Raw genomic sequence first — 56,823 nt, forward strand, 5'->3', positions numbered from 1 at the left:
GCCGACGACGGCCAGGGCGCGCGCCCCGCACCGGCCCTGGACGGCGCGGACCGCGGCCGGCTGCTGGCCGGCGACCACCACGCGCCGCACGACGTGCTCGGCGCGCACCCGATCCCCGGTGGGGTGCTGGTCCGGGCGCTGCGGCCGTTCGCGCGGTCGGTCACGGTGCTGGCGACCGGGCTGCGGGCCGAGCTGCACGACGACGGCGACGGCTTCTTCTCCGGTGTGCTGCCGGTGCCGGAGGCGCCCGCGTACCGGCTCGAAGTGGCCTACGACGACACCACCATCGAGGTGGAGGACCCCTACCGCTTCTGGCCCGCGATCGGCGAACTCGATCTGCATCTGATCGGCGAGGGCCGGCACGAGGAGCTGTGGCGGGCGCTCGGCGCGGAGCCGATGGAGCATCAGGGGGTGGCCGGGACGCGGTTCACGCTCTGGGCGCCGAACGCGCGCGGTGTGCGGATCACCGGTGACTTCAACTACTGGGACGGCGCGGGCTGTCCGATGCGTTCGCTCGGCTCGACCGGGGTGTGGGAGCTGTTCCTGCCCGGGGTCGGCGAGGGCGCGCTGTACAAGTACGACATCTGCCGCCCGGACGGTTCGCACACGGTGCGGGCCGACCCGATGGCCCGGCGCACCGAGGTGCCGCCCGCGACCGCCTCGATCGTCACCGCGTCGCACCACGAGTGGCAGGACGCGGACTGGATGGCGCACCGGGGCGACCGGCCGGTCCACGAGGCCCCGTTCTCCGTGTACGAGGTCCATCTCGGCTCCTGGCGACCTGGCCTGACGTATCGTCAGCTCGCCGAGCAGCTTCCGGCGTACGTCAAGGACCTGGGCTTCACGCATGTCGAGCTGATGCCGGTCTCCGAGCACCCCTTCGGCGGCTCCTGGGGCTATCAGGTCACCGGCTTCTACGCGCCGACCTCGCGGATGGGCACCCCGGACGACTTCCGCTTCCTCGTCGACGCCCTGCACCGGGCCGGCATCGGCGTGATCATGGACTGGGTTCCGGCCCATTTCCCGCGCGACGACTGGGCGTTGGCCGAGTTCGACGGACGGCCGCTGTACGAGCACTCCGATCCGCAGCGCGCGGCGCACCCGGACTGGGGGACGCTGGAGTTCGACTACGGCCGCACGGAGGTGCGCAACTTCCTGGTCGCCAACGCCACTTACTGGTGCGAGGAGTTCCACATCGACGGGCTGCGGGTCGACGCGGTGGCCTCGATGCTCTACCTCGACTACTCCCGCGAGGACGGCCAGTGGTCGCCCAACGAGTTCGGCGGCCGGGAGAACCTGGACGCGGTCGCCTTCCTCCAGGAGATGAACGCGACCGTCTACCGCCGCAACCCCGGCGTCGTCACCATCGCCGAGGAGTCCACCGCCTGGGACGGCGTCACCCGGCCCACCGACGGCGGCGGTCTGGGCTTCGGGCTGAAGTGGAACATGGGCTGGATGCACGACTCGCTCCAGTACATGGCGAAGGAGCCGATCCACCGCAAGTACCACCACAACGAGATGACGTTCTCGATGGTGTACGCCTACAGCGAGAACTACGTGCTGCCGATCTCGCACGACGAGGTGGTGCACGGCAAGCAGGCGCTGGTGGCGAAGATGCCCGGCGACTGGTGGCAGCAGCGCGCCAACCACCGCGCCTATCTGGGCTTCATGTGGGCCCACCCGGGCAAGCAACTCCTCTTCATGGGCCAGGAGTTCGCCCAGGGCGCGGAGTGGTCCGAGGGGCACGGCCCGGACTGGTGGCTGCTGGACCCGGCGTACGACGCGTCCGGCGACCACCGCGGGGTGCGGACCCTGGTCGGCGATCTGAACGCGGTGTACGGGGCGGTGCCCGCGCTGTGGCAGCGCGACACCGTGCCGGAGGGGTTCAGCTGGGTGGACGGCGGGGCTGCCGAGGACAACGTGTTCGCGTTCCTGCGGTACGACGCGGACGGCTCCCCGCTGCTCGCGGTCTCGCACTTCTCCCCGGCGGTCCGCAGCGACTACCGCCTCGGGGTGCCGGAGACCGGCACGGAGGGCTGGGTGGAGGTCCTCAACACCGACGCCGCCCGTTACGGCGGTGGCGACGTGCGCAACGAGGAGCCGCTGAAGGCGGAGGCGGTGCCCGCGCACGGCCGCCCGTCCAGCATCTCGCTGACGCTGCCGCCGCTGGCGACGGTGTGGTTCCGTCCGGCGTAGCCCGTACGGCGTGAAGGCCCGGGCCCGTACCGCGTCGCTGGTGGACGCGGTGCGGGCCCCTCCCCCGTTCGCGGCGGGTCAGCGCCCGGCGAGCACCTCGATGATGCTCGTCCACGACTCCGGGCCGTGGCCCTTGGCGATGGCCCGGTCGGTGACGCCCTTGAGCGCGGCCAGCTGCGAGACGTCCAGGCCGTGATCCTTCGAGGTGTGCAGGATGTGGTCGACGCTGGCGGCCATCATGGCGAGGTTCGCGCCGTCGGGCGTGTAGTCGCGCGAGTCCGCGCCGGCCGCCGTGTGCGCGGCGATCGGCGGCAGGATGGCCGCGATCGTGTTGAGGTACGGGGCGAGCGACGCGCCGTCGACGCCCTCCGCGCGGGCCAGCGCGAAGGCGTGGACGAGTCCGCCCATCGCTCCGTAGAAGAAGTCCAGCATCGCCATGTCATAGGCGGCGGCGAGCCCGTGGTCCTCGCCGAGGAAGGTGGCGGGTGCGCCGAGCGCCTTGAGGGTGGCCTCGTGCGCCTCGAACGCGGCCCGGTCGCCGGAGTGGAAGACCAGCGCGTCCGCCGAGCCGACCACGTCGACCGGCACCATGATCGTCCCGTCGAGGTAGGACAGCGAGTGCTTCTCGGCCCAGGCGGCGGTCTGCCGAGAACGGGCCGGGGTGTCCGAGGTGAGGTTGACCAGGACGCGGCCCTGAAGCGCTTCGGCCAGCGGCTCCAGGACCGCGTCGGAGGCGTCGTAGTCGACGAGGCAGACCACGACGAGCCCGCTCGCCCGCACGGCCTCCTCGGCGGACGCGGCCCGCACCGCGCCCCGGGCCACGAGGTCCTCGCCCTTTCCGGCGGAACGGTTCCAGACGGTGGTGGGGTGGCCGGCGGCCAGGAAGGCGCCGGCCAGGGAACGGCCCATGTCGCCGAGGCCGAGGACGGTGACAGGGGCGGGATTCGGTGTGTTCGCTTGCGTCATGTGGACCATGCTGGGCGCGCGGCGGGGGCTTGCCCAGAACCCACTTGACTGTCAGATACGTACTTTCGGGAAAGGGTCCAGCTCAGGGCGTTCCGCCCGGTCAGGATCGCTGCGCGGCCATGCCCCGTCCGGCCGGGTCGAGGACGTCCGCCGGCTCCTGGAGCGGCTTGCGCTTCGGCCGGGCGCCGACGAGCGACGTCACCGGCTCACCCGCCCGGAAGACCATCAGGGTCGGCGTCGCCAGTACGCCGTACCGGACGGTGATCCCGGGTGCGCGGTCGGCGTCGAGCTGGACGATCCTGATCCGGTCGGCCTCCTCGCGGGCGATCTCGCCCAGCACCGGGGCGAGTTGGCGGCAGGGGCCGCGCCGGTCGGCGGTGAACTGGACCAGCACGGGCAGCGCGGAGGCGCAGGTCGCCCTCGTCGTAGCTGCGGTAGCCGTTCTCCGCGCGCCGCGCGGGCGGGAGCCCGCGCGACTCGTAGTAGCGGAGTGTCCGCGTCGTCGTCCCGGCCCGTTCGGCCGGCTCCCCGATTCGCATGGGAGGAACGTATTCCTTGACGCCGACGTCAACGCGAGCGCTGGACCGGGGCGTCAGTTCCCGCGGGCCGCGGAGCGCCGGCGCACGGCCCAGACGATGCCGCCGCCCGCCACCACCGCGGCGGCCGCCATGCCTGCGAGCGGGGCGGTGGAGTCCGCGCCGGTCGCCGCGAGGTTGCCGCCGGTCTGCGGGGTGGCGCCGCCGGTCGTCGAGCCGCCCGTGTCGGCGGAGCCGCCGGAGGAGCCCGAACCGCCGGCGCCGCTCGTGCCACCGGTGGAGCCTGAGCCGCCGGTGGACGAGGAGCCGCCCGTACCGCCGGTGGAACCGGACGAGCCGGAGGAGCCCGAGGTGTCCGAGCCCTTGCCGGTGTCGATCACGATCTGCGCGGTGTCGTTGGCGGCGTTGCGGTCGAAGGGGCGCTCCGGGCCGCTGAAGGAGACCTCACCCGTGGTGCGGCCCACCGCCTTGTCGATGCGCAGGACGAAGGGGTAGCTCTCGCCGCCGTCCACGTCGACCCAGGACTGCGAGGTCCCGCAGCGGTAGTGCGTCTTGGTGACCGCGTCGCAGAATCCGTGCGCCTTGACGACGGACGTGCCCTTCGGAATGTGGACGTCGACGGTGGCCACGCTCTGGTCGCGGACGCCCTGCACCCGGGCGGGGCCCGCGTTGGCGAACTTCACCGTGGCGGTGACCTTGTCGCCGGCCTCGCCCTTCAGCTCGGCGCCGGTCAGGCCGAAGTCGGCGGTGTTCGCGGCGGTGACGTCGGCCGAGGCGACCGGCTCGGGGTGGTTCTCCCGGTCGGCGTCGGTGGCCGGGCCCTTCTCGACCAGCGTGAGCGGGTCGCCGGTGCCCGGCACCGGCTCGGTGGAGCCGCTGTCGCCCGCGTCCGGGTCCGGCTCGGTGACGCCGATCGTCACCCGCAGATCGTCGTTGAGCGCGGAGTCGAGCGCCTTGAGCGAGACGGGCTTCGCCGTGCCGTAGACGACGCCCGGCTTCAGCGGCTGGTCGATCTTGCAGGCGGCGACATGCGAGTCGGGCATCTCGTCGTAGGACGGGATCGTGTAGTAGCTGCAGTTCTTGTACGTCTCGTCCGCCTTCAGGCCGGGCGACACGGCGTACGTCACATAGGAGACGGGCACCTCCTCCGTCCCCTTGTTGAGGAAGGTCAGGGGGGTGGAGAACGCGCTTCCGGCCTGAACCCCCTTGATCGGTGCGATCGTTCCGACGCCGAGATCCGGCTCCGGTTCGTCGGCGAGCGCCGACGCGGCGCCCAACGCCACCAGCGCGGTGGCGGCTATGGCGGCGGTCCCGCCACGGAGGGTCCGGCGGCGGGAAGGCGTGATGCGCATGGAAGTCCTTCGGTCGTGGGGCGCGTGGGGCGGACTGCGGTCCTTCACCTCTCAAGACCGGTGCCGGGCAAGGAGGGTTGTGCCCGCGAAAACGGTCGTGACAGAACACGGACACAAGGGCGCCCGTACCGGCGGGGTACGGGCGCCCTTGTGTGTGTGGGGGGTGCCGCAGCGGCCCGGGGGTGCCGCTGCGGCCGTTGGGGGGTGGTCAGACCTTGGCGGGCTGCTCGGAGGCGGTGTCCCGCTGCTCGGGGACCTCGCCGGAGTCGCCGGACGGGGCGTGGTCGTCCACGAGGGTCTTCTCGTCGAACGGGACCCGGCCCGCCAGCACCTCGTTCACCCGGTCCTTGTCGATCTCCTTGGTCCAGTGGCCGACCAGCACCGTGGCGACCGCGTTGCCCGCGAAGTTGGTCAGCGCGCGGGCCTCGCTCATGAAGCGGTCGATGCCGACGATCAGGCCGACGCCGTCGACGAGTTCGGGGCGGTGCGACTGGAGTCCGCCGGCCAGGGTCGCCAGGCCCGCGCCGGTCACGCCCGCCGCGCCCTTCGAGGCGATGACCATGAAGACCAGCAGCGAGATCTGCTCGCTCGCGCTCAGCGGGTCGCCCATCGCGTTGGCGATGAACAGCGAGGACATCGTGAGGTAGATCGCGGTGCCGTCGAGGTTGAAGGAGTAGCCGGTCGGCACGGTGATGCCGACGACGGGCTTGCTGACGCCCAAGTGCTCCATCTTCGCGATCAGCCGCGGCAGGGCCGACTCGGAGGAGGAGGTGGACAGGATCAGCAGGAACTCGCGGCCCAGGTACTTCAGCAGCGAGAACAGGTTCACCCCGGCGACCAGGCGCAGGATCGCGCCGAGCACCACGAAGACGAACAGCGCACAGGTGACGTAGAACCCGATCATGATGATCGCCAGCGACTTCAGGGCGTCGAGGCCGGTCTCGCCGACCACCGCGGCGATCGCGCCGAACGCGCCGACCGGGGCGGCCCACATGATCATGGCGAGGATGCGGAAGACGAGGCGCTGGATGTGGGTGATGCCGCGGATGATCGGCTCGCCGGCCGAGCCCATCGCCTGGAGCGCGAAGCCCGCGAGCAGCGCGACGAGGAGGGTCTGGAGGACCTCGCCGGCGGTGAAGGCGGAGACGATCGTGGTCGGGATGATGCCGAGCAGGAAGTCCACGGTGGACTCGCTCGCACCCGCCGCCTGCGCCTCGCCCGCGGCCCGCGCCTGCTCGGTGATGTGGAGGGTGGAGCCGGGCTCCAGGACGTTGCCGACCAGCAGGCCGATGGCGAGGGCCACGGTCGACATGACCAGGAAGTAGCCGAGCGCCAGACCGCCGACCGCGCCGACCTTGGCGGCCTTGCGCACCGAGCCGACGCCCAGGACGATCGTGCAGAAGATGATCGGCGAGATCATCATCTTGATCAGGTTCACGAAGCCGGCCCCGATGGGCTTCAGCTCGACGGCCACCCCGGGGGCGACGAAACCGACGAGGATGCCGAGCGCGACGGCACCGATGACGGCGATGTACAGATAGTGGGTTCGGTCCCGCTGTTTGGCTGCCACTGCCACGGCTGGCTCCTCGGCTCGGTCACGGCGCCCCCGTCCCTGGGGGCTCCGGTGACTATCCACCGCCCTGTGACCCCGGTCACCCTTGCGTTCATATCGTTCACGGTCGCTTTCCGGCCACCCGGGAGAGGCCTGGGAGCCTCCGGCCGGGCCAGGCAGACTGTGGGGTATGCGTCTCCCCCGTACCCTCCCGCGCAGCCTGGCGGGCCAGCTCTTCGCCATGCAGGTCGTGCTCATCGCCGCGGTGGTGGCCGGGTGCGCCGTCTTCGCGTACGTCTCGGGCAGCGCGCAGGCCGAGGAGACGGCCGCCCGGCAGGTGCGGGTGGCGGCCCTCGCCGTGGCCGATTCCCCCTCCGTACGGGAGGCCATCCGTACCCCGGACCCGTCCGCCGTACTCCAGCCGTACGCGGAGCGGGTGCGCGAGGACACCGGGATCGCCTTCGTCACGATCATGGACACCGAGCGGGTGCGCTGGACCCATCCGGACACCACGCAGATCGGCGACACCTTCCTCGGGAACACCGCGAAGGCGCTGCGCGGGCAGACCTTCACCGAGACGTACACCGGCACGCTGGGCCCCTCGATACGGGTGGTCACCCCGATCCGCGACGACGGGCGGATCGTCGGCCTGGTCAGCGCGGGCATCACGGTGGACCGGGTCTCCTCGCAGGTACGGGAGCAGCTCGGCGCCCTCGCGCTGGCGGCGGGCGGGGCGCTGGCCCTCGGCGGGATCGGCACGTACGTGGTCAACGCCCGGCTGCGGCGGCACACCCACGGGATGAACGCGGCCGAGCTGAGCCGGCTGCACGACTACCACCAGGCCACCCTGCACGCGGTGCGGGAGGGGCTGCTGATGCTGGACGGGCGGCGGCGGATCGCGCTGATCAACGACGCCGGGCGGGAGCTGCTGGGCCTGGGGCCGGACGCGGAGGCGGTCGGCCGTACGGTCGACGAGCTGGCGCTGCCCGCGCCGCTGACCGGGGCGCTGCTGGCGTCGGAGGCCCGGGTGGACGAGCTGCATCTGACGGCGGAGCGGGTGATCGTGGTCAACACCCGTCCGGTGGTGGGCGGTGAGCAGCGCGGCACGGTGGTGACCCTGCGGGACCACACCGAGCTCCAGGCGCTCTCCGGCGAGCTGGACTCCGAGCGCGGATTCACGCAGGCGCTGCGCTCCCAGGCCCATGAGGCGGCGAACCGGCTGCACACCGTGGTGTCGCTGATCGAGCTGGGCCGGGTGGAGGAGGCGGTGGACTTCGCGACGGCGGAGCTGGAGCTGGCCCAGGTGCTGACCGACCGGGTGGTGGGGGCGGTGGAGGAGCCGGTGCTGGCGGCGCTGCTGCTCGGCAAGGCGGCCCAGGCGAACGAGCGGGGCGTGGAGCTGGTGCTCGCGGAGGACAGCCTGATCGACGACGGGGCGCTGCCGCCCTCGCTGGCCCAGCGCGATCTGGTGACGATCCTCGGCAATCTGATCGACAACGCGGTGGAGGCCGCCTCGGAGGGCCCGGACGGCACGGAGGAGTCCGGGGCCGAGGTGCCCGCGCCCCGGACGGCCGGGGGCCCGGCGGGGCGGGCCCGGGTGACGGTGACCGCGCTCGCGGACGAGCGGGAGCTGTTGCTGCGGGTCGCGGACACCGGCGCGGGCATCGGCCCGGAGGCGGCGGACGAGGTGTTCCGGCGCGGCTGGTCGACGCACGGGGCGGGGCGCGGCCTCGGCCTGGCGCTGGTCCGGCAGGCGGCGTACCGCAACGGGGGCACGGTGGAGCTGGACGCGGGTCCGGACGGCGGCGCGCGGTTCACCGTACGGCTGCCGCTCCCGGCCCGTACGGCAGGATCGCGGGCCGAGTCCGGGTCCGGGACCGGCTCCGGCTCCGGCTCCGGCTCCGGCTCCGCATCGACGTCCGAGGAGGTCACGGCATGATCCGGGTGCTGGTGGTGGAGGACGATCCGGTGGCCGCCGACGCCCACCAGATGTACGTGGAGCGCGTCGAGGGCTTCACGGTGACGGCGGTGGCGCACACCCGGGCGGCGGCGGTGCGGGCGCTGGAGCGGACGCCGGTGGACCTGCTCCTGCTCGACCTCTATCTGCCCGACGGGCACGGGCTCGGGCTGCTGCGCTCGCTGCGGGCCTCCGGCCACGGGGCGGACGTGATCGCGGTGACCTCGGCCCGGGATCTCGCGGTGGTGCGGGAAGGGGTGTCGCTCGGCGTCGTGCAGTACGTGCTGAAGCCGTTCACGTACCCCACACTGCGGGACCGGCTGGTGCGGTACGCGGAGTTCCGGGGGGCCGCCGGGGAGGCGAGCGGGCAGGAGGAGGTGGACCGGGCGCTGGGCGCGCTGCGGGTCGCGCATCCGGCCGCGCTGCCCAAAGGGCTCAGCGGTCCGACGCTGGAGGCGGTGACCCGGGTGCTGAAGGAGTCGCCCGAGGGGGTGACGGCGGCCGCCGCCGGGGAGCGGCTGGGGATCTCGCGGATCACCGCCCGGCGGTATCTGGAGCATCTGGTGACCGTCGGCAGCGCCGCGAGGCGTCCGCATTATGGGCAGGTCGGCCGACCGGAGCTGCACTACAGCTGGCTGGCGGCCGGGCGCTGACCGTGCGGCGGCCGGTGGACCGGAAAGCGCTTGCAGGTCGGTTTTTCCGCTCCGGCGACCCTCTGCCGGGGCGGAAAAGAAAGCGCTGGTGGGACGGCATTCACGTACCGCCCGCCCGGTTCGTGGCTGGAGGTTCCTACGAAGCGTGTTCTGTGGGGAACGTACCGTAGCCAGGGCGGAAATGGACTCCTACGGTGGGCCCGTGCACCCCACCCCGCCGTTCAACGCCCCCGCCGCGCGCCGTCTCCGCGAGGCTCTGGGGATGGCTCCCGGCCATGTCGCCTACGGGCTCGCCGCCCAGTACGGACTCCGGATCAGCGCAGAGACCGTCATCGCCTGGGAGCGCGGTCTCGCGACCCCCGGGGAACGCGAGCTGACCGCCCTCGCCGGCGTCCTCTGGTGCGCCCCCGGTGAGCTGCTGGCGGCCGCCGCCACCTTGCGCGAACACCGTATGACCCGGGAAATGACCGTGGACGACCTGGCCCGGCAGCTGGGCATGACCGGCGCCTCGTACCTGCGGATGGAGGAGTCGGGGCGCTGGCGGGGCAACGAGAAGCAGTCGGCGGCGCTGTGCCGGGCGCTGGATCTGTCGGCGGCGCAGTTCCTGACGGCGACCGGCCGCGACGAGGAGCTGGCGGAGCTGCTGAGCAGCGCGGTCACCACGCGCTGGCAGGCGTACGTCCGGCCGGTGGCCAAGCTCGTCCCGCTGGACCGGGCGCTGATCCAGGACGTGCTGGAGCAACTGCACACCGACTACCAGGCGCTGATGGTCTCCACGCTGAGCTGGAGCAGCACGGGACAGGAACGCTCCGGGTCGACGGGCGACGCGGGCCGGGCGTTCCTGTCCCGGGTGGTGGAGCAGTTCTGGCGGACCGCCGGGGTGTGAACCCCCTCGGCGGGCGCGGCTAGAAGACCGACTCGGCCTCGTACATCCGCTCCACCGGGACCGTCTTCAGCCGGGTGACGGCGTCGGCGAGCGGGACCATGGCGATGTCGTTGCCGCGCAGGGCGGTCATCCGGCCGAAGTCGCCGCGGTGCACGGCCTCCACGGCGTTCCAGCCGAAGCGGGTGGCGAGCACCCGGTCGTACGCGGTCGGCGTGCCGCCGCGCTGGACATGGCCGAGAATGACCGGCCGGGCCTCCTTGCCGAGCCGGGTCTCCAGTTCGACGGCGAGGCGGTTGCCGATGCCCTGGAAGCGCTCGTGGCCATACTGGTCGATCGCGCCCTTGGCGTACGGCATGGAGCCCTCGGCCGGGTGCGCGCCCTCGGCGACGCAGATGACGGCGAACTTCTTGCCGCGCGCGAACCGCTCCTCGACCATCTTGACCAGGTCGTCGACCTGGAAGGGGCGCTCGGGCAGGCAGATGCCGTGCGCGCCGCCGGCCATCCCGGACTCCAGGGCGATCCAGCCCGCGTGCCGGCCCATGACCTCGACGACCATCACCCGCTGGTGGGACTCGGCGGTGGTCTTGAGACGGTCTATGGCCTCGGTCGCGACGCCCACCGCCGTGTCGAACCCGAAGGTCCGGTCGGTGGCGGAGATGTCGTTGTCGATGGTCTTCGGTACGCCGACGACCGGCATGCCCGCGTCGGAGAGCATGCGGGCCGCGGTGAGCGTGCCCTCGCCGCCGATCGGGATGAGCGCGTCGATGCCGTAACGGCGGGACAGCTCCTCGCAGTTCTCGGCGGCCTCGCGCAGCCGGTCGCGCTCCAGGCGGGCCGAGCCGAGGATGGTGCCGCCGCGGGCGAGGATGCCGCTGACCGCGTTGAGGTCGAGGGGGCGGAAGTGGCCGTCGAGCAGCCCCTTGAAGCCGTCCTCGAAGCCGATGACCTCGTCGCCGTGGCCGACGACGGCCCGGTGGACGACCGACCGGATCACTGCGTTCAGGCCGGGGCAGTCGCCGCCCGCGGTGAGAATGCCGATGCGCATCGAGGTATTTCTCCTGCTCGTTCTCGTTGGTGCCGCGCTTTTCCGGGAGGCCGGCCGCGCCGGCCCCCGTGCCCTGAACCTCCACGATTCTCCCACGCCCGGCACGGACCGGGCGCTTTCGGCCGGGCCGGGACCTCCGGCGGGCGGCATAGCGGCCCCCGCAGGTATCGTCAAGAGGCAATGCAGGCCAATGCCGCACCCGGTGGACACGCCGGGCGGGCACGGGGGCATCACCGTACGTCCGGACGCCCCGCGGGTCGCGGCACCGAACATGGACGGGAGACCACGCGTGGCGCGCAGCGTGTACGTGACCGGGATCGACCGGGGGGACGGCCGTCAGGTCGTCGAGCTGGGAGTCATGGAGCTTCTGACGCGTCAGGTGGACCGGGTCGGCGTCTTCCGCCCGCTGGTCCATGACGGACCCGACCGGCTCTACGAGCTGCTGCGGGCCCGCTACCGGCTCTCGCAGAGCCCGGCCACCGTCTACGGCCTGGACTACCACGACGCCTCCACCGTGCAGGCGGAGAAGGGTACCGACGAGCTGGTCTCCCGGCTCGTCGAGCGCTTCCATCAGGTGGCGCGCGACTACGAGGTGGTCCTCGTCCTCGGCAGCGACTTCGCCGCCACCCAGCTCCCGGACGAGCTGGCGCTCAACGCCCGCCTCGCCAACGAGTTCGGCGCCTCGGTGATCGCGGTGGTCGGCGGCAAGGGGCAGACCGCGGAGTCCGTCCGCGCCGAGACCCGTAACGCCTACCGCGCCTACGCCGGCCTCGGCTGCGACGTGCTGGCGATGGTGGTGAACCGGGTCGCTCCCGAGGACCGGGCCGTGATAGCCGAGCGGCTCGCGGCCCGGCTGCCCGTGCCGGTCTCCGTGCTGCCCGACGACCCGGCGCTCTCCGCCCCCACGGTCGCCCAGATCACCGCGGCGCTGGACGGCACGGTGCTGCTCGGCGACGACTCGGGGCTCGCGCGCGACGCGCTGGACTTCGTCTTCGGCGGGGCGATGCTGCCGAACCTGCTGAACGCGCTGACGCCCGGCTGCATGGTCGTGACGCCCGGGGACCGGGCCGACCTGGTGGTGGGTTCACTGGCCGCGCACAGCGCCGGCACCCCGCCCATCGCCGGCATCCTGCTGACCCTGAACGAGCGCCCCGGCGAGGAGATACTCACGCTGGCCGCGCGGCTCGCACCGGGTACCCCGGTCGTCTCGGTGGCCGGCGGCTCCTTCCCCACCGCGGCGGAACTCTTCACCCTCGAAGGCAAGTTGAACGCGGCGACGCCCCGTAAGGCGGAGACCGCGCTGGGCCTGTTCGAACGGCACGTCGACACCGGCGCCCTCCTCGACCGGATCTCGGTGGCCCGCAGCGGACGGGTCACGCCGATGATGTTCGAGCACGAGCTGCTGGAACAGGCCCGCTCCGACCGCAAGCGCGTGGTGCTGCCGGAGGGCGCCGAGGAGCGGGTGCTGCGCGCCGCCGACGTACTGCTGCGCCGGGACGTCTGCGATCTGACGCTGCTCGGCGATGTGGACGTGATCCGCAAGAAGGCCGCCGACCTCGGCATCGACCTCGCGGACACCCAGCTGATCGACCCGCACACCTCGGAGCTGCGCGGGGCCTTCGCCGAGCGGTACGCCGAACTGCGCGCGCACCGCGGGGTGACGGTGGAGCTGGCGCACGACGTGGTGGCGGACGTGAACTACTTCGGCACGCTGATGGTGCAGGAGGGTCTGGCCGACGGGATGGTGTCGGGGTCGGTGCACTCCACGGCGGCCACGATCCGCCCGGCCTTCGAGATCATCAAGACGAAGCCGGACGCGTCGATCGTCTCGTCGGTCTTCTTCATGTGCCTGGCCGACAAGGTCCTCGTGTACGGCGACTGCGCGGTCAACCCGGATCCGAACGCCGAGCAGCTCGCGGACATCGCGGTGCAGTCGGCGGTGACGGCGGCCCGCTTCGGCGTGGAGCCCCGGATCGCGATGCTGTCGTACTCCACCGGGACCTCGGGCTCCGGCGCGGACGTCGACAAGGTGCGCGAGGCCACCGAGCGGGTGCGGGCGCAGCGGCCGGAGCTGCGGGTGGAGGGGCCGATCCAGTACGACGCGGCGGTCGAGCCGTCCGTCGCGGCGACGAAGCTGCCCGATTCGGAGGTGGCCGGGCAGGCCACCGTGCTGATCTTCCCGGACCTGAACACCGGCAACAACACCTACAAGGCCGTGCAGCGCTCGGCGGGCGCGGTGGCGGTCGGTCCGGTGCTCCAGGGTCTGCGCAAGCCGGTCAACGACCTGTCGCGCGGCGCGCTCGTCCAGGACATCGTCAACACCGTGGCGATCACAGCGATCCAGGCGCAGAGCGAGGAGCGCCCCGCATGACGACTTCCTCCATCCCCCAGCACGAAGGTACGGCCCCTGTGGAACCGCATCGCGTCCTCGTCCTCAACTCCGGCTCCTCGTCGGTGAAGTACCAGCTCCTCGACATGCGCGACCGTTCCCGGCTCGCCTCGGGCCTGGTCGAGCGGATCGGCGAGGAGACCTCGCGCCTGGTGCACACGCCGCTGACCGGCGGCGGCGCCGAGCCCCGGGAGCGTACGGGCCGGATCGCGGACCACACGGCGGCCCTGGAGGCGGCGGCCGAGGAGCTGGCGGCGGACGGCCTCGGCCTCGACTCCCCCGAACTCGCCGCGATCGGGCACCGGGTGGTGCACGGCGGGCTGAGGTTCAGCGCGCCGACCGTGATCACCGACGAGGTGCTGAAGGAGATCGAGCGCCTGGTCCCGGTCGCGCCGCTGCACAACCCGGCCAACATCACGGGCATCCGTACGGCGCAGGCGCTGCGGCCGGACCTGCCGCAGGTGGCGGTGTTCGACACGGCGTTCCACACGACGATGCCGGAGGCCGCCGCGCGGTACGCGATCGACGTGGAGACCGCCGACGCGCACCGCATCCGCCGCTACGGCTTCCACGGCACCTCGCACGCGTACGTCTCGCGGAAGACGGCCGAGCTGCTGGGGAAGACACCCGAGGAGGTGAACATCATCGTGCTGCACCTGGGCAACGGGGCGTCGGCCTCGGCGGTCGCGGGCGGGCGGTGCGTGGACACCTCGATGGGGCTGACGCCTTTGGAGGGGCTCGTGATGGGTACCCGCTCCGGGGACATCGATCCGGCGGTCACCTTCCATCTGAAGCGGGTGGCGGGCATGTCGGCCGACGACATCGACGTCCTGCTGAACAAGAGGAGCGGGCTGGTCGGTCTGTGCGGCGACAACGATATGCGGGTGATCCGCCGCCGGATCGACGAGGGCGACGAGCGGGCCGCGCTGGCCTTCGACATCTACATCCACCGGCTGAAGAAGTACATCGGCGCCTATACGGCGGTGCTCGGCCGGGTGGACGCGGTGGCGTTCACGGCGGGGGTCGGGGAGAACGCGGCTCCGGTGCGGGAAGCTGCCATCGCGGGGCTGGAGGAGCTGGGCATGGCGGTGGACGCCTCGCTCAACTCCGTACGGTCCGGCGAGCCGCGGCTGATCTCGCCGGAGTACGCCCGGGTGGCGGTCGCCGTGGTGCCGACGGACGAGGAGCTGGAGATCGCCGACCAGACGTTCGCGCTCGTCGAGGGGCCGTAGTCCACGGTTCGGACGGGTCGACAACTGAGCGCCCCCGCGCCCCTTTGTATCTTCCACCAGACGGAATATTCCGCAGCGAAACAAACCGATAGGATCCGCCTCATGCGCCGTTCCAAAATCGTCTGCACCCTCGGTCCCGCCGTCGACTCCCATGAGCAGCTCGTCGCTCTGATCGAGGCCGGCATGAGCGTGGCCCGTTTCAACTTCAGTCACGGCACCCACGAGGAACACCAGGGCCGTTACGACCGTGTCCGCAAGGCGGCCGCCGAGACCGGCCGCGCGGTGGGCGTGCTCGCCGACCTCCAGGGCCCCAAGATCCGGCTGGCGAAGTTCGCCGAGGGCCCGGTCGAGCTGGTCCGCGGGGACGAGTTCACCATCACCTCCGAGGACGTCCCCGGCGACAAGTCGATCTGCGGCACGACCTACAAGGGTCTGCCCGGCGACGTCACCAAGGGCGACCCGATCCTGATCAACGACGGCAACGTCGAGCTGAAGGTCGTCGCGGTCGAGGGCCCCCGGGTCAGGACCATCGTCATCGAGGGCGGTGTCATCTCCGACCACAAGGGCATCAACCTGCCCGGCGCGGCGGTGAACGTCCCGGCTCTCTCCGAGAAGGACATCGAGGACCTGCGCTTCGCGCTGCGGATGGGCTGCGACCTGGTCGCCCTCTCCTTCGTCCGGGACGCCGACGACGTCAAGGACGTGCACAAGGTGATGGACGAGGAGGGCCGCCGGGTCCCCGTCATCGCCAAGGTGGAGAAGCCGCAGGCCGTCGAGCACATGGAGGGCGTCGTCGCGGCGTTCGACGGTGTGATGGTGGCCCGTGGCGACCTGGCCGTCGAATACCCGCTGGAAAAGGTCCCGATGGTGCAGAAGCGCCTCATCGAGCTGTGCCGCCGCAACGCCAAGCCGGTGATCGTGGCGACCCAGATGATGGAGTCGATGATCACCAACTCGCGGCCGACCCGCGCCGAGGCGTCCGACGTCGCGAACGCGATCCTGGACGGCGCGGACGCGGTCATGCTGTCGGCCGAGTCGTCGGTGGGCGCTTACCCGATCGAGACGGTCAAGACGATGTCGAAGATCGTCTGCGCCGCCGAGGAGGAGCTGCTCTCCAAGGGCCTCCAGCCGCTGGTGCCCGGCAAGAAGCCCCGTACGCAGGGCGGCTCGGTGGCCCGCGCGGCCTGCGAGATCGCGGACTTCCTGGACGGCAAGGCCCTGGTCGCCTTCACCCAGTCCGGCGACACCGCCCGCCGCCTGTCCCGCTACCGCACGGCCCAGCCGATCCTGGCCTTCACCACGGACGAGGGCACCCGCAACCAGCTGGCCCTGAGCTGGGGCGTCGAGTCGCACGTCGTTCCGCACGCGGACAACACCGACGCGATGGTCGACCTGGTCGACGCGGAGCTGCTGAAGCTGAACCGCTACAACGACGGCGACACGATGGTCATCACCGCCGGCTCGCCCCCCGGCATCCCCGGCACCACCAACATGGTCCGGGTGCACCACCTGGGCGGCGGCGAGCGGGACTGACCCGCACCCGCACCACCGCATGACCGTGGGCCGTACTCCTGGTGAGGAGTACGGCCCACGGTTCTGTGCGGCTCCCGGACGGGTTCAGGGGGGCGGCTCTCAGCTCCTGCCGCCTTCGAGGTAGTTCTCCAGACCCGGAACGGTGAGCGTGCCACCGAACTGGCCGGCCTGGGTCACCTTCACCTTGGTGAAGAAGGCGAAGGGGACGTTCAGCGGCGGCGGGGTCTGCGGGCTGAAGGTGATCGGGATGAGGCCGAAGAGGTTGCCCTTCAGCTCCTCCGTGTACATCGTCACCTCGCCGTTGCGGATCGTCGACGTGGAGCCGGGCCGCGACTTCACATGACCCGTCGTGCCCGCGGGGCCGACGGTCAGCTGGTGCAGGTCCTTGATGTCGATGGAGCTGGCGGTGAACTTCAGCACCTTCTTGATGCTGCCGTCCGCCTTCTTCACCTCGACGATGCCGTGGTAATCCAGGCCGTTGAGCGTGAGCAGCGTCGACTCCAGCGTCCACGGGTCGGACGGGAGCAGCGGCATGCCGGGCTCCAGCTCGGCCGCGGCGAGCGCGTCCGGGTCGGGCTCGGGGCACGGGAAGCGCGGCTTGGCGCCGTCCGGGATGTCCTCGTCCTTCTTGGGGTCGAGTCCCTTGACGTCCTCGTCGAGCTCCTCGACGTCCTTGCCGGCCTTCCCGGCCGCCTCGCGGATGGCGTCGGCCGTCTTGTCGGCCGTCTCCTTCGCCTTGTCGGCCGCACCCTTGGCCGGGTCCTTCGGCTCGTCCGACGGCTTCGGGGCCTTGGTCGTCGCGCTCGGGGACGGGCCGGCCGGCTTCTCGTCCTCGGCCTTCTCCTCGGCCTTGTCGTCGTTCGGCCCGTCGAAGAGGTCCTTCAGCGCGTCGCCGAGCCCGAGCGGGTCCAGCGGGTTCTTCGACTTCGTGGGCGTCGGGGTCGCGGAGGGCGTCTCTCCGCCGGACCGGGCCGACTTGTCCTCGGCGTCGGGCTTCGCGCCGTCCGCCGCGTCCTTGTCCGCGTCGGAGGCCGAACCGCTCGCCGAGGGCTTCGGGGTCGCGGTGTCGTCCTTCTCGTTCTCGTCCTTCTTGTCGTCCTTCGCCGTGGCCGACGGGGACGGGGTGGCCTTCGGCGACTCGCTCTCGCTCGGCTCGTCGGACCGGGTGACACACGGTCCCGGCGCGAACGGGATGTCGGCGCGGTCGTCGGCCAGGGCCAGCTTGGGTGTCAGCCCCATGCCCACGAAGACCGCCGTCGGCATCGCGGCGAGCGCCAGCGCCTTCTTGCCGCTGGGCAGGTGGAGCTTGGTCAGCAGCGACTTCCTGGGGGCCGCGTGACGGGGGCCCTTGCGCTCGCGGAGGTCGTCGCCTGGGTAGGCGTTCGTCCGCTGTCCTTCGTCACCCCGCACGATGCCTCCCGGCGTCGGCGTCGGCTGCCAGGTCGGATCCGGCGCCCTGCTGCTGGGGCACGGCCGCGGCGTGGAGCTTGTCCTCGGACCGCTCCCGGTCCGGGTGGTCCTCGTCCTGGTGCTCGGCGAGCGGGGCCTCTTCGGCGTCCTCCGGCTTGCCCGGCGCCCAGGAAATGGACAGGGCTCCGCCCACGAGGGCGAAGACGAACCCGATGACGAAGCCGCCGATGTTGGCGACGGGTATGGAGATCAGCGCGAGCAGGATGGCCGCGACACCGGCGAAGACCCGGACGATGCTGTGGTACCACATCGTCAGACCCAGCGTGATCAGCAGAACCCCGATGATCAGGGACCCGGCGCCGGCCGTGGTGGACATCGCCAGCGTCATGTTGCCGAGCTTCATGCTGGCGTACGGGAAGTAGGCGATGGGAACCCCACCGGCCATGGTGAACAGTCCGGCCCAGAACGGACGGTGACCCCGCCAGGCGCGGAAGCGTCGCCGAAGGACGCGGATGTAGTGCTCGTTCTGCCCTGTGGACTCGGGGCTCATGGAAAACAGCTCCCTGGAACCGGTACTGCCGTGAGAAGGGGAGGGTGGGCGGCCGGAAAGCCCTGAGGGGACGTTCCGGCCGCCCTGGCCGGAGTGCTAGAAGCACTCCTTGACGTCCGTGTGCAGCCTCAGCTTCAGGTCACTGAGCTTGAAGGTGCCGGCGGTGGTCGCCCACGCCGTCTGCTTCACGTTGGTCAGAACGGCCCGGTCGGCCCGCTGCGCGAAGCCCGCCTCGTTGGCCTGCGTACCGGGCTGGATGCCTATCCCGTTCGGCCTGTTCTTCTTCTTCAGCTCACCGGCCGCGACACCGATGTCGATGTTCTCGAACTCGGCGTCGGCGTCCAGCTGTGCGACGTCCAGGTAGAGGTTGGTGGCCTCGACCGGGCGGTCCGGGTTGGTACCGGCCCTCAGCTCAAGACTGATGCTCTTGCCGATGAAGGGGACCTTCGGCGTGACCACCGACTGGCACATGTTGGTGATCGTGGCACTGCTGAAGCCCGACACCGCGACCGCGTGCGCCGCTTCCTTGCCGTTGAGGTCCTTGCCGACCGCGACGCTGCCGTACTGGACGAAGTCCCGGCCGTCCAGCTTGTCGGTCCGGACCTTGAAGCTCTGCCCGGACACACTGAACGAGGCCGCCAGCGCGCCCTGTGCGAGGCCGACGCCCACCGCCGCCGTGGCGACGACGCTCGGCACCATGACCAGAGCGAACCGCTTCCATCTCGTCCCACCGCGAACCTGGGAACTCATACTTGCTCCTTCTTCTCGGACGTACATCTCCGGCCGGGCATCGTGCCCGTCTGGGATGGGAGAAGTGCTACGTCCTCGGGGAAGGAGAGCGCCCGTATCGGAGACGTGTCCCGCATCCGATCCACCGGCGTTCACCCCCGAGCGACAACCACTGGCCGCGCGTTCAGCACAGCCGGTCGGACAGGCCCCGCCCGTGAGCGGGAACCCCCCTGTCCGCGGTCGGCGCCACTGCCGCCGACCCACCCGGTGGGGACCCAACAGACCCTCAGGCACCGGCTGGAGACCGGGCTGTAGGTATTGGACCGAGCGTGGCCGATCGTGGTGCATTCACGCCCGCGACACAAGGGGGATCGTTACTGGCTAGTAACGGCCCGATAACCGCAGTGCGACAGGGCGGCATCGCGCGGCGACGCAGGGTGGCACGAAAGGGACATCGGAATGGCGGGAAACTTCATGGAAACGGGACAGAATCACCAGCCCGCCTTACTGCGAGTAACAGCTCGCATCTTTGTCAAGATTTGGTAAAGCGAAGGCTTCTCGTGCCGCCCTTTGGCGTCAGGACGGCAAAACGGCCGCACGGCCGAGAAGGCGGTGCGGCCGTCTTGTCACATCGGAACAATCGGGCTCGTCCGGAGCGGACGGCGGGCCGGCGTCAGAACAGGACGCGGGCCAGCGCGGTGCGCGCGGCGGTGACCCTGGGGTCCTCCGGGCCGATCACCTCGAACAGCTCCAGCAGCCGCAGCCGGGCGGCGTTCCGGTCGTCGCCGGCGGTGCGGCGGACCGTCTCGACGAGCCGGCCGAAGGCGTCCTCGACATGGCCGCCGACCAGATCCAGATCGGCCGCGGCGAGCTGGGCGTTCACATCGTCCGGGCGGTCCGCCGCCTCCTTGCGGACCGCCTGCGGGTCCATGCTCTGCACCCGGCCGAGCAACTCCGCCTGGGCCAGACCGAGCTTGGCCTCCGGGTTGCCCGGGTCGTCCGCGAGGACGTTCTTGTACGCCTGGACCGCGCCGCCGAAGTCATTGGCGTCGAGAGCCGACGCGGCGGCCTCCAGCACGGCGTCGTACGGACCGGCCGGCGCCTCGGCCGGAACGGCGTCCGCCGGGGCGGCGTCCGGGTCGACGACGATCCCGGTCAGCCCGAAGCGCTCCTCGCCGACCTGGATCAGCTGGTCCAGCGTCTCGCGGATCTGGGCCTCGGGGGCCGCGCCCTGGAAGAGCGGGAGGGCCTGCCCGGCGACGACGGCGAAAACGGCCGGAATGCCCTGGATGCCGAACTGCTGCATCAGCATCTGGTTGGCGTCGACATCGACCTTGGCCAGCAGGAAGCGGCCGTTGTACTCGACGGCCAGGCGCTCCAGCAGAGGGCCCAGCTGCTTGCACGGCTCGCACCACTCGGCCCAGAAGTCGATGACGACGGGGACCTCGGCGGAGCGCTGGAGGACATCGCGCTCGAAACCGGCTTCATCGACGTCGATCACCAGGGCGGCGGGCGCGACGGCGCCCGCGCCCCCGGTACGGGAGGCCTCCGCACGGGCCTGCTCCGCCTTGGCCTTGGCCTCACCGGCCGCCTTGACGGCGGCGAGGTCGACAACGCCGCTCATGGACATGTTCCTAGGCTGCATACGTACATCCTCCCCCCTGAGCACACCGTTCCGGAAAGCGAGTGCGAGAACCGGACCGGTCCGAGCCCTCACCGGCGTGCGAGGGCGGACGGACCGGAGCGGTTCGCGGGCCCCTGAAAGACCCGGGTGGACCTTCCGGATCCCCATCCGGCCGGTCCGTGCGGCCCCGGGTCCCCACCCGGCGCCTGGGGTCTCCGCGGAGACCCGGTGGCTGTCGCTCGTTCGTTCCGTGGCGTACGGGGGCGGGCGAGCCGCCTTCCTTACGCTACGACCCGTAGCGTAACTGCCGATCACCCCGCCCGAACAGGCGATCCCGGTGATCTGTCTCACGGACACCGGGGCGCAACGGTTCTCCCTACCGGCCGGTATGGTCGCCGCATCATGAGCGACAGCGACCCCAAAGCCACCCGAACAGGACGTCCGCGGAGCACCGCGGCCGATGCCGCGATCCTCGAAGCGACACGGGCGTCCCTGGTCGATCTCGGCTGGTCGAAGCTGACGATGGGCGATGTGGCGACCCGGGCCGGGGTCGCCAAGACGACCCTCTACCGGCGGTGGGCGGGCAAGAACGAACTGGTCGTGGACGCGGTCGCGGTCCTCTTCGACGAGCTGGAGCTGCCCGACCGGGGCAGCCTGGCCGCCGATGTGCAGGGCGTCGTGCTCCAGTTCGCCTCGCTGCTGGAGCGGCCGGAGGCCCGGACCGCGCTGATGGCGGTGGTCGCCGAGTCCACCCGCGACGACTCGCTGCGCCATCGGATCCGCTCGGCCATCGTGGACCGGCAGAAGCGGCTGGTGCTGCTCGGCCGGGAACGCGCCCAGGCCCGCGGCGAGCTGCGGTACGAGGACGACGCCTCGACGGCCGCCCGCAACGCGGACCTGATCTTCGACGTGATCGCCGGTGCGGTGGTGCACCGCACCCTGGTGAGCGCGGAGCCGGTGGACGCCGAGTGGGCGAGCGGCTTCACCTCGCTGCTGCTGCTGGGGCTGGCCGGCGCCCAGGCGGCGTAGTGCCGTGGCGGAACCGCCCGGATCATGCCTGGTAGCGCCCCGGCGCGAAGAGTCAGACCTGGTAGCGCCCCGGCGCGAAGAGGTGCAGATGGTCCGCCACCCAGGCCGAGGTCCGCTCCAGGCCTTCCTCCAGGGTGACTTCGGGCTCCCAGCCCGCCCAGGTGCGGGCGCGGGTGTTGTCGGAGAGCAGTCGGTGTACCTCGCTGCCGGAGGGCCGCAGCCGCGCCGGGTCCACGACGATCTCGGCGTCCCGGCCGGAGGCGGTGATGAGGGCCTTAGCGAGGTCCCCGACCGAGATCTCCCGGCCGGTACCGAGGTTGACGCTCTGCCCCAGCGCCCGGTCGCAGCCGGCCAGTGCCAGGAACCCGGCCGCGGTGTCGGTGACATAGGTGAAGTCCCGGGTCGGGGTGAGCGAGCCGAGGCGGATCTCCCGTGCCCCGGAGTGCAGTTGGGCGAGGATCGTGGGGATCACGGCGCGGGCCGACTGGCGGGGGCCGTAGGTGTTGAACGGCCGCACCACCGTCACCGGCAGCTCGAAGGCGTGCCAGTGCGACAGCGCCATCATGTCCGCGCCGATCTTCGAGGCGGAGTACGGCGACTGCGGCTGGAGCGGGTGGTCCTCGCCGATCGGGGCCGTCAGCGCGCTCCCGTACACCTCGCTGGTGGAGGTGTGCAGGAGGCGGCGGACGGAGTGGCGGCGGCAGGCCTCGGCGATGTTCTCGGTGCCGACGACGTTCGTACGGACGTACGCGCCCGGCGAGTCGTAGCTGTACGGGATGCCGATGAGGGCGGCGAGGTGGAAGACCGTGTCGCAGCCCTCGACCGCGTCCATCACCCGGCCCGCGTCGCCGACGTCCCCGGCGATCATCTCGACGGGGCCGTGCGGGTCGTCGAGGTAGCGGGCGAGGTGGCCCTTGTCGGCGTACGGCTTGTAGTGGACGAACGCCCGGACGCGTGCGCCCCGTTCGACGAGCAGGTCGACGAGGGTGGAGCCGATGAAGCCCTCGGCCCCGGTGACGAGGACGGTGCGGCCGGTCCAGTCGATGGCGGTGCTGTTCATGGGGTGAACTCCCTTGCGGTGGTGGGTTGTACGGCGAGGCTGATGACCGTCTCCGCCAGCAGGTCGGCGGCGCGGGCGTGGTTGCCCGGGTCGGCGGCGCGCCCCATCACGGCGAGCCGCGCGGGGTCGGCCAGCAGCGGGTCGATCAGTTCGGCGAGGCGGTCGGCGGTGGTCTCGGCGTCGGGCACGAGGTGGGCGGCGCCGACGTCGGAGAGGACCCGGGCGTTGTGGGTCTGGTGGTCGCCGGGGGCGTGCGGGTACGGCACGAGGACGGCGGGCACTCCGGTCGTCGCGAGTTCGGCGATCGTGGCCGAGCCCGCCCGGCAGACCACCAGGTCGGCGACCGCGTAGGCGAGGTCCATCCGGTCGAGGTAGGGCACCGCCTGCGCGACGGGCCCCACGCCCGGGTCGGGGGCGTGCGGGTGTCCGGCGGCCCCCGCGCCCGCGTCGCCGAGCTTCCGCCGGGTCTCCGCGAGGGCGGCCGGGCCCGTCTTGATCAGGAGGTGGACGTCTCCGCGGCCCCGCCAGCGGGCGGCGAGGCCCACGGCGGCGGCGGTGAGGCGGGCCGCGCCGAGGCTGCCGCCGTTGAAGAGGACGACCCTCGCCCCCTCGGGTATCCCGAAGGCGCGCCGGGCCTCCGCGCGCAGCGCGGGCCGGTCCAGGGCGGCCAGCGACGCGGCGATGGGCATGCCGACGGTCAGGGCCCGCTCGCCGCCCGAGAGATGGGCGCGGCTGCCGTCGAAGGCGACGGTGAGGTGGTCGGTGAGCCGGGCGGCGAACTGGTTGGCCCGGCCGGGGACCGCGTTGGACTCGTGGATCACGCTGGGCAGTCCGGCCATCCGCGCGCCGACGATCGCCGGGGCGCTCGGATAGCCGCCCATGCCGACGACCACCTGGGCCCGCTGTCTGCGCAGGACCGAGCGGGCCTGGGCGCCGGAGCGGAGGAGGGCGGCCGGGAGCAGGAAGCGCTTCGCGCCGAGCGCGGGGTCGAAGGGGATCATGTCGACGGTGTGCAGCCGGTAGCCGGCCGCCGGGATCAGGGTCGTCTCCAGTCCGCGTTCGGTGCCGATGAAGGAGACGACCGCGTCCGGGTCGGCGCGGCGCAGGGCCTCGGCGAGGGCGAGCCCGGGGTAGATATGGCCGCCGGTGCCGCCCGCACCGATCACGACGGAGAGTGGTGTGCGCATGGCCGCCACTCTCGGGAAGCGGCCTAAGAAGGTTCTAAGAGTCCGGTTTGGCAGTCTTCAGGCTATGAACAGGATTCTGGTGGCCGAGGACGAGCCGGATGTGCGGGCCGCCGTCGAGGACGGGCTGAGCGTCGAGGGGTATGAGGTCCGGGGCGTCGGCGACGGGCTGGCCGCGCTGTCGGCGGTGGCCGCCTGGGAGCCGGACGCGCTGGTCCTGGACGTGATGATGCCGGTGCTGGACGGGCTCGCGGTCTGCCGGAGGCTGCGGGCGATGGAGGACCGGACGCCGGTGCTGGTGCTGACCGCGCTGTCGTCGGTGAGCGAGCGGGTGGACGGTCTGGAGGCGGGCGCCGACGACTATCTGGTGAAGCCGTTCGCGCTGGACGAACTGGTGGCGCGCGTCCGGGCGTTGCTGCGCCGGGCCGCGCCACCCGCCCCGGGCGGGGAGCTGGCCTTCGCGGATCTGACGCTGGACCCGGTGACGCGGACCGGGCGGCGCGGCGGCCGCCCGGTGGAGTTCTCCCGCACCGAGGCCGCCCTGCTGGAGCTGCTGCTGCGCCACCCGGGCCAGGCGCTGCCCCGCGAGGTGATCCTGGAGCGGGTCTGGGGCCAGGACTTCGGGCCCGACTCCAACTCGCTCGCGGTGTACGTGGGTTACCTGCGGCGGAAGCTGGAGGCGGGCGGCGAGCCGAGGCTCGTCCACACCGTGCACGGGCTCGGCTACCGGCTGGACGTGGCGTGAGCGGGGTGCGCCGGCTGGGGGCGCGTTGGCGGCGTCGACGCCCCCTCCGTACGCGCCTCGCGCTGGCGGCCTCGGCGGCGGTGGCGCTGGTGGCGGTCGGGGTGTGCGCGGCGGCGTTCTTCGTCATCCGCTACGAGCTGCTGCACCAGCTGGACCTCTCCCTCACCCAGTCGGCGACCCGGGTGATCCAGGAGAACCGGGGCGAGGGCCCGCAGATCGTGGCGGGCGAGTGCCGCTACCTCTCCGCGCCCGCCTGCGCCCAGATCGTGCCGGCCGACCCGGCGGCGGACCCGGACGCGGCGTATCTGCTGCCCGTCTCCGCCCCCGTACGAGAGGTCGCGGCCGGGGCGCGGGCCCCGTACTACAGCAACGTCAGCCGCTTCGGGCAGCCGCTGCGGATGCTCACCACCCCGTACGGGGACGGGCGGGCGCTCCAGGTGGCGTTGCGCGCGGACCCGGTGGAGAAGGGCGTACGGCAGGCGGCCGTGCTGCTCGCCGCGGTCGGCGGGGCGGGGGTGCTGCTGGCGGGGCTGCTGGGGTACGCCGTATCGCGTACGGGCCTGGCCCCGGTGGCCCGGCTGACCTCGACCGCCGAGCGGATCGCGGCGACCCGGGATCCGCGCCACCGGATCGAGCTGCCGCCGGGGCCGGCGGGGCGGCAGGACGAGGTGACCCGGCTGGCGGCCAGCTTCAACACGATGCTCGGGGAGCTGGAGCAGTCGGTGAGCTCGCAGCGCCGGCTGGTCGCGGACGCCTCGCACGAGCTGCGGACCCCGCTGACCGCGCTGCGCACCAACGCGGAGCTGCTGGCCCGCGGCGACCGGCTGACGCCCGCGCAGCGGGAGCGGGCGTCGGGGGCGCTGGGGCGAGGGATCCGGGAGGTGACCGGGCTGGTGAACGACCTGATCGAGCTGGCCCGGGACGAGGAGCCGCTGCCGCTGCTCGAAGAGGTGCGGATCGCGGAGGTGGCCGAGCACACGGTGGCCATGGCCCGGACGCACTGGCCGCGGACCCGCTTCCTGCTGGAGGTGGGGGCGGGTGCGGCGGAGGCGACGCGGCCCGGTGTTCCGGCGCGGCTGGCCCGGCTGCTGACGAATCTGCTGGACAACGCGGCCAAGTTCAGCCCACCGGACACCCCGGTGGAGGTGGCGCTGAGCGCGTACGGGAGCGGCGGCGGTGGCCGAGACGGGGTTGGGCTCGGCTCCGGGGGCGGGCTTCTGCTGACGGTCCGGGACCACGGGCCGGGCATTCCGGCCGAGGACCTTCCGTACGTCTTCGACCGCTTCTACCGCGCAGAGGCGGCCCGCGCCCTGCCCGGCTCGGGGCTCGGCCTGGCGATGGCCCGGCAAATCGCCCGCGCGCACGGTGCGGAGCTGACGGCGGGGGCGGCGCCCGGCGGCGGGGCGCTGTTCACGCTGACGTTCGGGGAGGGCCCGTGAAGCGGCGGGCCCTCCCCCGCGTCCTCGGCTCAGCAGCGGCTCAGAAGCCCGGCGGCTCCGTGTAGACGCCCCACTCGTCGCGCAGCACTCCGCAGATCTCGCCGAGCGTGGCCTCGGCCCGTACCGCGTCCAGCATCGGCGCGATCATGTTGGAGCCGTCGCGGGCGGCGGCCAGCATCGCGTCGAGGGAGGCGGTGACCTTGGCGTCGTCGCGGGCGGCCTTGCGGTCGGCGAGCTGGCTGACCTGGTCGCGCTCGACCTCGTGGCTGACCCGGAGGATCTCCAGGTCGCCGGTGACCGAGCCGTGGTGGACGTTGACGCCGACGACCCGCTTGTCGCCCTTCTCCAGGGCCCGCTGGTACTGGAACGCGGACTCGGCGATCTCGCCGGTGAACCAGCCGTCCTCGATGCCGCGCAGGATGCCGGAGGTGATCGGCCCGATGGGGTGCTGCCCGTCCGGGTGGGCCCGGGTGCCACGCTCCCTGATCTGGTCGAAGATCTTCTCGGCCTCGGCCTCGATCCGGTCGGTGAGCTGCTCGACGTACCAGGAGCCGCCCAGCGGGTCGGCCACATTGGCGACGCCGGTCTCCTCCATCAGCACCTGCTGGGTGCGCAGGGCGATCTCGGCGGCCTGCTCGGAGGGGAGGGCGAGGGTCTCGTCGAGGGCGTTGGTGTGCAGCGAGTTCGTGCCGCCGAGGACGGCGGAGAGCGCCTCCACGGCCGTCCGCACGACGTTGTTGTACGGCTGCTGCGCGGTGAGCGAGACCCCGGCGGTCTGGGTGTGGAAGCGCAGCCACTGGGCCTTGTCGGTCTTCGCGCCATACGTCTCCTTCATCCAGCGGGCCCAGATGCGGCGGGCGGCGCGGAACTTGGCGATCTCCTCGAAGAAGTCCAGGTGAGCGTCGAAGAAGAAGGAGAGCCCGGGCGCGAAGGTGTCGACGTCCAGGCCGCGCGAGAGGCCGAGCTCCACGTAGCCGAAGCCGTCCGCGAGCGTGTACGCCAGCTCCTGCGCGGCCGTCGCCCCGGCCTCGCGGATGTGGTAGCCGGAGACGGAGAGCGGCTTGTAGGCGGGGATATCGCGGGCGCAGTGCTCCATCAGGTCGCCGATGAGGCGCAGATGGGGCTCGGGCTGGAAGAGCCACTCCTTCTGCGCGATGTACTCCTTGAAGATGTCGGTCTGGAGCGTGCCGTTGAGCACGCCCGGGTCGACGCCCTGGCGCTCGGCGGCGACCAGGTACATGCAGAAGACGGGCACGGCGGGGCCGCTGATCGTCATCGAGGTGGTGACATCGCCGAGCGGGATGTCACCGAAGAGGACCTCCATGTCGGCGGCGGAGTCGATGGCGACCCCGCAGTGGCCGACCTCGCCGAGCGAGCGCGGGTCGTCGGAGTCGCGGCCCATCAGCGTCGGCATGTCGAAGGCGACGCTGAGTCCGCCGCCGCCCGCCGCGAGGATCATCTTGTAGCGCTCGTTGGTCTGCTGGGCGTTGCCGAAGCCGGCGAACTGGCGGATCGTCCACGTGCGGCCCCGGTAGCCGGTGGGGTGCAGCCCGCGGGTGAAGGGGTACTCCCCGGGCCAGCCGATCCGCTCGAATCCCTCGTACGTGTCACCGGGGCGCGGCCCGTACGCGGGCTCGACCGGGTCTCCGGAGAGCGTGGTGAAGTCCGCGTCACGCTTGCGGGCCTTGTCGTAACGGGCCTGCCAGCGGAGGCGGCCTTCCTCGATCGCGTCAGCGTCCATACCTTCGAATTTACTAGGACGTCCTAGTAAATGTCGATGGCAAACCGCCCGGCGCTTTTCGCGCGGGGCGGTTCGGGTGCTCCGGAAGGCCGGGGCTCAGGCCTTGGCGGTGACCGGCGCCGGGTCGGTGACCAGGGCGCGGGCCTCGCGGCTGACCTTCGGTTCGACGAAGAACGAGGCGAAGGGGATGCAGCCGGCGGCCAGCACCCACAGGAGCTTGCCGAAGGGCCACTTGGCCTTGGAGCCGAGGTCGAAGGCGAAGACGACGTAGACGATGAACAGCACGCCGTGGATCTGGGAGATCAGCATGGTGTCGCCGGTCTCGAAGCCGTACTTCGCGATGATCGCCGCGGTGAAGACGAGCAGCCAGACCGCGGTGACGTAGGCCATCACCCGGTAGCGGGTGAGCACGTTCTGTTTCATGGCTACGAGCGTAACGGGACGACCGGGGCGATCTTCGCGCGGCCCCGGCGACGGCGGCCGGCCGGGGCCGCGCTCACTCCTCCGCGAAGTCCTGGGCCGCCACCCGCAGCGGCCGGAGCATGGCGAAGATCTCGGCGCACTCCTCGGAGTCGTACACACCGAGCCCGAAGTCGACCGCGACCAGGTCCCGGGTGGCCGCCTCGACGACCTCGCGGCCCTTGTCGGTGATGGCCGCCAGCGTTCCGCGGCCGTCGTTCGGGTTGGGCCGCTTGCCGACCAGACCGGACTTGACCAGCCGGTCCACGGTGTTGGTGACCGAGGTGGGGTGCACCATCAGCCGCTCACCGATCTTGGACATCGGCAGTTCACCGGCCTTGGAGAAGGTGAGCAGCACCAGCGCCTCGTACCGGGCGAAGGTCAGCCCGTACGGCTTGACGACGGCGTCGACCTCGGCGAGCAGGATCTGCTGGGCCCGCATGATCGAGGTGATCGCCCCCATCGAGGGCACGGGTCCCCAGCGCTGCTGCCAGAGCTCGTCGGCGCGGGCGATGGGATCGAAGGGAAGGCTGAGCGGCTTCGGCACGGCACCGACCTTACCGACTGGTCATATGCCGGTCAGCCCTGTCTCGTCCTTCGGTATCGGACATCCGTCCGGGGGCTGTCCGGCGGACCTCGGCCACCAGCAGCAGCGTGCAGACGGTACCGATGATTCCGGATCCGGCGACCACCTGGTGCACGGGGAAGAACTCGGCCGCGAGCCCCGCCAGCGCCATCCCGAGGCCCTGGACGGTCATCAGCCCGGCGGTGAGCAGCGTCATGGCCCGGCCGCGCAGCTCCTGGGGCACGGCGTCCACGAACCACTGGTCGAGCCCGATCACATACGCGGCGCCCGCACCGGCCAGCGCGAGGGCCGCCAGGGCGAGCGGCAGCCCGGGCCGGACCACGTACACCAGGAGCGGGAGCAGGCCGACGGCGGCGACCGGCAGGACGATCCGGGAGCGGTTACGGGGGCTGAGCACGGAGCCCACGAACAGCTCGGCCCCGATGTGCCCGACGGCCATCGCGCAGAGCAGCAGCCCGAGCGCGGCGGGCGAGGCCCCGATCGCGTCGGCGTACGGAGCGGCGAGCGCCTCCGGGGCCACCACGAACATCGCGGGCAGCCAGAACAGCAGCATCAGCGCCCGGATCCGGCGGTCGCCCAGCACCAGGCGGGCCCCGGACAGCGACTCCTTCAGGAGGGTCCCGCCGCCGTCGCCGGTGGCGGCGCGGGCGGGGCGGTCACGGGTGCCGAAGCGGAGCAGGGCCGCCGAGCAGAGGAAGGTCACCACGGTGACGGTGATCGCGCCGCGCGGGGAGAGCACGGTGAGCAGCACCCCTCCGGCGCCGAACCCGATGAGCATCGCGCTCTGCGAGACGATCCGCAGCAGCGAACGGCCCAGCACATAGAGGTCGCCCTCGCCGAGGATGTCGGTGAGCGCCGCCATCCGCGTCCCGGTGAAGACGGGCGCGATCGCGGCGACCAGGCAGCGCAGGGCGAGGAGCCCGGCGACCGGGGTGGCGGGCACCAGCATCACGGCGACGCAGACCGCGCAGAGCAGATCGCAGACGACCAGGACGCGGCGGGCCGGATAACGGTCGGCGACCCCGGCGAAGAGCGTGCCGCCGACGATGTACGGGAGCAGCCCCAGCGCGAAGGTCAGGGCGCTGAGCAGCGGGGAGCCGGTGAGGTCGTAGACGAGCACGGTGAGCGCGAGTTCGCTGACGACGACGCCGAGCAGCGAGAGCAGGTGCGCGGCGAAGACGGCCCGGAACTCGGTCACGGCGAAGACGGCGCGGTAGCCGCGCGGGGCGTCGGGAGCCGGGGCGTCGGGGTCCCGGAGCGTGGGCCCGGGGCCCGGGTCACGGTGGGCGTCACGCTCCGGGGACGGAGCCGGGAACCGCGCCGCCGGGGCGGGCGGGGTACGGGGTGTGTCCGCCGGGGCGGGGCTGTCGGTCGGCATGGGACGAGACTGGGGGCCGGAGGCGCCGGACTCGTAGACTTTCGGGTGGGGGCGAATGTTCCGTGACCGCCGGGCGAGGGAGACGCGTGCCGTTCCAGCTGCACTTCGGCGAGAGCGATCTGCTGCGCTGCCGGTTCGCGCTGTCACCGCTGTTCGAGACCCAGGAGGCGGTGCGCACCCTCTCCCGCCCCTACCGCCACGGCTACCACCTGCCGTGGCTCCGCCGGATCCGGGAGGCGGCCGCGGCCCTGGACCTGGAGCCTCTGTGGCTGTTGATGCCGGACGCCGGCCACAACCCGGACTTCATCTGCCCGCCGCCGATCGGCCCGTTCGCCACCTTCGACGAGGAGATCGCGGGCGTCCGGGCGGTCGACCCGGAGGTGGCGTGGGCGGACATGGCGCTGGCGCTGGCGGAACGGCCCGGCGCCCGGGAATCCGCGACGGGCCGGCGCCTGCTGGCCGATCCGGCACGGGCCGTGCACGAGCTCGCCGATCTGCTGGAGCAGGTCTGGCGGGCCCTGATCGAGCCGTACTGGCCCCGGCTGCGGGCCCTGCTGGAGGCGGACATCGCCTACCACTCCCGGCGGCTCGCGGACAGCGGTCTGGAAGGGCTGCTGGGCGAGGTGAGCACCCAGCTGAGCTGGAACGGTTCGACGCTCACCGTGAAGGGGACGCGGGGCGACCACCACCAGGTGCTGGGCGGCCAGGGGCTGGTGCTGATGCCGAGCGTCTTCGTCTGGCCCGAGGTGGTGGGCGGTCACCTGGAGCCCTGGCAGCCCGGTCTGATCTACCCGGCGCGCGGGATCGGCGGGCTGTGGAGCGAGGCCGGGGAGCGGACGCCGGAAGCCCTCGCCCGGCTGCTGGGCCGGGTCCGGGCCGATGTGCTGTGCGCGCTGGACGAACCGGCCGGGACCAGCGCGCTGGCGCACCGGCTGGGCCTCGCCGCCTCTTCCGTGTCGGCCCATCTGTCCGTGCTGCGCGGGGCGGGGCTGCTGACCTCGCGGCGGTACGGGCACCAAGTGCTGTACGAGCGCACCCCGCTGGGGATCGCGCTGGCCGCCTCGGACTGAGGGCGCGGCTGTCGGCATCCGGCGTACGGGCGCGTCACGGACGGTGTCGCGCCACCACTCCCCGTAACCGTTATGTCACGATTGCCCTGTTTCCCGTGTCCGTGAGCCACCGCCGTCCGAGGGGTCTGGATGTCCGGCCGCAGAATCGTCCCCCGCGCTCTCCCCCGTGCTCTCCCTCGTACCGTCCGCGCCTTGGCCGTCCTCGCCCTGGCGAGCGCCCTCACCGCGGGGTGCTCGACGCCGGAGCCGCGGGTCACCGGGGCCGCCGAGGAGGGCGGCGAACCCGTCCGGGGCGAGCCCGCCCCGAGCGCGGCCTCCCCGTACTGGGTCGACCCGAACAGCGACGCGGCCCGCCAGGTGCGCACCTGGGAGAAGCAGGGGCGCGAGGCGGAGGCGAAGATCCTGCGGCGGATCTCCGGCCGGCCGGTGGCCGACTGGCCCGCGTGGGACGACCCGGCCCCGGGAATCCGGGCCGCCGCGAGGTCCGCCGCCCGGACGAAGAAGACCATCCTGCTCGTGGCGTACAACATCCCGCACCGCGACTGCGGGCTCTACTCCGCGGGTGGCGCCAAGGACGCGGACGCCTACCGGACCTGGATCGGAGAGTTCGCCGACGCCATCGGGGACGCGCCCGCGACCGTGATCCTGGAACCGGACGCCCTCCCCCACATCACGGACGGCTGCACCCCGCCCGAGCACCACGCCGAGCGCTACCAGCTCCTCTCCGAGGCGGTGGACACGCTCAAGGCCCGGCCCAACACCAAGGTCTACTTGGACGCCGGAAACCCGGACTGGATCGACGAGCCGTCCAAGATGGCGCAGCCGCTGCGCCAGGCCGGCATCGACCGGGCCGACGGCTTCTCGCTGAACGTCTCCAACTTCCAGTCGAACGACAGCGTGAAGACGTACGCGGGACAGCTCTCCGACGCCGTCGGCGGCGCGCACTTCGTCATCGACACCAGCCGCAACGGCAACGGCCCCCTGTCCGGGGGCCGTGAGGAGGCCTGGTGCAATCCGCCGGGCCGGGGGCTCGGCACGCCGCCGACCACCGACACCGGCGACGACCGGCTCGACGCCTATCTGTGGATCAAGCGGCCGGGCGACTCCGACGGCACCTGCCGGGGCGGCCCGCCGGCCGGCGACTGGTGGCCGGAGTACGCACTCGGCCTCGCCCGGCGCGCCGCCTCCTGAGGCGCACGCACCGCCCCGCGGGCCCGCGAGCGCTCGGCTCCGGGCCCGCGGTGACGGCGCCTCAGCTCCGGGCGAAGATCGGCTCCCAGCGCTTGGAGGAGTGGTCCTTGGGCGTACGGGCGCCGCTCAGGGAGATCGTCTTCTTGCTGCCGATGCCGACCAGCACCAGCCGGTTCTCGTACTCCCCGCCGCCCGGTGCGATGTCCCAGGCGATCAACCGGGTGTTGTCGACCCAGGCCAGGAGTTCCTGGCCCCGCAGCTTGGCGACGCGCTCGCCCGTCCGGGGGTCGAGGACCTGGGTGGCGGTGGTCTTCGCACCGCCCGCGAAGCCCCCGGCGACGAGCTTGCCGTCCGGGGAGAGGCCGGCGGGCGCGGACCAGAGGTCGATGTGGGCCTCCCCGGCCGGTGCGGTCACCTTCCGGCCGTCGAAGTCGCGGTAGATGACGCCGGGGGCCATGTTGATGGGCTCGTACAACAGGGTGCCGTCGTCGTTGAAGCGCAGGTTCTCGCCGGAGCCGTAGCCGCCGCCCCCGCCGGAGAACGCGGGCAGCGCATGCCAGTCGGAGGCCCCCGTCGCCACGTCGACGACGGCGAACCCGGTGCGGCAGGGCACCCGCCACGGCTCGAAGTCGTCGTTCACCTGGACCTTGTGGGACCAGTAGGCGCGGTCCGGGTTCTTGTCGTACGTGGTGGCCACCAGCTTGCTGCCGTCGGGCGAGAAGAAGAGGCCGCCGACGCCCTGGGCCAGCGGGATCCAGCGGGTCACCTTCCCGGTACGCAGGTCGAGGAGCCCGATGCGGGGGGCCGGCAGTTCGCGTTCCAGGACGGCGGCGGTCCGCATGCCGGGGGCGACGGCGAGGTAGGACCAGCGCTCGTCCACCTCGTAGCGGCCGGTCTCCTGGTTCAGCACCGAGTAGGTCCGCTCGACGATCTCGTCGCGGTTGGGCTGCCGGACCTTCTTGGAGGTGAAGTACGCGGCGAGGACCTGTTCACCGACGGCGATCCTGTCGCGCGGTGGTGACTGGTCGACATGGCTCACGACGTCGTGGCCGGAGACTTCGCCGCCTGCCACATGGATCCTCTTCGGACCCTCGGCGTCGAGCAGCGTGGGCACGCCCACGGCCGCGGCGACGACGAGGGCCGTGGTGGCCGCGGCCGCGGCGAGGGTACGGGCCCGGCGACGCCGTCGCTCGGCGAACACCCGGCCGGCCAGGCCGGGGCGCGGGGCCGGGACGTCGGCCGCCTGCTCGCGCAGCGCGTCACGGACGAGTTCCTCGACGTTCACGGTCGTACCTCCACGGCAGCGAGATTGCGGGACGCCGGCTGCTCCGCGCCGGACCCGCCGAGGGCGGTGAGTTCGGGCGCGTGGGCGCGCAGTCTGGCCAGGGAGCGGTGGGTGGTGGACCGTACGGTGCCCACCGAGCAGCCGAGAAGCCGGGCCACGTCCGCCTCGGGCAGGTCCTCGAAGAAGCGCAGCACGAGGACGGTGCGCTGCCGGGCGGTGAGCCGGGACAGGGCATCACGCATCACGAGACGCAGCTCGGCGGCCCCCGCACCGTCGGTGCCGCTGCCGCGGTCGGGCGGTTCGGCGACCGTCAGCTCCCGCCTGCGCCCCTTCAGCCGCCAGCGGCTGACCTGCTGCCGGTAGAGGATCTGGCGTACGTACGCCTCGGGTTCCTCGATCCGCCCCCACCGCCCGGCGGCCTTGATCAGCGCGTTCTGCAACAGGTCCTCGCCCGCGTGGCGGTCCCCGCCGCTGAGCAGCACGGCCGTCTTCAGCAACGCCGCCGAACGGTTGTTCACGAATGCACGGAAGCTCTCCTGGCCTGCCGCGTCCACGGTCACCTTCTCCTCCTGGCGGGCCCCCTGCCCTCCCTGACCGTACTGACGCGCGCGGGCGCCTCCCGCTATGCCTGCTCAGGCGACCTTGACCCACTTCGCCTCGGAGGGGATGCCGTCGGTGTCCGTGACGAAGAGCATGTACCAGCCGGGCGGCACCAGCGTGGGATCGTCCGGCACGGTCACGCTCAGCTTGCCGCCGCCCTTCTTCAGGCCCAGCTCGATCGAGCGCTGCTCCACGTCGGTGGTGTGGGTGACGGAGCTCGGCCGCATCAGCCGGGCGGTGGCGATCCGGTCGGCGTCGGCGCTCTCGTACGTCACCGTCGCTCCGCGCTCGGTGTTGTCCGGGCCGTTCCCGATCACCGGGCGCTTGTCCTTGCCGCGGTGCAGGGCGGGCGGGGTGTAGACCTCCATGCGCTGCTCGAACTTGCCGAGCTTGGTGTTGTCCTTGTCGCCGTAGAGCGAGTCGGAGCCGAAGGTCGCCACCCGCCCGTCGGGCAGCAGCAGCGCCTCGGAGTGGTAGTTGCGCCCCACCGTCGGCTCGGCCGCCTCCTTGAAGGTGTTGGTCTTCGGGTCGTAGGACTGCGCCTTCAGGATGTTGCTGTCGCCGCGGCCCCGGTAGTCCTCGGACCCGCCGCTGGTGAAGACGGTGTCGTCGGGCATGATCACGCTGTTGAGGTAGCGGGTGCCCTGCGGCAGGTCGGGACCCGCCTCGAAGGCCGGGCTGTCCTTCTTGAGGTCGATGACCGCCGTGCGGGCCGTGGACTTCTTGGACTCGCCGACCCCGCCGCCGCCCAGCACCATCACCTTCTGGTCCTGCACGGGCGGCAGCAGCAGCGAGGCCGCCGTCTCCAGCTCGTCGGTGTCGGTCAGCCCGGGCACCTTGGTGAAGGTGTTCTTCTTCAGGTCCCAGATCCCGGGCTCGCGGCCCTTGTCCGCCGGGCCGTAACCGGCGTTGGCGCCCGGGTAGAAGAGCTTGCCGCCCTTGGTCAGGAAGAGCGCCGGGTAGGTCGGGAAGTAGTGGAAGGGGCCCTTGGCCCACTTCTTGGTCTTCGGGTCGTAGATCTCGTTGTCGCCCGGGAGGATCGCGCCGACGTCGTCGAGGCCGGAGACGGCGAGCACCTTGCCGTCCTCCAGGCCGACGAGCGTCGGGTACCAGCGGGCCTCCTTCATCGGATCGACCTTGATGTATTTCTCCGCCGTCGGGTCGAACTCGTAGGCGGCGCGGATCCCCTGGAAGTCCTGCTTGTCCATCGTGATCTTCTCGGCGAGGCCGTAGGAGTTGTCGGCCTCCTTGCCCTTCAGCCCGACGATCTCGTACTGGGCGGCGTCCGTCGCCACCGCCTCGGGGCCGTCGTCCACCGCCTCGACGAAGACCCGCTGCTCGGCGGCGGTCACCTTGGTCTTCCACGGCTTCATCTGGCCGCTCTTGAAGTAGTCGACCTCGAACTCGCGCTTGGCCTTGGGGACGGTGACGTCGAACTTCGCCCGGTACTCCACGCCGGAGGGCGAGCGGAAGACCGTGCCCTTCTTGAGCTTCAGCGGCTTGTCCGGGTTCTCGTTCTTGACCCGCATACCGCCGCCGGCCCGCTCCACCTTGTCATCGAGCACCTCGTAGCGGGCGGTGCCGCCCGCGATGAGGAGCCGCCCGTCGGGGAGCTGGGCGTGGCCGCCGCAGAAGAAGTCCTCGGGGGTGGGGATCTTCTGGAAGGTGTTCTCGGCCGGGTCCCAGAGGACGGTGTCGAAGGTGCCCGCGTCGAAGTTCTTCTCGTCGTTGCCGGAGCCCGCGACGATCAGCACTTTCCCGGTGTGCAGGAGCGCCGCGTGGATGGCGTTGGTGCGGTACTCCTTCGGGATGTTCACCCGTTCCCAGGAGCCGTATTCCGCCTTGTACGCCGGCTGGTCGATCTTGTACGCGTGGTACCTGTCCTCGGCGAAGGACAGGGCGGCGGGCGCGTTCAGCCCGGCGAGCAGCACCACCGCGCCGCCGCCCAGGAGCGTCTTCCTCATCTTCTTCGAGGGCCGGTAGGCCATGGCTCAGTTCCCTCCTGCGGTGGTGGTGGCGGTGGTGCCGGCGCTCGCCGTGGTGGTCGCGGACGGGGCGGGACCGGTGACGTACGCCGGTTCGGGCGGCGGGGGCGCCGGGACGGGGACGGCGCGCGCGGCCTCGGCGCGCTTGTCCTGCCGGACGGTCCAGGCCCACACGGCGACCGGGGAGAGGGATATCGCCAGGCCCAGCGTCGCCCAGGTCCGCATCGCGACATGCGTGTGGTCCAGGTAGACGGACGCGGCGAGCGAGGACAGCAGGACCGCCGCCCAGAAGAGATGGATACGGAAGGTGAGCAGCCGGTCCGGGGATGCCTGGCCGCCCTTGGGGGTGACGACGAACCGGCCGTCGGTGCGCAGCACGGCCGAGCCGAGCGACTTCAGGTAGATCGGCGCGGAGAGCGCGGACATGGCCATGCCGGCGAGTCCGCCGGAGCCCTCGGGCTCGTGCGGGGAGACGTTGTGCCGCCGGTTCCAGAGGTAGAGCCCGATCTGGAGCGCGGCGGCGTCGCTGTAGAGCATCAGCCAGATGGAGGCGGCGACCTGGGTGCCGGACGCGCCGAACCAGAGGAACAGCACACAGCTCAGGACGCCGAGCAGCCAGTTGACCGCGGTCATCGGGTAGTAGACGAGCATCAGCGTGTAGCTGAGGAGCCGGCCGGGGGGCACCCGGAACAGCGCCTTGCCGTACTGCTTGAACAGCGTCTCGTACGTTCCCCGGGACCAGCGCAGCTGCTGGGTGAAGAAGTCCGTCCAGGAGGCCGGGCCCTCGCCGACGGCGAGCACGTCGGGGGTGTAGACGGAGCGCCAGTAGTGCCCGGTGCGCGGGTTGCGGCGGCGGTGGATCTCGAAGCCGGTGGCCATGTCCTCGGTGATCGAGTCGTACAGGCCGCCGACCTGCCGCAGCGCGGCGATGCGCACGACGTTGTTGGTGCCGACGAACATCGGGGCGCCGTAGCGGTTGCCCGCGCGCTGGATCAGGGCGTGGAAGAGGAACTGCTGCGACTCGGCGGCCTTGGTGACGGCCGAGTCGTAGTTCCCGTAGACCTGCGGCCCGACGACGAAAGCGACGTCCGGGTCGCGGAAGTAGCCCATCATCCGCTCCAGGAAGTTGGGCATCGGAACGTGGTCGGTGTCGACGGAGGCGAAGAAGTCGTAGTCGCCGCCGTGCAGGGCGATCCAGGCGTTGTAGTTGCCGTGCTTCGTCTTCGCCTTGTGGACGCCCTTGTCGCGGTTCCACTCGGGGACGCCGCGCCGGGTGAAGTGGTGGACGCCCAGTTCGGCGCAGAGCATCCGGGCCCCGGGGTCGTCGCCCTCGTCGAGCAGCCAGACGTCCAGCGGACCGGGGTGCTTCAGCTGTACGGCGCCCTTGAGGGTGGCGCGGACCATGGAGAGCGGTTCCTTGCCGGGTACGTACGTGGTCAGGAAGGCGACCCGGGTGCCGGGCTCGGCCGTCACCGGGACCGGGTCCCGCGCGACGAGCGTGGCGTGCGCGATGGACACCACGTTGACCAGCATGAACAGCTCGATCAGGGCGATCGACACCAGCATCACGGTGTCGGCGACGACCAGCCAGCGCTCGCCGTTCTCCCGCTCGGTCCAGTGCGTGGGCCAGACCAGGTAGAGCAGCAGGATGCCGGTGAGCACCGGGGCGAGCGTCATCAGCAGGACAGCTCTTATTCGGTGCTTCTCCGTCGAGAGCAGGCTCTTGTACCGCACCCGGTACCCCGTCGGATCCGGCTCCGTGAGCGGACCCGCGAGCCGGCTGTAGGTGTCGTAGTCGTAGCCCTCCGACCGCACCGTGCCTCCCACTGTCGAACGGGTTGATATCCCCACAGAAGGGGACAGCTAACGGCGTGTCGACTTGGCAGGTCCGAGTGAGCGGTTTTCGGTCCGGGAGCGGAAAAGCCCCCGGCCGTGTGGCGCCGGGGGCTTTTCGGGTGAACGCGGGCCGGGCCCGCGCGACGGTGCGTCAGGAGGCGAGGTGACGCTCCACGGTCTCGACCTTCGAGGTCAGACCGTCGGTGACACCGGGCCGGATGTCGGCCTTCAGTACCAGGGAGACGCGACCCGCGCGGGCCTCGACGGCGGCCACGGCGCGCTTGACGACGTCCATGACCTCGTCCCACTCCCCCTCGATGGAGGTGAACATGGCGTCGGTGCGGTTGGGGAGGCCGGATTCGCGTACGACGCGCACGGCGTCGGCCACGTACTCCCCGACGTCCTCGCCGACACCGAGCGGGGAGACCGAGAACGCGACGATCATGCGCTGACCGTGCCCTCGCGGCGGGCGCGGGCGGCGATGACGCCGTCGGCCTCGTACTGCTTGAGGAGCTTGTCGCCGTAGAGCCCGCCGAAGGGAATCAGCGACAGGACGAAGAAGAGCGCGACGCGCTTGAGCGGCCACTTGGCCTTCATCCAGACGTCGAGCAGGAACACGGCGTAGATCACGAAGAGCACACCGTGGATCATGCCGAGCGGCATCATCAGGAAGTCGATGTCCGAGACCCGGCTGAGGACCGAGCCGAAGAGGATCAGGGCGGGGAAGGACAGCGCCTCGGGAATCGAGATGAGGCGCAGCCGGTGCAGGGCGGAAGCGGTCTTGATGTCCACAGGGGCACCTTCGGTGGGAGGGTCGCGAGGGCTTGTGAACCCAGGCACAAGCCGCCCCCATTGTGGCATCGCGCCGGTACGCCCCCGTCGCCGGGTTCCGCCCCGGCCGCGGGCGGGCGTATCGCCGCATATCAGGGCCGGTCCGGGTGCGCATCAGGGGAGCATCAGGGGCGTAACGGTTCCGGAGACTCTGGCCGGGGTGCGGCGCGGAGGGCTAACGTCGTCGCGTGGCGATGTTCCGACTCCAAGGCAGCAAGACGCTCGCCGTCGATCTGGCCGGCGATTCCGTCAAGGCGAAGAACGGCTCGATGGTCGCGTACGACGGCCGGATGACCTTCAAGAAGATGACCGGCGGCGGTGAGGGGCTCCGCGGCATGGTGACCCGTCGCCTGACCGGTGAGCAGATGACCGTGATGGAGGTGTCCGGGCAGGGCACGTGCTACTTCGCCGACCGGGCGAGCGAGATCAACCTGGTCGCGCTGCACGGCGACAAACTGCACGTGGAGGCGAGCAATCTGCTGGCCACCGACGCCGGACTGCGCACGGGCACCACCTTCACCGGGCTGCGCGGCGGGGCGAGCGGCAACGGCCTGTTCACCACCACGGTGGAGGGCACCGGGCAGGCGGCGATCATGTCGGACGGCGCGGCGGTGCTGCTGCGGGTGTCGCCGCAGTATCCGCTGATGGTGGACCCCGGCGCGTACATCGCCCACCAGGGCCGGCTCCAGCAGAGCTTCCAGTCGGGCGTGAACTTCCGGACGCTGATGGGCGAGGGCTCCGGCGAGGCGTTCCAGATCCGCTTCGAGGGCGATGGACTGGTCTACGTACAGCCGAGCGAGCGCAACACCGTCGGGGGCGATGTCTGATGCCGTTCCGGGAGATCAACTCCAAGATGGTCGAGGCCACGCTCGCCCCGGGCCAGAAGCTGTTCAGCCAGCGCGGCGCGATGCTGGCGTACCGGGGCGAGGTGTCCTTCACCCCGAACATCCAGGGCGGCCAGGGCGGCTTCGCGTCGATGATCGGCCGCCGGGTGGCGGGCGAGGCGACGCCGCTGATGACGGTCGAGGGCTCGGGCACGGTGATGTTCGGCCACGGCGGCCACCACATCCAGGTGATCAACCTGTCCGGCGACACCCTGTACGTGGAGGCCGACCGGCTGCTCGCGTTCGACGGGACGCTCCAGCAGGGCACGATGTTCATGGGCTCGCAGGGCGGGGTCATGGGCATGGTGCGCGGCCAGGTGACCGGCCAGGGCCTGTTCACCACCACCCTCAAGGGGCACGGCGCGGTCGCGGTGATGGCGCACGGCGGGGTCATCGAACTGCCGATCACGCCGGGCCGGGACGTCCACGTCGACCCGCAGGCCTATGTGGCCCACCACGGGGAGGTCCGGAACAAGCTGTCCACGGCGGTCGGCTGGCGGGACATGGTGGGGCGGGGCTCCGGCGAGGCGTTCCAGCTGGAGCTGAGCGGCAGTGGTGCGGTGTACGTCCAGGCGTCGGAGGAGAAGCTGTGAGCACGCCCGTGGTCTTCGATCCGATGACGCTGCCGTCGGACGACAACGTCAACTCCTACACCTTCTGCGTGGAGCTCAAGGGGAGCCGGTGGTTCCTGCAGAAGGGCAAGATGATCGCCTACTACGGGCAGATCCAGTTCGACGGCATCGGGCACGGGCGGTTCGAGCGGCTGGTGCGCTCCAGCTTCCATTCGCCGCTGCACGCGAGCGACTGGGTGGTGGCGGAGGGCAGCGGGAAGATGCTGCTGGCGGACCGGGCCTTCGATGTGAACTCCTTCGACCTGGAGGACGGCAACCTCACCATCCGGTCCGGGAACCTGCTGGCGTACCAGCCGTCGCTTGCGCTGAAGCAGTCGATCGTGCCGGGGTTCGTGACGCTGATCGGTACGGGGAAGTTCGTGGCCGCGTCGAACGGGCCGGTGGTCTTCATGGAGCCGCCGCTGCGGGTGGATCCGCAGGCGCTGGTGGGCTGGGCCGACTGCCCCTCGCCGTGCCACCACTACGACCACGGCTATATGACGGGCGTGATGGGCGGGATCCGGTCGTTCACGGGGATCGGCGGGGCGTCGGGCGAGGAGCACCAGTTCGAGTTCGTCGGGGCGGGCACGGTGCTGTTGCAGTCGAGCGAGGCGCTGATGGCGGAGCAGGCGACGGGTGCGGTGCCGAACGAGCCGGGTGTTCCGGGCGGCGGTCAACCCGGATCCGGCCCGCGCATGCCCGGCCAGCTGGGGGACCTCCAGCGTCGCTTCGGGTTGTGAGCGGTAGTCTGCGGAGTGTGACGTCGAACGTCTGCGCCCAGCCGTCGGTGCTTGCCGACCGGCCTGTCGGCACTCCGGCCGGCCGAGGGTGCCGGTCGTCACACGTCCCCATTTCGTCCGGCTTTCAACTTCTTAGGTAGAATCCATATATGGAGACCGAGACGGCCACCCGCTGGCTGAGCGACACGGAGCAGTGCGCCTGGCGCACCCACCTGGACGTCAGCAGGCTGCTGATGCACCAACTGGAGAAGGACCTCCAGCCGTTCGGCCTGACCATGAACGACTACGAGATCCTGGTCAACCTCTCCGAATCGGACGACCAGCGGATGCGGATGAGCGACCTCGCCGCCGCCACCCTCCAGTCCAAGAGCCGGCTCTCGCACCAGATCACCCGCATGGAGACCGCGGGTCTTGTGCGGCGTACGCACTGCGAGTCGGACCGGCGCGGGCTGTTCGCGGTCCTCACCGAGCACGGCGCGGAGACCATGCGGAAGGTCGCCCCGCACCACGTCGCCTCGGTGCGGCAGCACTTCATGGACCTGCTGTCCCCCGAGGCGCTCGCCGATCTGCACGCGGCGCTGACCCCGATCGCGGAACACCTGCGCGGCAAGCGCGGCAAGCTGTAGCAACCGGGGCCGTCAGGCCGGGCGGGGCAGCCGGGGGGCAGGCCGGATCAGGACGGGCGGGGCAGCCACAGCCGGAAGGCCGCACCGCCCTCGGCCGCCCGGTGCACCGTCAGCGTCCCGCCGTGGCGCGAGGCGACGTCCCGGGCGATGGCGAGGCCCAGACCGGCGCCGCCGTCGTCCCGGCTGCGGGCGTCGTCGAGCCGGACGAACCGCTCGAAGATCCGCTCCCGCTCCTCCTCGGGAACGCCGGCCCCGTCGTCCCGGACCTCCACCCGCGCCCCGCGCCCGTCGGCCGCCACCGACACCGCGACGCTCCCCTCGGCGTGCCGCTGGGCGTTGTCCAGCAGATTGCCGATCACCCGGGACAGCTGCCCGCGCGAGCCGTTCACCTCGAACGCGCCGCCCTCCGGCACCTGGACCGTCACCGGAATCCGGTCCCCGGCACGCTGCGACACCTCCTCCCGGACCAGCGCGCCCAGCTCCACCGTCGCGCTGCCGGGCTTCTCCCCCGCGTCCAGCCGGGCCAGCAGCAGCAGGTCCGCCGCCAGCACCTGGAGCCGTACGGTGTCGGCGACCGCGCCCGGGAGGTCCAGCAGCTCCGGGTGGGCCTCGGCCACCTCCAGCTGGGTGCGCAGCGAGGCGATCGGGGAACGCAGCTCGTGCGAGGCGTCCGCGACGAACCTCCGCTGCCGCTCCACGGACGCCTCCAGGACGGTGAGCGTCTCGTTCGTCGTCCGGGCCAGCCGGGCGATCTCGTCGCGTGAGTCGGGTTCCGGCACCCGGCGGGCCAGGTCCTCGGACGCGGTGATCGCCGCCATCTCGCGGCGGATGCCCTCGACCGGCCGCAGCGCCCGGCGGGTCACCAGCCAGGTCACCCCGGCGACGACCACCAGGAGTAGCGGCAGCCCGGTGAGCATGGCCCCGCGCACGGTGTTCACCGCCTCCTGCTCGGCGGCGAGCGGGGCGCCCGCGTACACGGTGAGGGTGACGCCGTCGGGGGTGGTCGCCTCGACGGCGGCGAAGCGGTAGTCGGCGGTGGTGCGGTCCACGGTGGCGGTGCCGTCGGAGAAGTCCGGGTCGTCGGAGGAGACCTCGCCCCGGCCCGGCCGGCTGCGGTCGTCGTCCTCGTCGTCCCCGTCCCCGTCGTCGTCCTCGCCGGGCGACGGAGTGGCCCCCGCCGAGGCCGAGGGCACCGGGGTGACCCCGGACGCGCCGGTGCCGGTGACGGCCCGCAGGTCCTTGGAGACGATGACGACCCGGCCCTCCTCGTCGGTCACCTGGACCGGGTGGTCCTCCTCGTCGTCCAGCTCCACGTCTTCGTACGGCGTGCCCGTGGCGAGCTGCCCGGCCGCCTCGCGGGCCGCCACCTCCGCCTGGAGGTCCGCCTGGCCGATCAGGTTGGCCCGCAGGACGAGGAGGACGGCGAGCCCGGCCGCGACCAGGGCGACGGCGACGACCAGGGTGGCGCCGAGGGCGGCCCTGGCCCGTACGGACCTCATGCCGCCTCCAGCCGGTAGCCGGCGCCGCGCACCGTACGGATCGAGGAGGCGCCCAACTTGCGGCGCAGGGTGGAGATGTAGACCTCGACGATGTTCGGGTCGCCGTCGTAGGCGAAGTCCCAGACGTGCTCCAGGATCTCCGCCTTGCTGACCACCTGCCCGGCGCGCAGGGCGAGTTGCTCCAGCACGGCGAACTCCTTGGCGGTGAGGGCGTATTCGTCCTCGCCGCGGTGGACCCGGCGGGCGGCGGTGTCGATGCGCAGGGACCCGACGGTCAGGACGGGCGCGGCGCTTCCGGCCCCGCGCCGGCGCAGCAGGGCGCGCACCCGGGCGACGAGGACGACGTAGCTGAAGGGCTTGGTCAGATAGTCGTCGGCTCCGGTGTCCAGGCCCTCCGCCTCGTCGTACTCGCCGTCCTTGGCGGTCAGCATGAGGATCGGCACCTCGTGTCCGGCGGCGCGCAGGTTGGAGCAGACGCGGTAGCCGTTCATACCGGGCAGCATGATGTCGAGGATCACCAGGTCGTAGCCGCCCTCGCCCGCCCGGTGCAGCCCCTCCAGACCGTCGTGCACGACATCCACGGCGAAGCCCTCGGCGGTGAGCCCCTTGGCCAGGGACACCGCGAGGCGCTTCTCGTCCTCCACGATCAACAGGCGCATGCGCACAGCCTCGCAAACTCCACCTGAAGAAGCCTTCAGGTGGCTTCAGGTTGCGTTCAGCATCGCCCCGCCAGTGTGGACCCCGTCAACCAGCACAGAACAGCACAGCAGCTCTCGGGGAGGAACCTCATGAAGCGCAACGTCACCATCGCGGCGATCACCGCGGCCGTTCTCATCGGCGGCACCACCGCCGCCACCGTCGCCTTCGCGGACAGCGGCGACGGCGAGCGCACGTCCACCAGGAGCGCGAGCACCGTGAGCCTCGCCGACGACGCGTCCGACGACCGCACGGAAGCCGCTTCCGGCGACCGGGCCCCGGCCGCCGCGAAGAACACCCGGATCACCCTCGACCAGGCCGTCGCCGCCGCCCTGAAGAGCGTCCCGGGCACGGTCACCGAGGCCGAGCTGGACCGTGACGACGACGACCACGGCGGCCGGGCGGTCTGGGAACTGGACGTCCGCGGCTCCGACAGGAACTGGCACGACGTGACGGTGGACGCCGCCACCGGCAAGGTCCTCAAGACCCGCGACGACGACAACGACGACCGCGACCGCCACGCGCCCCGCTCCTCCGCCGTCACCCTGAACCAGGCGGCGGACGCGGCCCTCAAGACCGCGCCCGGCGCCGTCACGTCGATCGACCTGGACGACGATGACGACGACAACGGCGGCCGGGGCGACGTCCTGCGCTGGGACGTCGACATCACGGGCAAGGACGGCAAGCAGCACGAGCTGCGCGTCGACGCGAAGACCGGCAAGGTCACCGTGGACCGCGACGACGACGGCGACGACCGGGACGACCGCGCGGACGACCGGAACGACGACCGTGACGACCACGGCGACGACCGTGACGACCGCGATGACCGGGACGGCGACGACGACTGACGGGAGCCCGCACCGGGCCCCGTACGGCGAGCAAGCCCGCGAACGCACGAAGGCCCCCGAGGCGGCGCACCGCCGCCCGGGGGCCTTCTCCGTACGCTCAGGAGGCCTCCGTCAGCCCCGCCACCAGCTCGTCCGCCGCCGTGTACGGGTCCAGGCTCCCGGCCACGATGCGCTCGGCCAGGGCGTGCAGGCGGCGGTCGCCGCGCAGGTCGGCGATCTTCTCGCGGAGCGCGGTGACGGCGATCGTCTCGACCTCGTGGGCGGCGCGGGCGGTGCGACGCTCGGCGAGAACGCCGTGCTCCTCCATCCAGGCCCGGTGCTTCTCCAGGGCCTCGACGACCTCGTCCGTGCCCTGGCCCCGGGCCGCGACCGTCTTCACGATCGGGGGGCGCCAGTCGCCGGGGCCCCGGGACTCGCCCAGGCCCAGCATGTGGTTCAGCTCGCGGGCCGTGGCGTCCGCGCCGTCGCGGTCCGCCTTGTTGACCACGTAGACGTCGCCGATCTCCAGGATGCCGGCCTTGGCCGCCTGGATGCCGTCGCCCATGCCCGGGGCGAGCAGCACGACGGAGGTGTCGGCCTGCGACGCGATCTCCACCTCGGACTGGCCGACGCCGACCGTCTCGACGAGGACCACGTCGCAGCCCGCCGCGTCCAGCACCCGGATGGCCTGCGGCGCGGACCAGGCGAGGCCGCCGAGGTGGCCCCGGGTCGCCATGGAGCGGATGTAGACGCCCGGGTCGGAGACATGGTCCGCCATCCGGATCCGGTCGCCCAGCAGCGCGCCGCCGGAGAACGGCGAGGACGGGTCGACGGCGAGGACGCCGACCCGTTTGCCCGCCCGGCGGTAGGCGGTGACCAGGGCGGAGGTGGAGGTGGACTTGCCGACGCCCGGCGAGCCCGTGAGCCCGACGACGTAGGCGTGGCCGGCCAGCGGCGCCAGCGCGGCCATCACCTCCCGCAGCTGCGGGGACGCCCCCTCCACCAGCGAGATCAGCCGGGCCACCGCACGCGGCCTGCCTGCTCGCGCCTGCTCGACCAGCGTGGGGACGTCCACGTCCACGTTCACCGCTCCGTTCGCCTTGCCTGGTATCCGTACGGTGTTACTTGCCCGGGACGCGGATGATCAGCGCGTCGCCCTGACCGCCGCCACCGCACAGCGCCGCGGCGCCCGTGCCGCCGCCGCGCCGCTTCAGCTCCAGGGCCAGGTGCAGGACGACCCGGGCGCCGGACATCCCGATGGGGTGGCCGAGCGCGATGGCGCCGCCGTTGACGTTGACCTTGTCCGAGGTGACGCCCAGGTCCTTCATGGACTGGACGGCGACGGCGGCGAACGCCTCGTTGATCTCGATGAGGTCGAGGTCCTCGACGGTCAGGCCGTCCTTCTTCAGGGCGTGCCGGATGGCGTTGGAGGGCTGCGACTGGAGGGAGTTGTCGGGTCCTGCGACGTTTCCGTGGGCGCCGATCTCGGCGATCCAGTCGAGGCCCAGCTCCTCGGCCCTGGCCTTGCTCATCACGACGACCGCGGCGGCGCCGTCGGAGATCTGCGAGGAGGTGCCGGCGGTGATCGTGCCGTCCTTGGCGAAGGCGGGGCGCAGCTTGCCGAGGGTCTCCACGGTCGTCTCGGCGCGGATGCCCTCGTCCTTGGCGAAGAGGACCGGGTCGCCCTTGCGCTGCGGGATCTCGACCGGGGTGATCTCCGCCTCGAAGAGGCCGTTCTTCTGGGCGGCGGCGGCCCGCTGGTGGGACAGGGCGCCGATCTCGTCCTGGGCGGCGCGGTCGAGCCCGAGACGCCCGTTGTGCTTCTCGGTGGACTCTCCCATCGGGATGTTCTCGTACGCGTCGGTGAGACCGTCGTACGCCATCGAGTCCAGCATCTCGATCGCGCCGTACTTGTAGCCCTCGCGGGACTTCGGCAGCAGGTGCGGGGCGTTGGTCATGGACTCCTGGCCGCCCGCGACCACCACGTCGAACTCCCCGGCGCGGATGAGCTGGTCGGCCAGCGCGATGGCGTCGAGCCCGGACAGACACACCTTGTTGACGGTGAGCGCGGGGACGTTCATCGGGATGCCGGCCTTGATCGCGGCCTGCCGGGCGGGAATCTGGCCCGCGCCGGCCGTGAGCACCTGGCCCATGATCACGTACTGGACCTGGTCACCGCCGATGCCCGCCCGGTCCAGGGCGGCCTTGATCGCGACGCCGCCGAGCTCGGCGGCGGAGAAGCTCTTCAGGGAGCCGAGGAGACGGCCCATGGGCGTCCGGGCGCCCGCGACGATCACTGAGGTGGTGGTACCGGTCGTTGCTGGCATGGGCACGGCCCCTTGGGATCGGATGTGAACGAGGGTTTACCTGAATGTACTGAGCGGTACCGCGCCCGTCATCCGGCAACCGGTGTGACGGCGCGCACGTTGCGTAACCATGACGGGAGCGCTGCACTGGATCCATGCTGACGCGAATCGACCACATCGGGATCGCCTGTTTCGACCTGGACAAGACGGTTGAGTTCTACCGTGCCACGTACGGGTTCGAGGTGTTCCACTCCGAGATCAACGAGGAGCAGGGCGTCCGGGAGGCGATGCTCAAGATCAACGAGACCTCGGACGGCGGGGCTTCGTACCTCCAGCTGCTGGAGCCGACCCGGGAGGACTCGGCCGTGGGCAAGTGGCTGGCAAAGAACGGGGAGGGCGTGCACCACATCGCCTTCGGTACGGAGGACGTGGACGGGGACGCCGCGGACATCCGCGAGAAGGGCGTCCGCGTGCTGTACGACGAGCCCAAGACGGGGTCGATGGGGTCCCGGATCACGTTCCTGCACCCCAAGGACTGCCACGGTGTGCTGACCGAACTGGTCACGAGCCGGACGGAGCACTGACCACCGCATACCCGGCCCGGTAGAGTGGGCGGTTCCGGGCCGGGGCCGGGTCGGGGCCGTACCGCGTCCTCGTCGTTCGTCTGTTGTCTGTCACCATTCCCCGGGGGGACCGTTCGTCGGCGAGCGGTACTCGTGTGAGCGTTGCGACCAGGGTTGGGGTCTCCCCTGCTCGAACTACGCTGAGAGCTCGGGGAAGGATGGGACCGCGCAGTGCGGGGCTACGAACACCAGGAGAGCCACCGAGCTGAAGACGACCATCTCTCGCGGTTCGAAGCCGAGATGGACCGGCTGAAGACCGACCGGGAGAAGGCCGTCCAGCACGCCGAGGACCTCGGTTACCAGGTCGAGGTCTTGCGTGCCAAGCTGCACGAGGCACGGCGCAATCTCGCGACCCGTCCCGCCTACGACAGCGCGGACATCGGCTACCAGGCCGAGCAGATGCTGCGGAACGCGCAGGTCCAGGCCGAGCAGATGCGCAGCGACGCCGAGCGCGAGCTGCGCGAGGCCCGGGCCCAGACGCAGCGGATCCTGCAGGAGCACGCCGAGCACCAGGCGCGCCTCCAGGCCGAGTTGCACACCGAGGCCGTCCAGCGCAGGCAGCGGCTCGACCAGGAGCTGGCGGAGCGCCGCCAGACCGTCGAGTCGCACGTCAACGAGAACGTCGCCTGGGCCGAACAGCTGCGCGCCCGCACCGAGTCGCAGGCCCGCCGGCTGCTGGAGGAGTCCCGCGCCGAGGCCGAGCAGGCGCTGGCCGCCGCCCGCGACGAGGCCGCCCGGCTGGCGGAGGAGACCCGGCGGCGGACCGGCTCGGAGACCGAGACCGCCCGGGCCGAAGCCGAAGCGATCCTGCTGCGCGCCCGCAAGGACGCCGAGCGCCTGCTCGGGGCCGCCTCCGCCCAGGCGCAGGAGGCCACCAGCCACGCGGAGCAGCTGCGCTCCAGCACCACCGCGGAGACCGACCAGGCCCGCCAGCAGACCGCCGAGCTGAACCGCACCGCCGAGCAGCGTCTCGCGGAGGCCGAGACCCGGCTGCGCGAGTCCCGCCTGGAGGCCGAGAAGGTCCTCTCCGAGGCGAAGGAGGCCGCCGCCAAGCAGCTGGCCGCCGCCGAGTCGCAGAACGAACAGCGCACCCGTACGGCCAAGTCGGAGATCGCCCGGCTGGTCGGCGAGGCCACCAAGAGCACCGAGGCGCTGAAGGAGGAGGCCGAGCAGGCCCTCGTCGACGCCCGGGCCGAGGCGGAGCGGCTGGTCGCCGAGGCGGGCGAGAAGGCCCGTACGGTCGCCGCCGAGGACGCCGCCGCCCAGCTGGCGAAGGCGGCCCGCAGCGCCGAGGAGGTGCTCACCAAGGCCTCCGAGGACGCGAAGTCGACCACGAAGGCGGCGCGCGAGGAGGCCGAGCGGATCCGCCGCGAGGCGGAGGCCGAGGCGGACCGGCTGCGCGGCGAGGCCGCCGAGCAGGCCGACGAGCTCAAGGGCGCGGCCAAGGACGACACCAAGGAGTACCGGGCCAAGACGGTCGAGCTCCAGGAGGAGGCCCGCCGGCTGCGCGGCGAAGCCGAGCAGCTGCGCTCCGAGGCGGTCGCCGAGGGCGAGCGGATCCGGGGCGAGGCCCGCCGCGAGGCGGTCCAGCAGCTGGAGGAGGGCGCCCGCACCGCCGAGGAGCTGCTGACCAAGGCCCGCTCCGACGCGGACGAGCTGCGCACCAAGGCGAACGGCGAGAGCGAGCGGATCCGCACCGAGGCCGCCGAGCGGGCCGCGGCCCTGCGCAAGCAGGCCGAGGAGACGCTGGAGCGCACCCGGACCGAGGCCGACAAGCTGCGGGCCGAGGCCGAGGAGCAGGCGGCGGCCGTCACGGAGGCGGCCGAGCGGGCCGCGGCCGAACTGCGCGAGGAGACCGAGCGCGGTGTCGCCGCCCGGCAGGCCGAGGCCGCCGACGAGCTGACCCGGCTGCACACCGAGGCCGAGTCCCGGCTCGCCGCCGCCGAGGAGGCGCTCGGCGAGGCCCGGACCGAGGCCGAGCGGATCCGCCGCGAGACGAACGAGGAGTCCGAGCGGCTGCGCGCGGAGGCCGCCGAGCGGCTGCGGGCGCTGACCGAGCAGGCCGAGGCGGAGGCCGAGCGGCTGCGCGACGAGGCCGCCGCCGACGCCTCGCAGTCGCGTGCCGAGGGCGAGAACGTCGCCGTACGGCTGCGGAGCGAGGCGGCCGCGGAGGCCGAGCGGCTCAAGTCCGAGGCGCAGGAGAGCGCCGACCGGGTGCGCGCGGAGGCCGCTGCCGCCGCCGAGCGGGTCGCCGCCGAGGCCGCCGAGGCGCTGGACGCCGCCCAGGAGGAGGCGACCCGACGCCGCCGGGAGGCCGAGGAGATCCTCGGTGCGGCCAGGACCGAGGCGGAGCAGGAGCGCGAGCGGGCCCGGGAGCAGAGCGAGGAGCTGCTCGCCTCCGCCCGTAAGCGGGTCGAGGAGGCCCAGGCCGAGGCGCACCGGCTGGTCGAGGAGGCGGACGCCCGGGCGACCGAGCTGGTCTCGGCGGCCGAGCAGACCGCCCAGCAGGTACGGGACTCCGTCTCGGGTCTGCAGGAGCAGGCCGAGGAGGAGATCGCCGGGCTGCGTTCGACGGCGGAGCATGTCGCGGAGCGCACCCGTACCGAGGCGCAGGAGGAGGCGGACCGGGTTCGCGCCGACGCGCACGCGGAGCGGGAGCGGGCCTCCGAGGACGCCGTACGCCTGCGGCAGGAGGCGAACGAGGAGGCGGACCGGCTCCGGCGCGAGGCCCACGAGGAGGCCGAGGCCGCGAAGGCGCTGGCCGAGCGGACGGTCTCCGAGGCGATCAGCGAGTCGGAGCGGCTGCGCGCGGACACCTCCGAGTACAGCCAGCGGATGCGCACCGAGGCGTCCGACGCCCTGGCGTCGGCGGAGCAGGACGCGTCGAAGGCCCGAGCCGAGGCCCGGCAGGACGCCAACCGGATCCGTTCGGAGGCGGCGGCCCAGTCGGACCTGCTGATCGGCGAGTCGACCACCGAGAGCGAGCGCATCCGCAACGAGGCGGCCCAGGCCTCCGAGCAGCTCGTCGTCGAGGCCACCACGGAGGCCAACCGCCGCCGGGCCGAGTCCACCGAGAAGGCGGACCGGATGCTGGCCGAGGCGACCGCCGAGTCCGAGCGGCTGCGCAGTGAGGCGGCCGAGCGGCTGGGTTCCGCGCGGGAGCACGCGGCCCGCACCCACGAGGACGCCGAACGGCTGCGCGCGGAGGCGGAGTCGGCGGCGGAGGAGCTGCGCTCCCAGGCCCGCCAGGAGGCGGACCGGCTGCTGGACGAGGCGCGCGAGGCGGCGGCGAAACGCCGGGCGGACGCGGCCGAGCAGGCGGACCAGCTCATCAACAAGGCGCGGGAAGAGGCACTGCGTACGGCCACCGAGGCCGAGACGCAGTCCGACACGATGGTCGGCGCGGCCCGCAAGGAGGCCCAGCGCATCACCTCGGAGGCGACCGTCGAGGGCAACACCCTGGTGGAGCGCGCCCGGACCGACGCCGACGAACTGCTGGTCGGCGCCCGGCGCGACGCGACCCAGATCCGGGAGCGGGCCGAGGAGCTGCGGGCCCGGCTGGAGAGCGAGATCGAGGAGCTGCACGAGCGGGCCCGCCGGGAGACGTCCGAGCAGATGAAGACCGCGGGCGAGCGCGTCGACAACCTGATGAAGGCGGCGACCGAGCAGCGCGACGAGGCCGAGGCGAAGGCCAAGGAGCTGATGGCGGAGGCCAATTCGGAGGCGAGCAAGGTCCGTATCGCCGCGGTGAAACGGGCCGAGTCGCTGCTGAAGGAGGCCGAGACCAAGAAGGCCGAACTGATCCGCGAGGCGGAGAAGCTGCGGGCCGACGCCGAGGCCGAGGCGAAGGCGACGGTCGACGAGGGCAAACGCGAGCTGGACGTCCTGGTGCGCAGGCGCGAGGACATCAATGCGGAGATCTCCCGTGTCCAGGACGTGCTCGAAGCGTTGGAGTCTTTCGAGACTCCGACCGGGGGCGGGAAACCGGCCGGCGGTTCCGCGGGGGGCGCCAAGGCTCCGGCGGCGGCGGGGACCCGATCGGGGGGCAAGTCGTCCGAGCGGTAGCCGATCCGCGGTGTGCCGTGCTTCGCCATGGACATTCAACCCTTCGAGTGGCAAGCACTCCGGGGGTCAGCCACTCAAAAGGGGTGTCATTCTCCAGATCAAACCGGCATCTGCACGCTGACACGCCGCTATGGCCCCTAGGATTCCCTCTATCACCTCACCGGTCTCATTCGACAGGAACCCCATGAGTGACCCTTCCTCCCCCTTCGGCTTCGAGCTCGTGCGCCGTGGCTACGACCGCGGTCAGGTGGACGACCGCATTACCAAGCTCGTCGCCGACCGTGATAGTGCTCTGGCCCGAATCACCTCTCTGGAAAAGCGCATCGAGGAGCTGCACCTCGAAACGCAGAACGCCCAGGCCCAGGTAAACGACGCGGAGCCGTCGTACGCCGGCCTCGGCGCCCGTGTCGAGAAGATTCTCCGCCTCGCCGAGGAGGAGGCCAAGGACCTGCGCGAGGAGGCCCGTCGCGCGGCCGAGCAGCACCGTGAGCTCGCCGAGTCGGCGGCCCAGCAGGTGCGCAACGACGCCGAGTCGTTCGCCGCCGAGCGCAAGGCGAAGGCCGAGGACGAGGGCGTCCGCATCGTCGAGAAGGCTCAGGGCGAGGCGAACACGCTGCGCTCGGACGCCCAGAAGGACGCCCAGCAGAAGCGCGAGGAGGCCGACGCCCTCTTCGAGGAGACCCGTGCCAAGGCCGCCCAGGCCGCGGCCGACTTCGAGACCAACCTCGCCAAGCGCCGCGAGCAGTCGGAGCGCGACCTCGCGTCCCGTCAGGCCAAGGCCGAGAAGCGTCTCGCCGAGATCGAGCACCGCGCCGAGCAGCTCCGCCTGGAGGCCGAGAAGCTGCGCACGGACGCCGAGCGCCGGGCCCGCCAGACGGTGGAGACCGCCCAGCGCCAGGCCGAGGACATCGTCGCCGACGCCAACGCCAAGGCCGACCGGATCCGCAGCGAATCGGAGCGCGAGCTGGCGGCGCTCACCAACCGCCGCGACTCGATCAACGCGCAGCTGACCAACGTCCGCGAGATGCTGGCCACGCTGACCGGCGCCGCCGTGGCCGCCGCCGGCACCCCGGTGGAGGACGAGCCCGCCACCCGCGGCGTCCCGGCCCAGCAGACCCGCTGACGCCCGCGGCACCGCAGTACCCCGCCGTACCCCCGTGTGCGCCCGGTTCCGCCTTTGTGGTGGCGCCGGGCGCTCGGGCGTTCTAGCGTGTGCGCATGATCGAGCTCGAGGGACTCACCAAACGTTTCGGCAGCAAGGTCGCCGTCGATCATCTGTCGTTTCAGGTCAGGCCGGGCATCGTGACCGGCTTCCTCGGCCCCAACGGGGCGGGCAAGTCCACCACGATGCGGATGATGCTCGATCTCGACCACGCGACCAGCGGTACGGTGCGCATCGACGGCAAGCACTACCGCGAACTCCAGGAACCGCTGAAGTACATCGGGGCGCTCCTCGACGCCAAGGCGATGCACGGCGGCCGCAGCGCGTACAACAACCTGCTGTGCCTGGCGCAGAGCAACCGCATCCCGAGCAGCCGGGTCGACGAGGTGCTCGACATGGTCGGTCTGACCGCGGTGGCGAAGAAGAAGTCCAAGGGGTTCTCCCTCGGCATGGGCCAGCGGCTCGGCATCGCCTCCGCGCTGCTGGGCGACCCCGAGATCCTGATGTTCGACGAGCCGGTCAACGGACTGGACCCGGAGGGCATCCACTGGATCCGCAATCTGATGAAGGCGCTCGCGTCGGAGGGCCGGACGATCTTCGTCTCCTCGCACCTGATGAGCGAAATGGCGCTGACCGCCGACCATTTGATCGTGATCGGCCAGGGCAAGCTGCTCGCCGACACCTCGATGGCGGACTTCATCCACGAGAACTCCCGCAGCTACGCGCGGCTGCGCTCCCCGCAGCAGGAACGGCTGCGCGACGTCCTGCACCAGGAGGGCTTCACCCCGGTCGAGACGGCGGGCGGGGTTCTGGAGATCGACGGCGCGACCACCGAGGAGCTGGGCGAACTGGCGGCCCGGCACCAGGTGGTGCTGCACGAGCTGAGCTCCCAGCGGGCCTCGCTGGAGGAGGCGTTCATGCAGATGACCGCCGGTTCGGTGGAGTACCACGCCCATTCGGAACGCGATCCGGCCGCCGAACCACCCGCGGTGGGCGCGGGCTGGGGCGAGAACTGGAACAAGCCGGGCAGCACCGACACCGAGGGGGAGTGACGACGATGGCATCGGTACCCGCGGTTCTCACCTCGGAGTGGACCAAGATCCGGTCGGTCTCCTCGACCACCTGGACCCTCATTTCCGCGTTCGCCGTCACGGTGGTGATGGGCGCGGCGCTGAGCGCTCTGCTGAACGCCACGTTCGACGACCTCTCCGAGGCCGAGCAGGTCACGTTCGACCCGACGTTCGTCAGCTTCTCCGGGACCATTCTCGGCCAGCTCGCGATGGTCGTGTTCGGGGTGCTCGTGGTCGGCACGGAGTACAGCTCCGGCATGATCCGCACCTCGCTGGCGGCGGTGCCGCAGCGCGCGACGTTCCTCCTCAGCAAGATCACGGTGGCCGGTGTGCTGGCCCTGGTCGTGGGGCTGCTCACCAGCTTCGTCTCGTTCTTCCTGGGCCAGGCCATGCTCGGCGACCGGGGCACCGACATCGGCGCGGAGAACGTACTGCGCGCGGTGGTCGGCGGCGGGCTCTACATGGGGCTGATCGCGATCTTCTCCATGGGGGTGGCGGCGATGCTGCGCAGCTCCATGCTGTCGCTCGGCATCCTGATGCCGTTCTTCTTCCTGGTCTCGCAGATCCTCGCGGCGGTGCCCGGGGCCAAGAGCGTCGCCCGGTACTTCCCGGACCAGGCCGGTTCGAAGATCATGCAGGTCGTCCCGGACGCGATGAACACCGATCCCGCTCCGTACGGTCCGTGGGGAGGGCTCGGGATCATGGTGCTCTGGGTCCTGGCGGCGGTGCTCGGCGGCTTCCTGGTCCTGAAGAACCGGGACGCTTAGGACCCGTAACCGTCCGCTCGCACGCTGTGCGCAACTTGGCCGGAACCGTCAGCGCCTGGTTATCCTCCTAACTCTTACGGGGGTGTGCGGCCGGGTGGCCCGAGCCCCGAACGACAGAGTGAGTCGATGGGGCTGGAGCATGATCGAGGCAGTCGGGCTGACCAAGCGCTACGGCGCGAAGACGGCCGTGGACGACCTTTCCTTCCAGGTGCGGCCGGGGGCCGTCACCGGCTTCCTCGGTCCCAACGGGTCGGGCAAGTCCACGACCATGCGCATGGTCCTCGGCCTGGACCGCCCCACCGCGGGTCACGTCACCATCGGCGGCCACCCCTACCGCAGCCTGCCGAACGCCCCGCGCCAGGTCGGCGCGCTGCTGGACGCCAAGGGCGTGCACGGCGGCCGCACCGCCCGCAACCACCTGCTCTCCCTGGCCCAGCTGGCCGGCATCCCGGCGGCCCGGGTCGACGAGGTCCTCGGCGTCGTCGGCCTCCAGGACGTGGCCAAGCGGCGCACCAGCGGCTTCTCGCTCGGCATGGGGCAGCGGCTCGGCATCGCGGCGGCGCTGCTCGGCGACCCGCAGGTCCTGCTGTTCGACGAGCCGGTCAACGGTCTCGACCCGGAGGGCATCCACTGGGCCCGCAACCTCATGAAGTCGCTGGCCGCCGAGGGACGCACGGTCTTCGTCTCGTCCCACCTGATGAGCGAGATGGCGCTGACCGCCGACCACCTGATCGTGATCGGACGCGGCCGGCTGCTCTCCGACATGAGTGTCACCGACTTCATCTCCGCCAACTCCGCCGACTTCGCGCGGGTCCGGGTGCCGGAGGACGGCCCCGAGGACCGGCAGAAGCTGACGGCCACGCTCATCGAGGCGGGCGGGCGGGTCATGTCGGAGCCGGGCGGGGCGCTGCGGGTCACCGGGCTGCCGCTGCCGAGGATCAGCGAGCTGGCCCACGGCTGCGACGTACGGCTCTGGGAGCTGTCCCCGCACCAGGCGTCGTTGGAGGAGGCCTACATGCGCCTCACGCAGGGCCTGGTGGACTACCGCTCGACGGACGACGCCAAGGCGGGCCTCGTGGAACCGCCGCCCGTGGACGCGTACGGGAATGTCCTCGGCGCCGACGACCTGGCGCACCCGGAGCCGGTGGAGGTGCCGCAGGAGGGCTGGTACGCCCCGCCGCCGCCCGTTCCGGGCCAGGGGCCCGGGAAGCCCGCCCCCGCACCCGCCGCCGAGCCCTCCTCCGCCGTCCCGGCCGAGGAGCAGACCAGCAAGGACCCGAGATGACGTCCCCGGCCACCCCGCAGGACCGCGAGCAGGCGCCGGGAGCGGGCCTGCTGAGCTTCTACGAGTCGCCGATCCCGATCCGGCCCGCCACCCTCGGTGACGCGGTCGCCTCGGAGTGGACCAAGATCCGCTCCGTACGCGCCACGGTCTGGACGCTCGGCGTGATGGTCGTGCTGATGCTGACGATCGGGCTCGGCACCGCGCTGCTGGTCGCGGCGAACGACGGCAACCTCGCGGGCGAGCCCTCCCTGGCGCTCGGCTTCTTCGGGGTGGTGCTGGGCTCGATCTGCGTGATCACGCTCGGGGTGCTGACGATCGGCTCCGAGTACGGCACCGGCATGATCCGTACGACGCTGACGGCGTGCCCGAGCCGGGCGCGGGTGCTCGCGGCGAAGGCGATCGTCTTCTTCTCGCTGACCTTCGTCGTCACGACGGTGACCGCCACGATGGTGGCGGGATCCCAGACCCTGATCCTGGACGGCGCCCCCGCGTCGGCCGACGAGTGGCTGCGCTCCACGCTCGGGGTCGGGCTGTACGTCGCGGCCCTCGGCCTGGTGGCGCTGGGGATCGGCGCGATCGTGCGGCACTCGGCGGGCGCGATCACCATCATGATCGGCGTGGTGCTGCTGCCGT

General features: G+C 71.8%; 49 protein-coding genes and 1 pseudogene (1 of these 50 only partly in view). 24 read left to right on the forward strand and 26 right to left on the reverse strand.

All coding sequences use genetic code 11. The features are described from left to right. The coding region (gene glgB / locus G3I54_RS08950) for a 1,4-alpha-glucan branching enzyme (RefSeq protein WP_239144300.1) at positions 1-2,196 on the forward strand (2,196 nt) is incomplete at its 5' end. 78 nt (positions 2,197-2,274) lie between these two features. On the opposite strand, the gene G3I54_RS08955 is transcribed toward glgB, so the two are convergent. The 5 genes and pseudogenes from G3I54_RS08955 to G3I54_RS08975 all read right to left on the reverse strand — a co-directional run bounded on the left by G3I54_RS08955 (position 2,275) and on the right by G3I54_RS08975 (position 6,626). Then, positions 2,275-3,162 carry an NAD(P)-binding domain-containing protein gene (locus tag G3I54_RS08955; RefSeq protein WP_164612828.1) on the reverse strand — a complete coding sequence of 296 codons (888 nt, stop codon included), beginning with the start codon at positions 3,160-3,162 and terminating at the stop codon, positions 2,275-2,277. 100 nt (positions 3,163-3,262) lie between these two features. Continuing rightward, positions 3,263-3,562 carry a thioredoxin domain-containing protein gene (locus tag G3I54_RS08960; RefSeq protein WP_164612914.1) on the reverse strand — a complete coding sequence of 100 codons (300 nt, stop codon included), beginning with the start codon at positions 3,560-3,562 and terminating at the stop codon, positions 3,263-3,265. A 4-nt stretch (positions 3,563-3,566) separates the two neighbouring features. Beyond that, positions 3,567-3,701: pseudogene (locus G3I54_RS08965) on the reverse strand (MerR family DNA-binding transcriptional regulator); the annotation flags it as partial. Between the two features lie 53 nt (positions 3,702-3,754). After that, positions 3,755-5,050 (reverse strand): LAETG motif-containing sortase-dependent surface protein, encoded by a 1,296-nt coding sequence (locus G3I54_RS08970; RefSeq protein ID WP_164612830.1) that lies wholly within the window; start codon positions 5,048-5,050, stop codon positions 3,755-3,757. Positions 5,051-5,258: 208 nt separating this feature from the next. Further along, the gene (locus G3I54_RS08975; protein WP_164612832.1) at positions 5,259-6,626 is read right to left on the reverse strand and encodes a cation:dicarboxylase symporter family transporter; all 1,368 of its coding nucleotides are present in this window, start codon (positions 6,624-6,626) and stop codon (positions 5,259-5,261) included. A gap of 166 nt (positions 6,627-6,792) precedes the next feature. Here G3I54_RS08975 and G3I54_RS08980 point away from each other — a divergent pair, with 166 nt between their 5' ends. The 3 genes from G3I54_RS08980 (at position 6,793) to G3I54_RS08990 (ending at position 10,098) form a co-directional block, all read left to right on the forward strand. Beyond that, positions 6,793-8,541 (forward strand): sensor histidine kinase, encoded by a 1,749-nt coding sequence (locus G3I54_RS08980; protein ID WP_164612834.1) that lies wholly within the window; start codon positions 6,793-6,795, stop codon positions 8,539-8,541. Continuing rightward, entirely contained in the window at positions 8,538-9,212 is a 675-nt protein-coding gene (locus G3I54_RS08985) for a response regulator (RefSeq protein WP_030079200.1), read from the forward strand. The genes G3I54_RS08980 and G3I54_RS08985 overlap by 4 nt, the downstream gene beginning before the upstream one ends. A gap of 181 nt (positions 9,213-9,393) precedes the next feature. Beyond that, positions 9,394-10,098 (forward strand): helix-turn-helix transcriptional regulator, encoded by a 705-nt coding sequence (locus tag G3I54_RS08990; RefSeq protein ID WP_203685762.1) that lies wholly within the window; start codon positions 9,394-9,396, stop codon positions 10,096-10,098. A 19-nt stretch (positions 10,099-10,117) separates the two neighbouring features. On the opposite strand, the gene G3I54_RS08995 is transcribed toward G3I54_RS08990, so the two are convergent. Then, on the reverse strand, positions 10,118-11,143 hold the full coding sequence (locus tag G3I54_RS08995) for an ATP-dependent 6-phosphofructokinase (protein WP_164612836.1): 1,026 nt from the start codon (positions 11,141-11,143) through the stop codon (positions 10,118-10,120). Positions 11,144-11,432: 289 nt separating this feature from the next. Here G3I54_RS08995 and pta point away from each other — a divergent pair, with 289 nt between their 5' ends. The 3 genes from pta to pyk all read left to right on the forward strand — a co-directional run bounded on the left by pta (position 11,433) and on the right by pyk (position 16,297). Beyond that, positions 11,433-13,514, forward strand: coding sequence for a phosphate acetyltransferase (pta, locus tag G3I54_RS09000; protein ID WP_164612839.1), 2,082 nt, complete (start codon positions 11,433-11,435; stop codon positions 13,512-13,514). Between the two features lie 38 nt (positions 13,515-13,552). Further along, positions 13,553-14,764 (forward strand): acetate kinase, encoded by a 1,212-nt coding sequence (locus G3I54_RS09005; protein WP_343240292.1) that lies wholly within the window; start codon positions 13,553-13,555, stop codon positions 14,762-14,764. A gap of 102 nt (positions 14,765-14,866) precedes the next feature. Further along, the gene (gene pyk / locus G3I54_RS09010) at positions 14,867-16,297 is read left to right on the forward strand and encodes a pyruvate kinase (RefSeq protein WP_164612842.1); all 1,431 of its coding nucleotides are present in this window, start codon (positions 14,867-14,869) and stop codon (positions 16,295-16,297) included. Positions 16,298-16,396: 99 nt separating this feature from the next. Here pyk and G3I54_RS09015 read toward each other — a convergent pair whose 3' ends face one another. The 4 genes from G3I54_RS09015 to G3I54_RS09030 all read right to left on the reverse strand — a co-directional run bounded on the left by G3I54_RS09015 (position 16,397) and on the right by G3I54_RS09030 (position 20,610). Beyond that, positions 16,397-17,707 carry a hypothetical protein gene (locus G3I54_RS09015; protein ID WP_164612846.1) on the reverse strand — a complete coding sequence of 437 codons (1,311 nt, stop codon included), beginning with the start codon at positions 17,705-17,707 and terminating at the stop codon, positions 16,397-16,399. Then, positions 17,697-18,257 (reverse strand): DUF6114 domain-containing protein, encoded by a 561-nt coding sequence (locus G3I54_RS09020; protein ID WP_164612848.1) that lies wholly within the window; start codon positions 18,255-18,257, stop codon positions 17,697-17,699. The genes G3I54_RS09015 and G3I54_RS09020 overlap by 11 nt, the downstream gene beginning before the upstream one ends. Positions 18,258-18,353: 96 nt before the next feature. Next, entirely contained in the window at positions 18,354-19,007 is a 654-nt protein-coding gene (locus G3I54_RS09025) for a DUF6230 family protein (RefSeq protein WP_164612850.1), read from the reverse strand. Positions 19,008-19,659: 652 nt separating this feature from the next. Then, positions 19,660-20,610 carry a tetratricopeptide repeat protein gene (locus G3I54_RS09030; RefSeq protein WP_239144301.1) on the reverse strand — a complete coding sequence of 317 codons (951 nt, stop codon included), beginning with the start codon at positions 20,608-20,610 and terminating at the stop codon, positions 19,660-19,662. Between the two features lie 402 nt (positions 20,611-21,012). Here G3I54_RS09030 and G3I54_RS09035 point away from each other — a divergent pair, with 402 nt between their 5' ends. After that, entirely contained in the window at positions 21,013-21,639 is a 627-nt protein-coding gene (locus G3I54_RS09035) for a TetR/AcrR family transcriptional regulator (RefSeq protein ID WP_164612854.1), read from the forward strand. Between the two features lie 52 nt (positions 21,640-21,691). Here the strand turns inward: G3I54_RS09035 and G3I54_RS09040 are convergent, their stop codons facing one another. Beyond that, on the reverse strand, positions 21,692-22,699 hold the full coding sequence (locus tag G3I54_RS09040; protein WP_164612856.1) for a GDP-mannose 4,6-dehydratase: 1,008 nt from the start codon (positions 22,697-22,699) through the stop codon (positions 21,692-21,694). Then, positions 22,696-23,886 carry a UDP-N-acetylglucosamine--N-acetylmuramyl-(pentapeptide) pyrophosphoryl-undecaprenol N-acetylglucosamine transferase gene (locus tag G3I54_RS09045; protein ID WP_164612858.1) on the reverse strand — a complete coding sequence of 397 codons (1,191 nt, stop codon included), beginning with the start codon at positions 23,884-23,886 and terminating at the stop codon, positions 22,696-22,698. Before G3I54_RS09045 ends, G3I54_RS09040 begins: the two co-directional genes overlap by 4 nt. A 64-nt stretch (positions 23,887-23,950) precedes the next feature. On the opposite strand from G3I54_RS09045, the gene G3I54_RS09050 reads away from it, so the two are divergent. Together G3I54_RS09050 and G3I54_RS09055 are read left to right on the forward strand one after the other, a co-directional pair. Further along, positions 23,951-24,628: a response regulator transcription factor gene (locus tag G3I54_RS09050; protein ID WP_203685766.1), complete on the forward strand. Its 678-nt coding sequence runs from the start codon at positions 23,951-23,953 to the stop codon at positions 24,626-24,628. Beyond that, positions 24,625-26,067 carry a HAMP domain-containing sensor histidine kinase gene (locus G3I54_RS09055; RefSeq protein WP_164612860.1) on the forward strand — a complete coding sequence of 481 codons (1,443 nt, stop codon included), beginning with the start codon at positions 24,625-24,627 and terminating at the stop codon, positions 26,065-26,067. Before G3I54_RS09050 ends, G3I54_RS09055 begins: the two co-directional genes overlap by 4 nt. A 40-nt stretch (positions 26,068-26,107) precedes the next feature. Here G3I54_RS09055 and G3I54_RS09060 read toward each other — a convergent pair whose 3' ends face one another. The 4 genes from G3I54_RS09060 to G3I54_RS09075 form a co-directional block, all read right to left on the reverse strand. Then, positions 26,108-27,808: a methylmalonyl-CoA mutase family protein gene (locus tag G3I54_RS09060; protein ID WP_164612862.1), complete on the reverse strand. Its 1,701-nt coding sequence runs from the start codon at positions 27,806-27,808 to the stop codon at positions 26,108-26,110. A gap of 96 nt (positions 27,809-27,904) precedes the next feature. Next, the gene (locus G3I54_RS09065; RefSeq protein WP_097869198.1) at positions 27,905-28,231 is read right to left on the reverse strand and encodes a DUF3817 domain-containing protein; all 327 of its coding nucleotides are present in this window, start codon (positions 28,229-28,231) and stop codon (positions 27,905-27,907) included. Positions 28,232-28,304: 73 nt separating this feature from the next. After that, complete coding sequence (locus G3I54_RS09070; RefSeq protein WP_164612864.1) at positions 28,305-28,814, reverse strand: MarR family transcriptional regulator; 510 nt, start codon at positions 28,812-28,814, stop codon at positions 28,305-28,307. A 10-nt stretch (positions 28,815-28,824) separates the two neighbouring features. Then, on the reverse strand, positions 28,825-30,231 hold the full coding sequence (locus G3I54_RS09075; protein WP_164612866.1) for an MFS transporter: 1,407 nt from the start codon (positions 30,229-30,231) through the stop codon (positions 28,825-28,827). 86 nt (positions 30,232-30,317) lie between these two features. On the opposite strand from G3I54_RS09075, the gene G3I54_RS09080 reads away from it, so the two are divergent. After that, complete coding sequence (locus G3I54_RS09080) at positions 30,318-31,301, forward strand: winged helix-turn-helix domain-containing protein (protein ID WP_164612868.1); 984 nt, start codon at positions 30,318-30,320, stop codon at positions 31,299-31,301. A gap of 129 nt (positions 31,302-31,430) precedes the next feature. Beyond that, positions 31,431-32,492, forward strand: a complete 1,062-nt coding sequence (locus tag G3I54_RS09085; protein ID WP_164612870.1) for a glycoside hydrolase family 6 protein — start codon at positions 31,431-31,433, stop codon at positions 32,490-32,492. Between the two features lie 61 nt (positions 32,493-32,553). Here G3I54_RS09085 and G3I54_RS09090 read toward each other — a convergent pair whose 3' ends face one another. The 6 genes from G3I54_RS09090 to G3I54_RS09115 all read right to left on the reverse strand — a co-directional run bounded on the left by G3I54_RS09090 (position 32,554) and on the right by G3I54_RS09115 (position 38,990). Further along, positions 32,554-33,777, reverse strand: a complete 1,224-nt coding sequence (locus G3I54_RS09090) for a hypothetical protein (RefSeq protein WP_164612872.1) — start codon at positions 33,775-33,777, stop codon at positions 32,554-32,556. Then, complete coding sequence (locus G3I54_RS09095; protein WP_164612920.1) at positions 33,774-34,331, reverse strand: SigE family RNA polymerase sigma factor; 558 nt, start codon at positions 34,329-34,331, stop codon at positions 33,774-33,776. Before G3I54_RS09095 ends, G3I54_RS09090 begins: the two co-directional genes overlap by 4 nt. A gap of 78 nt (positions 34,332-34,409) precedes the next feature. Further along, the gene (locus tag G3I54_RS09100) at positions 34,410-36,365 is read right to left on the reverse strand and encodes a galactose oxidase-like domain-containing protein (RefSeq protein ID WP_164612874.1); all 1,956 of its coding nucleotides are present in this window, start codon (positions 36,363-36,365) and stop codon (positions 34,410-34,412) included. 3 nt (positions 36,366-36,368) lie between these two features. Then, complete coding sequence (locus G3I54_RS09105; RefSeq protein WP_343240290.1) at positions 36,369-38,177, reverse strand: cellulose synthase catalytic subunit; 1,809 nt, start codon at positions 38,175-38,177, stop codon at positions 36,369-36,371. A 172-nt stretch (positions 38,178-38,349) separates the two neighbouring features. Beyond that, a complete protein-coding gene (locus G3I54_RS09110; protein WP_030079249.1) occupies positions 38,350-38,643 on the reverse strand; it encodes an MTH1187 family thiamine-binding protein in 294 nt (97 codons plus the stop codon). After that, positions 38,640-38,990 (reverse strand): DUF3817 domain-containing protein, encoded by a 351-nt coding sequence (locus tag G3I54_RS09115; RefSeq protein ID WP_007448011.1) that lies wholly within the window; start codon positions 38,988-38,990, stop codon positions 38,640-38,642. The genes G3I54_RS09110 and G3I54_RS09115 overlap by 4 nt, the downstream gene beginning before the upstream one ends. Before the next feature lie 233 nt (positions 38,991-39,223). On the opposite strand from G3I54_RS09115, the gene G3I54_RS09120 reads away from it, so the two are divergent. The 4 genes from G3I54_RS09120 (at position 39,224) to G3I54_RS09135 (ending at position 41,890) form a co-directional block, all read left to right on the forward strand. After that, positions 39,224-39,856, forward strand: coding sequence for an AIM24 family protein (locus G3I54_RS09120; RefSeq protein ID WP_164612922.1), 633 nt, complete (start codon positions 39,224-39,226; stop codon positions 39,854-39,856). Further along, positions 39,856-40,506: an AIM24 family protein gene (locus G3I54_RS09125; RefSeq protein ID WP_030079255.1), complete on the forward strand. Its 651-nt coding sequence runs from the start codon at positions 39,856-39,858 to the stop codon at positions 40,504-40,506. Before G3I54_RS09120 ends, G3I54_RS09125 begins: the two co-directional genes overlap by 1 nt. Then, positions 40,503-41,264 (forward strand): AIM24 family protein, encoded by a 762-nt coding sequence (locus G3I54_RS09130; RefSeq protein WP_164612878.1) that lies wholly within the window; start codon positions 40,503-40,505, stop codon positions 41,262-41,264. Before G3I54_RS09125 ends, G3I54_RS09130 begins: the two co-directional genes overlap by 4 nt. Positions 41,265-41,413: 149 nt before the next feature. Further along, entirely contained in the window at positions 41,414-41,890 is a 477-nt protein-coding gene (locus tag G3I54_RS09135) for a MarR family transcriptional regulator (RefSeq protein ID WP_003966219.1), read from the forward strand. A gap of 47 nt (positions 41,891-41,937) precedes the next feature. Here the strand turns inward: G3I54_RS09135 and G3I54_RS09140 are convergent, their stop codons facing one another. Both G3I54_RS09140 and G3I54_RS09145 read right to left on the reverse strand, forming a co-directional pair. Continuing rightward, positions 41,938-43,389, reverse strand: a complete 1,452-nt coding sequence (locus tag G3I54_RS09140) for a sensor histidine kinase (RefSeq protein ID WP_164612880.1) — start codon at positions 43,387-43,389, stop codon at positions 41,938-41,940. Next, complete coding sequence (locus G3I54_RS09145) at positions 43,386-44,048, reverse strand: response regulator transcription factor (protein ID WP_164612882.1); 663 nt, start codon at positions 44,046-44,048, stop codon at positions 43,386-43,388. Before G3I54_RS09145 ends, G3I54_RS09140 begins: the two co-directional genes overlap by 4 nt. Before the next feature lie 129 nt (positions 44,049-44,177). Here G3I54_RS09145 and G3I54_RS09150 point away from each other — a divergent pair, with 129 nt between their 5' ends. Then, positions 44,178-44,933 (forward strand): PepSY domain-containing protein, encoded by a 756-nt coding sequence (locus G3I54_RS09150; RefSeq protein WP_164612884.1) that lies wholly within the window; start codon positions 44,178-44,180, stop codon positions 44,931-44,933. A 97-nt stretch (positions 44,934-45,030) separates the two neighbouring features. Here G3I54_RS09150 and meaB read toward each other — a convergent pair whose 3' ends face one another. Both meaB and G3I54_RS09160 read right to left on the reverse strand, forming a co-directional pair. After that, on the reverse strand, positions 45,031-45,999 hold the full coding sequence (gene meaB / locus G3I54_RS09155) for a methylmalonyl Co-A mutase-associated GTPase MeaB (protein WP_343240291.1): 969 nt from the start codon (positions 45,997-45,999) through the stop codon (positions 45,031-45,033). A gap of 34 nt (positions 46,000-46,033) precedes the next feature. Continuing rightward, positions 46,034-47,209: an acetyl-CoA C-acetyltransferase gene (locus G3I54_RS09160; protein ID WP_164612924.1), complete on the reverse strand. Its 1,176-nt coding sequence runs from the start codon at positions 47,207-47,209 to the stop codon at positions 46,034-46,036. 164 nt (positions 47,210-47,373) lie between these two features. Here G3I54_RS09160 and mce point away from each other — a divergent pair, with 164 nt between their 5' ends. The 7 genes from mce to G3I54_RS09195 all read left to right on the forward strand — a co-directional run. Next, positions 47,374-47,802 carry a methylmalonyl-CoA epimerase gene (mce, locus tag G3I54_RS09165; RefSeq protein ID WP_164612888.1) on the forward strand — a complete coding sequence of 143 codons (429 nt, stop codon included), beginning with the start codon at positions 47,374-47,376 and terminating at the stop codon, positions 47,800-47,802. Between the two features lie 210 nt (positions 47,803-48,012). Beyond that, positions 48,013-51,906 carry a polarized growth protein Scy gene (scy, locus tag G3I54_RS09170; RefSeq protein ID WP_164612890.1) on the forward strand — a complete coding sequence of 1,298 codons (3,894 nt, stop codon included), beginning with the start codon at positions 48,013-48,015 and terminating at the stop codon, positions 51,904-51,906. Between the two features lie 184 nt (positions 51,907-52,090). Further along, positions 52,091-53,029 carry a cellulose-binding protein gene (locus G3I54_RS09175; protein ID WP_030079278.1) on the forward strand — a complete coding sequence of 313 codons (939 nt, stop codon included), beginning with the start codon at positions 52,091-52,093 and terminating at the stop codon, positions 53,027-53,029. A 95-nt stretch (positions 53,030-53,124) separates the two neighbouring features. Next, positions 53,125-54,120 carry an ABC transporter ATP-binding protein gene (locus tag G3I54_RS09180; protein ID WP_164612901.1) on the forward strand — a complete coding sequence of 332 codons (996 nt, stop codon included), beginning with the start codon at positions 53,125-53,127 and terminating at the stop codon, positions 54,118-54,120. Between the two features lie 5 nt (positions 54,121-54,125). After that, a complete protein-coding gene (locus tag G3I54_RS09185; RefSeq protein ID WP_164612903.1) occupies positions 54,126-54,905 on the forward strand; it encodes an ABC transporter permease in 780 nt (259 codons plus the stop codon). Positions 54,906-55,044: 139 nt separating this feature from the next. Continuing rightward, positions 55,045-56,190 carry an ABC transporter ATP-binding protein gene (locus G3I54_RS09190; RefSeq protein WP_164612905.1) on the forward strand — a complete coding sequence of 382 codons (1,146 nt, stop codon included), beginning with the start codon at positions 55,045-55,047 and terminating at the stop codon, positions 56,188-56,190. Further along, on the forward strand, positions 56,187-56,823 hold the 5' portion of the coding sequence (locus tag G3I54_RS09195) for an ABC transporter permease subunit (protein WP_164612907.1). 212 nt of this gene lie beyond the right edge of the window; the window shows 637 of its 849 coding nt (coding positions 1-637); it begins with the start codon at positions 56,187-56,189; its stop codon lies beyond the right edge, outside the window. Before G3I54_RS09190 ends, G3I54_RS09195 begins: the two co-directional genes overlap by 4 nt.

It is taken from the genome of Streptomyces sp. SID14515, from assembly GCF_010548505.1.
Classification (GTDB): domain Bacteria; phylum Actinomycetota; class Actinomycetes; order Streptomycetales; family Streptomycetaceae; genus Streptomyces; species Streptomyces caviscabies.

Bases quoted from the DNA above. Each gene is read 5' to 3' on its own strand.
- G3I54_RS08955 (WP_164612828.1), bottom strand. From the start codon at position 3,162: ATGACGCAAGCGAACACACCGAATCCCGCCCCTGTCACCGTCCTCGGC.
- G3I54_RS08970 (WP_164612830.1), bottom strand. From the start codon at position 5,050: ATGCGCATCACGCCTTCCCGCCGCCGGACCCTCCGTGGCGGGACCGCC.
- G3I54_RS08980 (WP_164612834.1), top strand. From the start codon at position 6,793: ATGCGTCTCCCCCGTACCCTCCCGCGCAGCCTGGCGGGCCAGCTCTTC.
- G3I54_RS08985 (WP_030079200.1), top strand. From the start codon at position 8,538: ATGATCCGGGTGCTGGTGGTGGAGGACGATCCGGTGGCCGCCGACGCC.
- G3I54_RS08990 (WP_203685762.1), top strand. From the start codon at position 9,394: ATGGACTCCTACGGTGGGCCCGTGCACCCCACCCCGCCGTTCAACGCC.
- G3I54_RS08995 (WP_164612836.1), bottom strand. From the start codon at position 11,143: ATGCGCATCGGCATTCTCACCGCGGGCGGCGACTGCCCCGGCCTGAAC.
- pyk (WP_164612842.1), top strand. From the start codon at position 14,867: ATGCGCCGTTCCAAAATCGTCTGCACCCTCGGTCCCGCCGTCGACTCC.
- G3I54_RS09020 (WP_164612848.1), bottom strand. From the start codon at position 18,257: ATGAGCCCCGAGTCCACAGGGCAGAACGAGCACTACATCCGCGTCCTT.
- G3I54_RS09025 (WP_164612850.1), bottom strand. From the start codon at position 19,007: ATGAGTTCCCAGGTTCGCGGTGGGACGAGATGGAAGCGGTTCGCTCTG.
- G3I54_RS09030 (WP_239144301.1), bottom strand. From the start codon at position 20,610: ATGAGCGGCGTTGTCGACCTCGCCGCCGTCAAGGCGGCCGGTGAGGCC.
- G3I54_RS09035 (WP_164612854.1), top strand. From the start codon at position 21,013: ATGAGCGACAGCGACCCCAAAGCCACCCGAACAGGACGTCCGCGGAGC.
- G3I54_RS09040 (WP_164612856.1), bottom strand. From the start codon at position 22,699: ATGAACAGCACCGCCATCGACTGGACCGGCCGCACCGTCCTCGTCACC.
- G3I54_RS09045 (WP_164612858.1), bottom strand. From the start codon at position 23,886: ATGCGCACACCACTCTCCGTCGTGATCGGTGCGGGCGGCACCGGCGGC.
- G3I54_RS09050 (WP_203685766.1), top strand. From the start codon at position 23,951: ATGAACAGGATTCTGGTGGCCGAGGACGAGCCGGATGTGCGGGCCGCC.
- G3I54_RS09060 (WP_164612862.1), bottom strand. From the start codon at position 27,808: ATGGACGCTGACGCGATCGAGGAAGGCCGCCTCCGCTGGCAGGCCCGT.
- G3I54_RS09065 (WP_097869198.1), bottom strand. From the start codon at position 28,231: ATGAAACAGAACGTGCTCACCCGCTACCGGGTGATGGCCTACGTCACC.
- G3I54_RS09075 (WP_164612866.1), bottom strand. From the start codon at position 30,231: ATGCCGACCGACAGCCCCGCCCCGGCGGACACACCCCGTACCCCGCCC.
- G3I54_RS09085 (WP_164612870.1), top strand. From the start codon at position 31,431: ATGTCCGGCCGCAGAATCGTCCCCCGCGCTCTCCCCCGTGCTCTCCCT.
- G3I54_RS09100 (WP_164612874.1), bottom strand. From the start codon at position 36,365: ATGGCCTACCGGCCCTCGAAGAAGATGAGGAAGACGCTCCTGGGCGGC.
- G3I54_RS09110 (WP_030079249.1), bottom strand. From the start codon at position 38,643: ATGATCGTCGCGTTCTCGGTCTCCCCGCTCGGTGTCGGCGAGGACGTC.
- G3I54_RS09120 (WP_164612922.1), top strand. From the start codon at position 39,224: ATGTTCCGACTCCAAGGCAGCAAGACGCTCGCCGTCGATCTGGCCGGC.
- G3I54_RS09125 (WP_030079255.1), top strand. From the start codon at position 39,856: ATGCCGTTCCGGGAGATCAACTCCAAGATGGTCGAGGCCACGCTCGCC.
- G3I54_RS09135 (WP_003966219.1), top strand. From the start codon at position 41,414: ATGGAGACCGAGACGGCCACCCGCTGGCTGAGCGACACGGAGCAGTGC.
- G3I54_RS09140 (WP_164612880.1), bottom strand. From the start codon at position 43,389: ATGAGGTCCGTACGGGCCAGGGCCGCCCTCGGCGCCACCCTGGTCGTC.
- G3I54_RS09145 (WP_164612882.1), bottom strand. From the start codon at position 44,048: ATGCGCCTGTTGATCGTGGAGGACGAGAAGCGCCTCGCGGTGTCCCTG.
- G3I54_RS09150 (WP_164612884.1), top strand. From the start codon at position 44,178: ATGAAGCGCAACGTCACCATCGCGGCGATCACCGCGGCCGTTCTCATC.
- mce (WP_164612888.1), top strand. From the start codon at position 47,374: ATGCTGACGCGAATCGACCACATCGGGATCGCCTGTTTCGACCTGGAC.
- G3I54_RS09175 (WP_030079278.1), top strand. From the start codon at position 52,091: ATGAGTGACCCTTCCTCCCCCTTCGGCTTCGAGCTCGTGCGCCGTGGC.
- G3I54_RS09180 (WP_164612901.1), top strand. From the start codon at position 53,125: ATGATCGAGCTCGAGGGACTCACCAAACGTTTCGGCAGCAAGGTCGCC.
- G3I54_RS09185 (WP_164612903.1), top strand. From the start codon at position 54,126: ATGGCATCGGTACCCGCGGTTCTCACCTCGGAGTGGACCAAGATCCGG.
- G3I54_RS09190 (WP_164612905.1), top strand. From the start codon at position 55,045: ATGATCGAGGCAGTCGGGCTGACCAAGCGCTACGGCGCGAAGACGGCC.